The following is a 56,098-nucleotide window of genomic DNA, read 5'->3' on the forward strand; positions in this document are numbered from 1 at the left end:
ATGTGCAGCCGTCCGTCGCGCCAGTTCAAAAGCTGCAATTCGCGCAAACGGGCCAGCGTCTTGTTGGTATGCACCAGCGACAGCCCCAACGCATCGGCCAGATCCTGCTGGCGGAAGGGCAGCGGAACGGCGCCCTCCACCGCCAGACCCACGGCGGACAGCCGCTCATACATCCTGAGCAGCGCCCAGGCCACGCGCTGCGTGGCGTCGCGCTGGCCCAGTGATGCGATGGTTTCGCCCAGAAAATGTTCCTCGACCGCGGAAATCCAGGTCAGGTCATAGGCCCGGCCCGGCTGCGCGCGGAACATCTGCCACAGTTCGCCACGGTCAAAGACGCACAGCACCATATCCGACGACGCCTCGACGGAATGTTTCATCTCGCCCATCAAACCGGCCTGCAACCCCGCGAAATCGCCGGGAAAAAGAAAGTTGATCACCTGACGCCGGCCGTTTTCCAGTGTCTTGTAACGTATGCCCTGCCCGCGCAGCACGGTGTAAAGCTGCGGGCTGTTCGAACCCTCCATCAGAATGGTCGTGCCCCGGTCAACCGACAGTTCGCCCACCTTGAATTTCTGCATGAACACCACCTCCTCGGCGGTGAAGGGGGTAAAGATGGTGCGTTTCCGCAGCGGGCAGGCAGCGCAGGCTACTGGGCTCATGGGGGCCTCAAAATAAAAACGCGGGGTATGTCGCAGTTAAATGCGCGCGCTGCCGAAACGGTTCCATATGCCGGCTTACAGAAGGAGCATGCCATGGCGGCGAACGCGGCAGAACGGGCGGCTTATCTTATCGTCCTGAAGGAACAGCTGGTGGCACAGGATCTGGCCGAGGCGATTGCAGAACATGATCCGGACGCCAGGGTTATCCTGGCGCATGACACCGCCGAGGCGATGCGGCTGCTGGCTGGCCAGGGTCTGAAGCTGGTGCTGGCCTTTCTGGGCATGGCCCCGGCGGCACTGGCCAGCAGTGGCCTGGCCGACCCCGAGGCGCGCGTAGTGCTGATCGGCAACGAGGCCGAAGAAACCGGCGAAGGCCCGGGCTGGTGGGTGCTGGAACGGCCCTTCACCTCGGACTGCGTGCGCGACCTGCTGGAACGCGCCGGGCGGCTGTCCGGAACCGCGCCCGCCTGAGCGGCGTTGCATGTGCGATGGCCCGGGCGGCCGCAGCAACCGAAAGGACAGCATATGGCAGATGCAATGGATGTGGTGGCGAAAGCCGCAACGGTGAAAACCGGCGTGCGTGACGTGAAACCCGTGGCTAAGGGATTGGCCGAGATTCTGGCCGACACCTACCGGCTGATCTTCAAGACCCATGCCTATCACTGGAACGTCGAAGGGCCGATGTTCTTCTCGGTGCATAACCTGACCGAGATGCAGTATGAGGACATGTTCAAGGCTGCCGATGCGGTGGCCGAACGCATTCGCGCGCTGGGGCAACTGGCGCCCATGCGGATGGCCGACATCATGAAGGCATCCGTCATCGCCGACCTGCCTGACCAGCCCTCGGCGCAGATGATGGTGGAGGATCTGGCGAAGGATCACGAAAAGATCGCCACGCGGCTGCATGCCGTGGTGGAACTGGCCGAAGACCACAAGGATCCGGTGACGGCGGACCTTTTGACCGGGCGTTCGGCGTTTCACGAAAAGGCGGCCTGGATGCTGCGCGCCACGGCGAAGTGATCAGCGTGTGGCGGCCCCGGCACAACGCCGGGGCCGTGGCCGTGTCAGGCGTTCAGCGTTTCGGTCGAGGCAAAGAACATCGCCTGGCTGACGGCAGAACGCACCTGATCTTCGGCATAGGGTTTGGTGATCAGGAAGGCAGGTTCGGGCCGTGTGCCGGTCAGCAGGCGTTCGGGGAAGGCAGTGATGAAGATCACCGGCAGATCGGTGAAGTTCTTCAGGATGTCATTCACCGCGTCGATGCCCGACGAATTGTCGGCCAGCTGGATGTCGGCCAGGATCAGGTCGGGCCGTTCGCGCGCGGCCAGTGCCACGGCCTCGGTCCGGGTGCGGGCGATGCCGGTGACCTGATGGCCCATTTCGCGCAGGATGGCGGAAATATCCATGGCGATGATCGCCTCATCCTCGATGATCATCACCCGGCCCGCCACCGACTGCGCCATTTCGCGCTGTGCGATGGCCACCAGTTCGGCGGCCTCTTCGGCGTCGATCTGCATGATCGCGCCGATTTCCTCATGCCGGAAACCCTCGATGGCATGCAGCAGCAGCGCCTCGCGGGTGTTGGGCGTCAGTTCGGCCATATGTTCCTGCGCGCGGGCCGACAGGCGGGTGTCAGGCTCGCCCAAGGGCGCGCCGGCGCTGGCCCAGACAAGGTGGAACACGTGAAACAGCGCCACCTTGGGGCTTTCGGCCACGTCGAAAATGCTGGAATCCTCTAGAACCGCCTCCAGCGCGGCGGCGGCGAACCTGTCACCAGTTTCCTGACTGCCTGTCAGGGCGCGGGCATAGCGGCGCAAATACGGCAGATTTGACCCGATCAGGGTGGCCAGGTCGGGCGTGGTGTCGGACGGCATGAAAAACTTCCCCTGTGCGTGTTTTTTCGGGAACCAAACTCTTGGCATCGCGTTTGGTTCCACGGAAGATACTAAAATCGGAAAGCAGATGTTGGGACAGATGGCACAGGAACGCGACAAGGCAGGACTGCAGCAGCAGATCGACGAAAATCTGAAGCGGGTCTATGACGAGGCGCTGGAACAGCAGGTGCCGGACCGTTTCGCGCAGCTTCTGGCCCAGCTGCGGGAAAAGGACGCCAAGAAATGACCGCCGCAGCACCGCTGCCGGTGGCCACACGCGACCCGCGCGATGAACTGCCCGACCATCTGCCCGCCCTGCGCGCCTTTGCCATCAGTCTCACGCGCAACGTGGCCGCCGCCGATGATCTGGTGCAGGACACCATCGTGAAGGCCTGGACGAATTTCGACAAATTCCAGACCGGCACCAATCTGCGGGCCTGGCTGTTCACCATCCTGCGCAACACCTTTTATTCCGACAAGCGCAAGCACCGCCGCGAGGTGCCCGACCCCGAGGGGATCCATGCCGGGGCATTGTTCGTGAAGCCCGACCATGACGGGCGCATGGCCTTTGCCGAATTCAGCAAGGCATTCGACAAGCTGACCCCTGAACACCGTGAGGTGCTGATTCTGGTCGGCGCATCGGGTTTTTCCTATGAGGATGCGGCGGGCATGATGGGCGTGGCGGTCGGCACGGTGAAAAGCCGTGCAAACCGGGCACGGGCAAGGCTGGCCGAAATGCTGCATCTGGATCAGGGCGAGCAGATGTTTTCCGGCGTTGATGGCGCGATGCAGGCCGTCATGTCACGGTCGGGGACAACGGCAGCATGAGTTTTGCCGGCTGGTGGCGGCGCATGACCGACAGGATCGGTTTCCGGCTGGCGTTTCTGCTGGCCGTGGCGCTGTTGCCGCTGGGTGTGGTGTCGGTGGTGCAATCCGCCGCCGTTCTGGACGAGGCGCGCGCAAGGTCAGAGGCGGCGCTGACGGGCGAGACGATGCGCGCCGCCGAAACCGCCGTGCGCCCGATCCAGCGGGCACGCGGGGCGGCCATGTCGCTGGCCGCAGCGGTAGAGCCGCTGATTGGCGACGCCGCCGCCTGTTCCGCCGTGATGCGCCGCGTGGCCGACGCCAGCGAGATTTATTCGCTCGTCGGCTTCATTCCCCTCGACGGGCAGATGGTATGCTCTTCCGTGGGTGCGTTCGATTTCAGCAACAACGCAATGCTTGCTGGCATCATCGAAGCGGCAGAGCCGACAATCATCCTGAACCCCAGCGGCCCGGTGTCAAAGGTGGCGGTGGTGGGTGTTTTGCACCCTGTCTTTGCGGCAGACGGGCGGTTGTTGGGGCTGGTGTCCATCTCTCTGCCGCACAGCAGCCTTGTTGCACGCGATGCCGAGGAAACCGGCCCGACGCCACCGGTGCTGATGACTTTCGGGGCGGACGGTGCCGTTGTGACTTCCTCTGCCGGGCTGGAGGCGGTGGCGGGACTGCTGCCCGCCAACCGCTCGCTGAAGGCGCTGGCAGGCCCCGATGATCTGGCCTTCACCGCTCCGACGGTGGACGGGCCCGAGCGGGTGTTTTCCGTCGTGCCGATCCTAGCGGGCACAATCTATGCGCTGGGGTCGTGGCCCGCCGAAAGCAACGCCTGGCTGGTCGAGGCGGTGCCTGCGGCCATCCTGCCCGCGCTGATGTGGTTGGCCTGCCTGCTGGTGGCCTGGCTGGCGACCGAACGGTTGGTGACGCGGCATATCCGCGGGTTGCAGGCGGCGATCACCACCTTTGCCGGGGGCAACCGGATTGTCGGGCGGATCGAGATCGAAGGCGCGCCGCTGGAACTGCGCCAGCTTGCCGGGGCCTTCGACAAGATGACCGACACGATCCTGCACGACGAGGCCGAACTGGAGGACATGGTTCACCAGAAGGAAGTGCTGCTGCGCGAGGTGCATCACCGGGTCAAGAACAACCTGCAACTGATCGCCTCGATCATGAACATGCAGATGCGACAGGCACGCTCGCCCGAGGCGAAGGTGCTGATGAAGGGCTTGCAGGACCGGGTGATGAGCCTTGCCACCATCCACCGCGAACTTTACCAGACCTCGGGCCTGACCGACATCCGCGCGGATGAACTGCTGTCCGACATCGTGCGCCAGGTGGTCAAGATGGCAACCGGCCCGGGGCGGCAGTTTGCCGTGACCACCAGCATCGGCGATCTGCGCCTGACCCCCGATCAGGCGGTGCCGCTGTCGCTCTTGCTGACCGAGGCGCTGACCAATGCGATGAAATACGCAGGCAGCCCCGATGCGTCGCCCCCCCGGCTGGATGTGGCGCTTCACCGCGTGGGTGGCACCGGGGCGGTGCTGCAGGTGACGAACACCCTTGGCCCGAAACCCGTGGCCCAGGACGGGCTGGAGGTCAGCACCGGCCTGGGCGCGCAGTTGCTGATGGCCTTTGCCCAGCAGGTCGGTGGGCAGGTGGATACCGAAGAGGTCGGCAGCACCTATCATCTGCGGGTGACATTCGAGGTGCGCCCGCTGGTCGAAGCCGAGGCGCGCAACCGAGCCGAGCGCCCAGAGTGACGACGCACGGCCAGGTAGCACATTCGGCCCGCGCAGGGCGGAATGGCTGGTATGCGCCAAAACATTCGGAACCCTGCCGTTCCTGCCGCGTTGGCCGGTGGGGCAAGGGAAAAAGCAGATGACAAATACAGGCATGGCACAACGCCCGCGCACGCGGGTTCAGGTCTTGCTTACGGCGGCCGAGGCTTTTCCGGCGCTGGAGCGCGCCTTTCTTGAGGCAAGGACAGAGATTCGCGGAAGTTTCCGTATATTCGACCCCACGACCCGGCTGCGTTCGCCCGAGGCGCAGGCGGTGGGTGAAACCTGGTTTGACCTGATCCTTCACACGTTGCGGCGCGGGGTGGCGATCACGCTTGTGATCAGCGATTTCGACCCGATCGCACGTGCGACATTGCACCGTGGCACCTGGAAATCGGTGCGCATGCTGCGCGCGGCGGCAGAACTGGCAGGGCCGGAGGCGCGGCTGAGTGTGACGCCTGCCATGCATGCGGCGGAAACCGGTGTGTTGCCCCGGCTTTTGTTCTGGCCGCAGATCATGAAGAAACTGACCCGCAGCGCAGGCTGGCTGAACCGTCTGCCGCCTGTCGAACAAGAGGCGGCGCTGCGCGACATGCCGGGGCTGGCGGAACGGCTGTGGCGCGCGCCGAACGGGCGCTATCGCCCGCGTCTGGCGTATCTGCCGCGGCTGTTCCCCGCCACGCATCACCAGAAGCTGGCTGTGTTCGACCGCCGCAAGCTGTATATCGGCGGGCTGGATCTGGACGAGCGCCGCTATGACACGCCTGACCATGACCGCCCCGGCAAGGAAACCTGGCATGACGTGCAGCTGATGATGGAAGGCCCGGTGGTGGCCGAGGCGCAGGCGCATCTGGAAAGTTTTCTGGCCGTGGTCGAGGGCAAGCAGCCCCCCGGCCCGCAGCGCCGCCTGCTGCGCACCCTGTCGCGCCGCCGCCGGTTCGAGGCACCCTTCTTTGGCCCCGAGCCGGTGGTGCATGAAATTGCCACGGCGCATGCAGCACTGGCCCGGCGCACCGACCGGCTGATCTATATCGAGACGCAGTTTTTCCGTGACCGGCATCTGGCACATCTGCTGGCCGGTCTGGCGCGGGAAAAGCCGGAATTGCAGATGATCCTGATCCTGCCCGCCGCCCCCGAGGATGTGGCGTTCGAAGGGCGCGACGGCATGGATGCGCGCTATGGCGAATATCTTCAGGCGCGCGCGCTGCGCATCCTGCGCCGGGGTTTCGGGCCGCGCCTGTTCGTGGGCGGGGCCGCGCAACCGCGCGCGCAGCGCAAGACCGGCGGGCATGACCGCGACCGGCTGAACGGCGCCGCGATCATCTATGTGCATGCCAAGGTGTCGGTGTTTGACGAGGATGCGGCCATCGTGTCGTCAGCCAATCTGAACGGGCGCAGCCTGAAATGGGATACCGAAGCCGGGGTTTACCTGAACACCGCGCGCGAGGTGGCCGAACTGCGCCGCCGGGTCATGGCGCATTGGCTGCCCACAGATGCCGGACCTGCGTTTTTCGACCAGGCCACCGCCTTGCAGGCCTGGAGCCATCTTGCCTGGCAGAACGCATCCCTGCCGCCCGCCGAACGCCAGGGCTTCATCCTGCCTTATGACATGAAGGCTGCGGCGGCATTCGGGCGCGCGCTGCCCGGCGTGCCACCCGAAATGATGTAGCCGGTCAGGCGGGTTTTGCCGCGCGCACCGGGCTTGCCACGGTGTTCAGCTGAATCACCCACAACAGCAGCGGTATCGCCACGATGCCGCCGATCGGCCCCCACAGCCAGATGCCGAACACCAGCGCCAGAAACACCAGCAGCGGATTCACCTCGGTATGCCGACCCACCAGCGCCGGGGTCACGAACTGGCCCTCCATCGCGTTCAGCGTCACAAAGGCGGCGGCGGGCAGCAGCGAATAGCCGCCGTCAAAGGCCGCCACGCCCGCGAACACCAGCGCGACCGCCACCAGAGCCGGGCCCAGATACAGCACGAAATTCAACAGGCAGGCCACCAGTCCCCACAATGCGGCACCCGGCAAACCCAGCAACTGCAAAGCCACCGCCGTCATGATCCCCAGCCCGATGTTGATCACGGTGATCGTCAGGAAATAGCGCGATACAAGCCGTTCCGCATCGCGCAGCCTGCGCGCGGTCTGCGCGCGTTCGGTGGGTTCCGACAGGCGGCGGGCGGCCCAGTCGTAAATATCCTGCCGCGTCATCAGAAAGAAGAACAGCGCACCCGCAAAGATCAGTAGCTGCGCTGCGAACGCCGGGGCCAGCAGCAGCGCATCGGTGACGCTGGGCAGCGCCATGCCCGGTTCACCCTCGGCGGCCTGCGCCTGTGGCGCAAGCGCCTGGCTGACATCATCCTTGAGGTCGGAAAAGCCGGCCAGCATCTGCTGGAAAAACGCCAGCGTGTCTTGCATGTCAGACCAGATCTTTGGCGCCTCTTGCATCATACGGGCAATGATGGGCTGCAAGGCCGCCCCCAGAATTGCCAGCAAAAGCAATGTCAGAAACAGGCTGACCAGCGCACCCACGACCGGCGGCAGGCCCAGCCTCTCACCGAAATCCGACACGGGCGACAGAACCACCCCCGCCACAAGCGCCAGCGCCAGTGGCGCAAATACGCTTTCCACCGCGTTCAATGCCGTGAACAGCGCCACCACGCCGATCACGATCACAGCGAAATGCGCCAGGCGCTCGATCCGGTCCATGCAGTTGATATCCCCCGTTTGGCCATGAACGCGCCGCAGGTGATCGGGTTCCACATTATTTTGCAGCCATGCCCGGGGCGGCAAGGCCTTGCCGGTCTTGCCACCGCCATGCGCAAGAATCTGCCCGGCCCCGCCAGGCGCGCAGGCCCGCAGGAACCCGCCAGCAAGGGCCGCGTTTGCCTTGTGTCAACACCGACACTGCCAAAGGAGATTGCGATGAACTGGGACCAGATCGAAGGCAAATGGAAAGAGCTCAAAGGCAAGGCCATTGAAAAATGGGGCGACCTGACCGATGACGAGGTGGATCAGGTGGCCGGCCGCCGCGAGCAGATGGTGGGTCTGGTGCAGCAGAAATACGGCCGCACCAAAGAAGAGGCCGAACGCGAAGTCGAGGAGTGGCACCGCGGCCTCTGACCACGGTTTCAGCGGCCTGTGACCGCGCTTCAATCGTCGAAAAGGCCCGCGCCGTTGCGCGGGCCTTTTTCGTGGCCTGTGCAGGAAGGCCCTGCGCGCGCCAGCCCCTGCTTGCTCAATGCAGAACGGCGGCAGGGTTTCCCCTGCCGCCGTCCGGTCTCGTTCACACAGGATCAGGCCCGGGCACGCCGCCCGCGCGATGCCTTGCGGTCGCGCCAGCGCTGCTGCGCCTCTTCCAGGCTTTCGGGGAAATCATCATCCTCGACATCATCCAGATCGTCTTCGTCCAGATCCGCGTCATCCGCATCGGTGGCTGCCGAACGGCGGCTGAGCACAGCACCCAGCGCGGCACCCAGGGCAAGCGCCACGGCACCGGCCACCATCGGGTGATCTTCAACCATGCGCTTGGCCTCGCGGCCACCCCGGCCCAACGCCTCTTCGGCGCGCAGGCGGGCGGCGTAGGCCTCTTCCCGGGCGGCGATGATGCGGGAGCGGGCGGCGCTGGACAGATCATCAAGCCCGTGGGCAAAACGCTCGCGCAGATCCTCGGCCAGATCGGCCAGAACCGCCGCGCGTTCTCCCATGTAATCGCGGGCATCGGCGGCGCTGTCTGACAGGTCGTCGCGCAGGCCGTCATAGGTCTCGCGCGCTTCTTCTTCCAGCTTGCGCAGGCGGGCCGATGCGGCGCGGCGCAGCTTGTCTACCCCTTCAGACCAGCGGCCTTCGGCGACCAGTTCCGCCTCGTCCACCACGCGGGCAGCGCGGCGGCGGGTGCTGCGCACCTCTTCCACCAGATCTTCGGCATCGTCATCGGTCCGGCTGCCCCGACCCAGCACCAGCCAGGCAAGGCCGATACCCGCGACCGCCACGGCCAGCGGGTTGCGGCGCACGGCATTGGTCGCCACCTGCCGGTAGACATCGGCATTGGACCGCAGCAGGCCAAGCGCCTCGCGCGTCAACAGATCGACGGTGGAACGGCTGAGCAGGCTGTCAAAGGCCGAGGCCAGTTTTTCACGGTTGCGGTCAAGATCGTCCTCGATCGACCGGGTGCTACGCTTGCGGGTCATGCGAGATCATCTCCTTCAAAATTTGGGCATCGCGGCGCAACTGCGCCGCAGCACGGCTCGGAACCAGACGGGCAGGATTGAGCGCGGCCAGACCGCGCCAGAGCAAAAGCCCGGCCAGACAAATAGTTACCAGCCCCACCACCAGCGGGGCATAAAGCGGCGGCACACCGGCCACGATCACCGCCAGCACCGCCGCATCGGCCAGCAGGATCAGGCCCACCAGCAGCAGCAGCGTTGCGGCCACGATCAGCCCCGCACCGATCAGGGCGCCCCGCAGATTGGCCGCCAGCTCGGCGCGGGCCAGCGCCAGTTCATCCTGCACCAGTGCCGTGCCCAGACGCAGCACTTCGGCAAGGTCGGACGGCTGGCCCTGCGGGCGGTCGGTCATGCGCGCGGCGTCCGTCCGTTGCGGGGGGCGGCGGCGCGGCTGAGCAAGAGGCCCAGCACCACCGCGCCGGCCAGCACGACCACCGGATTGCGGCGGGCAAAGGCCTGTGCATCGTCGATCATCGCAGGCAGGCGCCCGCCGCGCAGACCATCGCTCAGTTCGCGGGCCTTGTCCGACAGGCCATGCGCCGCGCGGCGGGCATAACTGCCTGCATCGTCGGCCAGATCATCCAGGTCTTCGGCCAGTTCAGCACTGCGGTCGGCAGCGGCCTTGCGCGCCCGCGACAGGCCGCGCTGCGCGCTGGAGGCCACGCGTTCGGCGGTATCAAGCGCCTCATCTGCGGCATCATCCAACGCCTGACGGGCTTTGCCACGCGCGGCGGCGGTCTTGCGGGTGACGGTGTTCATCGGTTTGTTCATCGAAATGTCCCTTTCAACAGGAAGGCGGTTCAGATCCGGCGCGACACGGCGCGCGGGCCGAACAGCAGCCACAGAATGAAGCCCAGCACAGGCAGCAGGATGACCAGAAGCGACCACAGCACCTTGCGCCCGGTCGAGGCGGATGATCCGATGATCGACACCAGCGCCCACAGATCGAGGACAAGCACGATCATCCCGCCAAAGCCGCTGAGTTCGAACATCGACAGTTCCATCATCTGTTTGCCCTTCCGCGCAAGCGTGCCGGGAAGCTTGCCCGGCCGTCAGTCTTCGCCCCAGAAACGCGGCTGGCCGCACGCCGGTTCCCTGACGCGGCAAATTTCAGCCCCGGCGTGACAAAGGGGGCCAAGCGGGCCGGCCAGCCCCGGCGGGGGGGGAACAATTGGCAGCGGCGGAACGTTGCCCTGTTACAAATTGACAAAGACAGCAAAGGAGACTGGCATGCTGGGATGGTCCCTGACCTTTCTCGTCATCGCTCTGTTGGCAGCCAGCTTTGGCTTCGGGACCGTTGCCGGAACCTCGATGGCAATAGCGAAGATCATCTTCGTGGTGTTCCTCGCGTTGTTCCTGATCACCGTGATCGGGCGCAGCTTTCGCGACAGGCCCCCGTTCTGACACGCCGTTGTTGCCTTGGCAGCGTGATGGCCGCAGCAGCGCTGCGGCCTTTTTGTTGTCATGGCCCCGGGGCGTGTCGCCGCCGCCATCGCCCCTGTGCCGTGACCGGGACTTTGCCATGCAGAAAGGGCCCGCAGGTTGCGGGCCCTTTCGATTGTCAGGCCTGAGCCATTCAGCCTTCGTAGGTCGGCAGTTGTTCCAGCGCCTCCTGGGTCAGCGAGACATAGATCCGCAGTTCGTCACCCTCGGCAGCGCGCACCACCTGCATGTCCGGCAGGTTCAGCGCCACCGGTTTGGCACCGATGCCCAGAAAGCCGCCCACATCGACGATCGCGCTGGTCACCTGGCCATTCGCATCCAGCACCAGATCGGATACCGATCCGATCCATTCGTCATTGGCGTCATGCACCCGGGCACCCACCAGCGCCTCGGCGGTCATGTATTCCGGGCCAGCAGGCACGAAACCCTCGGGCAACGGCATGGTGGCTGCGCCATCGGTCGCCATCGTGTCGGCGGGGGCCATGCCATCGGCCGGCGCCATTTCTTCCGCAGGGGCCATTTCTTCCGCCGGTGCCATTTCCTCGGCCGGTGCCGTGTCGGTCATTGGCTCGTCGGTCATGGGTTCTGCCGGTGTGGCGGGCTGGGTCATCTCGGGCTCTGTCGCTGGCGGCGTGGGGGTGGTTTGCGCCAGGGCAGCCACCGAGGTGGCACCCACGATCATGGTGGAAAGCAAAAGCTGTTTCACGGGTATTCTCCTTGATATTTCAGCTTGATGCGTCGTTCTTCGCATGCCGGACAAACGCCCCGGCCCCCGCGCGGTTCCACCTTGGGTTGGATGACGGAGGGTCAATCGGCGGCAACCCGGCCCCTACCCAGCCACGCCGCCGGGTGCTAGCCTGCCCGCCAGAGCCACACACTTTCGTCAAAAGCCACCCGCAGCGTAACAATCCGCCCCGCCGAAACGTAAGGACTGCAAGTGACAGAACCGGAACAGGGAGCAGGCGTGCAGGGCGCAGGCCAAAGCACGGGAAACAGCAGCGGGCCACATGGCACCGAACAGCAATGGGCCACGTTGATGCGGGCGGCCAACCAGGGCGATGCCGTGGCCTATGCCGCATTGCTGCGGGCCCTGGCCCCCGTGCTGCGGAGCGTGATCCGGGCAAGGGGGGCCGATCTGGGGCCGGAAACCTGCGAGGACATCCTGCAGGATGTGCTGCTGGCCATCCATCTGAAGCGCCACACCTGGCGCGAGGATGAACCGCTGCGCCCCTGGCTGAATGCGCTGGCCCGCTACAAGGTGGTGGATGCCTTCCGCGCGCGGGGGCGGCGGATGACGATTCCGCTGGAGCAGTTCAACGATGTGCTGGTGGCGGAAGACGCCGTGGACCCGGCGCAGCGCCGCGACGTGCTGACGATGATCGCTGCATTGGATGCCCGGTCGGCCGACATCGTGCGCGCCATCGGGCTGGAGGGTGCCACGATCCGCGAAACCGGCACGCGGCTGGAGATGACCGAAGGGGCCGTGCGCGTGGCCCTGCACCGTGCGCTGAAACGGCTGGCCCGGTTGCGCGAAAGGATGATGGAATGACGACCGAAGCCCTGATTGCCACCCTTGCCGCAGATGCCCCCACGGGGCCGGGGCTGCGCCTGCGGCTATGGCGCTGGCTGCTGCCCGGCCTGCCTGTGGCGGGGCTGGCGATGATTGGCGCACTGGCCCTGTCGCTGGGCTTGCGCGACGGGCTGTGGGCGGTGCTGGCCTCGCCCGTGCTGGGCAAGGCGCTGCTGCCTCTGGCGATAGCGGCTGCGGCGCTGCTGGCCGCGCTGCGCCTGTCCCGCCCTCTGGCCCCCGCGCCGGGGTCGACATTGCCTGCCCTGCTGGCACTGCTGGTGGTGGCGCTGCTGGCGGTGACGCTGGCGCAGACACCGCCCTCCGGCTGGCTGGCGGCAGCCACCGGCCCCAGCATCCCTGTCTGTCTGTTGACCATACCGTTGCTGGCGCTGCTGCCCATGGCCGTTCTGCTGGCCGCGTTGCGGCAGGGTGCCAGTCTTGACCCCGCGCGCACGGGGCGCATGGCCGGGCTGGCGGCGGGCGGGCTGGCGGCGGCCGTCTATGCGCTGCACTGCCCCGAGGATAGTCCGTTGTTCTTTGTTATCTGGTATGGCCTTGGCGTGGTGATCGCGGGCGAGATCGGCCGCCGCGCCGGTGCCCGTGCGTTGCGCTGGTAACGTCTACAACCCCGCGCATTCTGCCGCCAGCCAGTCACGGAACGCCGCCAGGGGCGCGGGGTCTCCACGACCCTCGGGCCAGACCAGATGGTAGCTGCCGCCACCCGGCACCGCATCGCCGAAGGCCCGCACCAGGATGCCGTCAGCCAGCGCCGGACCGGCCAGAAAGGCGGGCAGCAGGGCTACGCCTATGCCGTGGATCGCCGCCTGCATCATCGTTGCGAACTGGTCAAAGACCATGCCGCGCGGGGCGCTGCCCGCTGCCCCGTGGTGGTCCAGCCAGACCTGCCAGGCCTGCGGCCGGGTTTCGAGTTGCAGCAACGGCAGGCCCGGCAGATCGCCCGCCCGCGCCACCGCATGCCGGGCCAGAAACTCCGGCGAGCATACGGCGATGACCCGTTCATGAAACAGCGTCAGATGTTCGGCACGGGGCCAGGTGGGGCCACCGAAATGGATCGCCGCATCAAAACCCTCGGCCTCGAAATCGAAAGGGCGCAGCCGGGTGGCCAGATTAATGGTGATACCGGGGTTCTGCTTCAGAAACCCGGGCAGGCGCGGGGCCAGCCAATGCGTGCCGAAAGTGGGCAGGATCGCCAGCGCCAGCGTGCCACCACCCGGGCTGGCGGTCAGGCGCAGCGTGGCGCGCCCGATGGCATCCAGCCCGCGGCGGATATCCTCGGCATAGGCCAGCGCGGCATCTGTCGGATGCAGCCGCTTGCGCTGGCGCAGAAACAGCGGCGTGCCAAGCTGCGCCTCCAGGCTTTGCACCAGGCGGCTGACGGTGCCTTGGGTCAGGTTCAGCTCGCGCGCGGCGGCGACGGTGCTGCCGGTGCGGATGACCGCCTCGAAGGCCTGCAACAGGCTCAGCGATGGCAGATAGCGGCGGGCAAAGGCCATATATGCGTTTCCTGCATGATCTGGTGCAAAAATAGGGTTATTCTGCCGCTGACGAAAGCGATATATGCAGCCATCGCCCGATGCGCGCCCGCAGAACCGAGGAAGCCATGAAAGACCAAGCCCTTTCGCCCAAAGACGCCCCCGACCTTGGCCGTTTCGACTGGACTGACCCGTTCCGGCTGGAAGATCAGCTGTCGGAAGAGGAACGCATGCTGCGCGACGGCGCGCGGGCCTATGCGCAGGAAAAGCTGCAACCCCGGGTGACGCAGGCCTACCGCGAGGAATCGACCGATCCCGGCATCTTTGCCGAAATGGGCAGCATGGGTCTTTTGGGCGTGACGGTGCCCGAGGCCTATGGCGGGCTGGGCGCATCCTACGTCGCTTACGGCCTGATCGCGCGTGAGGTGGAGCGGGTGGACAGCGGCTATCGTTCGATGATGTCGGTGCAATCCAGCCTGGTGATGTATCCGATCTATGCCTATGGGTCCGAAGCGCAGCGCCGCAAATACCTGCCGGGGCTGGCGGCGGGCACGCTGATCGGCTGTTTCGGCCTGACAGAGCCCGACGCGGGGTCCGACCCTGCGGGGATGAAGACAGTGGCCCGGAAAACCGCCGATGGCTATGTGCTGAACGGCGCAAAGATGTGGATATCCAATTCGCCCATCGCCGATGTCTTCGTGGTCTGGGCGAAATCCGAGGCGCATGGCGGCAAGATCCGCGGTTTCGTGCTGGAAAAGGGTATGGCGGGCCTGACGACGCCCAAGATCGCGGGCAAGCTGAGCCTGCGCGCCTCGATCACCGGCGAGATCGTGATGAGCGATGTGGCCGTGGGCGAGGATGCGCTGCTGCCGGGGGTGGAGGGGCTGAAAGGCCCGTTCGGCTGCCTGAACCGGGCGCGCTATGGCATTTCCTGGGGGGTGCTGGGGGCGGCCGAATTCTGCATGCAGGCCGCGCGCCAGTATGGCCTTGATCGCAAGCAGTTCGGCAAACCCCTGGCGCAGACCCAGCTATACCAGTTGAAACTGGCCAACATGATGACCGACATCAGCCTTGGCCTGCAAGCCAGCCTGCGGGTGGGCCGGTTGCTGGATGAGGCGAATGCCGCGCCTGAGATGATTTCCATCATCAAGCGCAACAACTGCGGCAAGGCGCTGGAGGCCGCGCGCCACGCCCGCGACATGCATGGCGGCAACGGCATTCAGGAGGATTACCAGATCATGCGCCACATGGTGAACCTGGAGACGGTGAACACCTATGAGGGCACGCATGATGTGCATGCGCTGATCCTGGGGCGTGCCATCACCGGGTTGCAGGCGTTTTTCTGACACAGAAACCCACTGGCTTTCATCTTGGCCGAAATATCCTCGCCGAAGGCCAGCGACGCCAGCCGGGGGTGCCGCCCTCGGGGGCATCGAGCCCCGCTCGGCCGGCATTGCCATGGAACAACCGGCAAAGCGGGCGCTGGTGGCCGCTGTGGAGGCCTCCGGCGGGGATACTTGACGACAGAAAATGCGGGGGGTGGCTGCCCGTGCCCCCCCTGACTGCTGCCCTTGGGAGGGTCGATGCCCCGTTCACTGATCGTTCATGAGAGTTTTCTTGCCCGGGTGGCTGCGCGTGACTTTCCTAGGGGTGCCGCGCCCGCGCCCGGGTTGAGCCCTGCCGAGGCGGTGGCGCTGCTTCGCGCGCAATGCCTGAGCCGCGCACTGGACCGGACCAGCCGGGCGATGCAGAAAGCAGGGCAAGGGTTTTACACCATCGGCTCGTCAGGGCATGAGGGGATGGCGGCGGTGGCGCATGCCTTGCGGCCCAGCGACATGGCGTTTCTGCACTACCGCGATGCGGCGTTCCAGATTGCACGGGCCGCGCAGGTGCCCGGGCAGTCGATTGCCTGGGATATGCTCTTGTCCTTTGCCGCGTCATCCGAAGACCCGATTTCGGGCGGGCGGCACAAGGTGCTGGGGTCACGCGCGCTGATGATCCCGCCGCAGACCTCGACCATCGCATCGCACCTGCCAAAGGCGGTGGGGGCGGCCTATTCCATCGGGCTGGCAAAGCGCCGCCCGCCGGAACATCGCGCCTTGCCCGAGGATGCGATCATCGCCTGTTCCTTTGGCGATGCCTCGGCCAACCATTCCACCGCGCAGGGGGCGTTCAACACCGCCGCATGGACGGCCTATCAATCCATCCCCCTGCCCCTGCTGTTCATCTGCGAGGACAATGGCATCGGCATCTCCACCAAGACGCCGAAGGGCTGGATTGCCGCCAGTTTCGCACAGCGCCCCGGGTTGCGGTATTTCAGCGCCGACGGGCTGGATCTTTATGCCGCATATGCCGTGGCCAAGGAGGCCGCCGACTGGGTGCGCCACCGCAGGAAGCCCGCCTTCCTGCATCTGCGCACCATCCGGCTTTACGGCCATGCCGGGGCCGACCTGCCCACCACCTATCTGCCGCGCGAGGAGGTGGAGGCCGAAGAGGCGCAAGACCCGCTGCTGCATTCGGTGCGCCTGCTGGATGCGGCGGGGGCACTGACCCCCGATGCGGCGCTGGCGATCTATACCGAAACGCTGGAGCGGGTGGAGCGGATCTCGGCCGAAGCTGTCACGCGGCCCCGCCTGCAAACAGCCAGGGATGTGATGGCGGCGATCATTCCGCCAAAGCGCCCCTGTGCGCCGACCAACGGCCCGACGCCCGAGGCGCGGGCCGACGTGTTCGGCAGCGACATGAAGCAGATGGACGACCCGCAGCCGATGAGCCGGATCATCAACTGGGCGATCACCGATCTGATGCTGGAGCATGGCGAGATTGTCATGATGGGCGAGGATGTGGGCCGCAAGGGTGGTGTCTATGGCGTGACGCAGAAGGTGCAGTCGCGGTTCGGGCCTGACCGGGTGATTGATACATTGCTGGACGAGCAGAGCATTCTGGGGCTGGCCATCGGCATGGCGCATAACGGATTCATTCCCATGCCCGAGATCCAGTTTCTGGCCTATCTGCACAATGCCGAGGACCAGTTGCGCGGCGAGGCGGCGACGCTGCCGTTTTTCTCGAACGGGCAGTTCTCGAACCCGATGGTGCTGCGGATTGCCGGGCTGGGCTATCAGAAGGGCTTTGGCGGGCATTTCCACAATGACAATTCGGTGGCGGTGCTGCGCGACATTCCGGGGGTGATCCTGGCCTGCCCGTCGACCGGGGCCGAGGCCGCGATGATGCTGCGCGAATGCGTGCGGCTGGCACGCGAGGAGCAGCGCGTGGTGGTGTTTCTGGAACCCATCGCGCTTTATCCGATGCGCGATCTGCTGGCGGAGAAGGATGGCGGCTGGATGACACGCTATCCGGCGCCCGACCGGCGGATCGGGTTGGGCGAGGTGGGCGTGCAAGGCGCGGGGCATGATCTGGCGATTGTCACCTATGGCAACGGGCATTACCTGTCGCGGCAGGCCGAGGGCGATCTGCGCGCGGCGGGGATCGACCTGCGCATCATCGACCTGCGGTGGCTGTCGCCCTTGCCCGAGGCGGCTATGCTGGCGGCGGTAGAGGGCTGTGCCGCGGTGCTGGTGGTGGATGAATGTCGCCGCTCTGGCGGGCCGGCCGAAGGCATCATGGCCTTGCTGCACGAGGCGGGGCACCGGGCGGTGCGCGTCACGTCAGAGGACAGTTTCATTGCCACCGGCCCGGCATATGCCGCCAGCATGCCCTCACGCGACAGCATCATCGCGGCGGCAAGGGCGCTGGTGCAGGCATGAGGCGTGCAGTGGTCATCTGCCCGGGGCGGGGCACCTATACGAAAACCGAACTGGGGTCATTGGCCCGGCTGCACCCCGACAAGGCCGCGCTGTTTGCGGGCTTTGACCGGCAGCGTGCGGCATTGGGGCAAGAGACTTTGGCGGCGCTGGACATGGCCGCCAGCTATTCCGTGGCGCGGCACACGCGCGGCGACAATGCCAGCGCGCTGATCTATGCGGCGACATTGGCGGATTTCCAAAGCCTGCGCGATGTGCAGGTTGTGGCCGTCACCGGCAATTCGATGGGCTGGTATTCGGCGCTGGCCTGTGGCGGGGCGCTGACGGCGGATGACGGGTTCCGGGTGGTCAACACCATGGGCACGCTGATGCAACAGGCGCTGATCGGCGGGCAGGTGGTGCAGCCGTTCATGGGCGATGACTGGGCCCCAACTGTGTCCCGCCGTGATGCGCTGCTGGCGCTGGTGGCTGACATCGGGAAAAGGCCCGGCCGGGTGCTGGGCCTGTCGATCAACCTGGGCGGCATGCTGGTGCTGGCGGGCAATGCCGAAGGGCTGGCGGATTTCGAGGCTGCCGTGCCACCCGAGGGCCGCTTTCCGATGCGGCTGGCCAACCATGCCGCGTTTCACACCGCGCTTCAGGCCCCGGTTGCGGAAAAGGGGCGCGCGGCCCTGCCGCCTGCCCTGTTCCGCCAGCCCGACCTGCCGCTGATCGACGGGCGTGGTGCGATCTGGTGGCCGCATGCCAGCGACACCCACGCGCTGAGGGATTACACCTTGGGCCATCAGGTGACGGAACCCTATGATTTCACCCGTGCCATCATCGTGGCCGCGCGCGATTTCGCGCCCGATCTGTTCATCGTCACCGGCCCCGGCACCACGCTGGGGGGCGCGGTGGCGCAATCCTTGATCCTGGGCCAATGGCGTGGGATGCAGGGCAAGGCCGATTTCCAGACCGTGCAGGCCGCGCAGCCGATCCTTGTCGCCATGGGGCGCGACGATCAGCGCGGGCTTGTGACCTGACACCTTGAAAGGACCAACATGACCGACCTGTTCGCAGCCCTTGACCTGACCGCACCCGAGATCACCGGCGGCACGCTGCCCGTGCGTTCGCCCATTGACGGCGCGGTGATTGCCCATGTGCATGAAACCCCGCTGGGTGACATGCCCGCCGTGATTGCCCGGTCGCAGGTTGCCTTCAGGGCGTGGCGCGAGGTGCCTGCCCCGCGCCGCGGCGAGCTGGTGCGCCTGCTGGGCGAGGAGCTGCGCAAGGCCAAGGCTGAACTGGGGGCGCTGGTCACGCTGGAGGCGGGCAAGATCACCTCGGAAGGCCTTGGCGAAGTGCAGGAGATGATCGACATCTGCGATTTCGCGGTGGGCCAGTCGCGGCAATTGTATGGCCTGACGATTGCATCCGAACGCCCCGGCCACCGGATGATGGAAAGCTGGCATCCGGTGGGGCCGGTGGCGGTGATCTCGGCCTTCAACTTTCCGGTGGCGGTCTGGTCGTGGAACGCGGCGCTGGCGCTGGTTTGCGGCGATCCGGTGATCTGGAAACCGTCCGAGAAAACGCCCCTGACGGCGATGGCCTCGATGAAGATCATGCAGCGCGCGCTGGCCCGGTTTGGCGATGCGCCCGAAGGGCTGGTGCAACTGGTGATCGGCGGTGCTGCGGTGGGTGATGCGCTGGTGACATCAAGGGATATTCCGGTGGTGTCGGCCACGGGATCGACCCGCATGGGGCGGATCGTGGGGCCGAAAGTGGCGGAACGTTTCGGGCGGTCGATCCTCGAACTGGGCGGCAACAACGCGATGATCGTGGCGCCTTCGGCCGATCTGGACATGGCGGTGCGGGCCATCGTGTTTTCTGCGGTGGGCACGGCGGGGCAACGCTGCACATCCTTGCGCCGGCTGATCGTGCATCATTCGATCCGGGCTGGGCTGGTGGAAAAGCTGGCCCGCGCCTATGCCAGCCTGCCCATCGGTGATCCGCGCGCGGTGGGCACGCTGGTGGGGCCGCTGTTGGACATGGCCGCTCGCGATGCGATGCTGGCGGCGCTGGATCAGGCGCACGCCGAGGGTGGAACGGTGCATGGCGGCGTGGCGGTGGATGCTGTGGCGGGCGGGGCCTATGTGACTCCGGCGATTGCCGACATGCCGGGGCAAACGGCGATCGTGTGCGAGGAAACCTTTGCGCCGATCCTGTATGTCATGGGCTATGACACGCTGGATCAGGCGATTGCGATGCAAAACGATGTGCCGCAGGGGCTGTCATCCTGCATCTTCACGCTGAACATGCGTGAGGCGGGGGCGTTTCTGAATGCCGCCGGGTCGGATTGCGGCATTGCCAATGTGAACATCGGGCCTTCGGGGGCCGAAATCGGTGGGGCTTTTGGCGGCGAAAAGGAAACCGGCGGCGGGCGCGAAAGCGGGTCGGATGCCTGGAAAGGCTATATGCGGCGGCAGACCAATACGGTGAACTATTCCGACGCGCTGCCGCTGGCGCAGGGGGTCAGGTTCGACTTCTGACGCAGGCTTGGGGTGGGGCCGCAGCATCGGCCCCACCCGCCACGCTCAGGCGGTTTCGCGCTGCCAGTCAAACACCAGTTCCTCGCGGAAGGCGAAGCGTTCCAGATGCGACTGGATCACGCCTTCCATGCGTTCCAGATCATCCGCCCCGGCCTCGACAGTGATGGTCAGCGTGGTGGCATCCGCCGTCATGCGGCATGTGCCGAAGGGAAAGCTGATGCTGCCCGCCTCGGGGGTGAAATCGACCGGAATCTTGTGGCCGAAATGCTTGCAAAGCTGTTGCAGATAGCTTTGCGCCTTGGGGGTTGCGATGTCGGTGCGCGACAGGGGCATGGGATACTCCGGCATTTGCGGGGGATGGCTGGCGGGTTGGCGCACTGGCTGGCAGCATCTTGCGGCTTTTGCCGCCGGGGTGCCAGAGCGAAAACGCGGGCGACGCCTTACAGCCGCGCCGCCCAGAGGCGGAAACGGCCCTGCCCCGTCACCTCGCGGATCAGCCCCAGCGCCACCAGCCGGTCAAGGTTGCGCTGAACGGCGGCGCGGGATGCGCCGGTTTCCGACTCGGCCAAGGGTGCCGACACCATCGGCCAGCGCGCCAGTGCCGCGATCAGCAGCGGCGGTGTGCGGCCTGAAAGGTCAGCCGTGGCCGAGGCTGCCCGCGCCTGCCAGTCATCCAACCGGTCCAGCAGCCGCAGGGCGGCGAAACAGGCCTGTTCCACCCCGCCATACCAGCGCGCCAGCCGCTCGGCAGGGGTTCCGCCGGGGCGCAGGGCGGCACTGCCGCCCGTTGCCAGCGGCAGAAAGGGCAGGCCACCCCGCCCGTCCGCCGCACCCAGCCGTGCCGCGATCACCGCCGCCTCGATCCGCGCGGCGGCCCCGGCATGGCCCGCCATCGCCCAGCCGTGAAACACCAGCGCCGCCGCACTGACCGGGTGCAGGCCTTCGGTCGCATCCGCCATATCCTGCCAGTCGCCCAGCCAGTCGGGCGCGGCCCCATCCTGCCGGCCCAGCCCGTCCTGCCTGGCCAGAAAGGCGGCAAGCCCAGCCTCGGGCCCCGGCCCGCCACCCAGACGGCGCAGCGCCCAGCCCGCGCGGGCCAGCGCCTGCGCATCATCCTGCACGCCGTCCAGCCGCAGCGCCACCCACAGCGCCAGCCTGTCAACCGTCACCCGGTCGCCCGACCACCAGCTGAACTCTGCCGCCTCCAGCAGGGCCAACCGGTCGCGCTGGCCCTGTGGGGCGCGGCGCAACCGTTCGTCCAGCGCGCCGAACCGCGCGGCGGTGCGGGCCAGACCGGCGGCCTGCGCAGCCTCGGCCGCGCGCCATTCCTGCGGGGCCAGCAGGGGCCTGCGATCGGCCACCGGCAGCGGCGGGGCCAAAGGGTCATCCTCGGGCGGGCCGGGCAGAAACCACAGATCGGCCTCGGCGGGGCCGTCATCATCGGGCGGAACAGAGACGGGATGGCGGGTCATCGCCAATCCCTAGCATATCGCGCGGATGATTTCACGGCACATCCGGGAAGGGTTTCAGCGGCATGTCATCGACCAAGGGCACGGTCTGACGCTCGATCATCCGGTGCACGCGCGGCTTTTCCGGGCCCATGTGCAGCGCCAGCAGACGCTCATGCACAACGGCATCCGCCTTTGTGCGCCGCAGGTTGTGGCGCACATATTCGGCCCAGGTGGCCACATGATAGCTTTCGGTCCAGAGGTCGGGCTGTTCCAGATCACGCAGCAGCACCCATTGCCCGGCCCCGTCGCGGATGCGGATGCGCCGCCGGTCGGCCATGGCGGCCAGAAAGGCCGGCACATTTTCCTGCGCCACCTGGTAATCCACCATCACCATGATCGGGCCTGACCGCGCCCGGATGTCCAGCCGCAGCGCAGGCTCGCTGAAGCGGTTCAGCGGGTCGAGGTTCAGAGCGCCAAATTCCGGCAGCGCCAGCCACAGCCCCGCCAGCGCACCAAGGCCCAGCGTGGCGGCGGCGATCATCAGCGCCACACCCGCCCCATGGGCATCCGCCACCTGCCCCCAGACCGCCGACCCCGCCGCCATGCCGCCAAAGGTGGCGGTCTGGTACAGCGCCAACGCCCGCCCCACCACCCAGCGCGGGGTGGAAAGCTGCACCGTCACGTTGAAAAGCGACAGCGACAGCACCCAGGCGGCCCCGGCGGGCAGCAGGCACAGCCCCGCCAGCCACAGGCTGTCGCTGAACGCCAGACACAGCGCCGCCAGCCCGAACACCAGGAAGGCGCTGCGCACGATATGCTCGTTGCTGAACCGCTCGCGCAGGCGGGCGTTCAGAAAGGCCCCGCCGATGGCCCCCAGCCCGAAACAGCCCAGCAAGATGCCATAGGCCTGCGCCCCGCCCCCCACCTGATCGCGCGCCACCAGCGGCAGCAGGGCCAGCACGCAGATGGCCGACACGCCGAACAGGAACCCCCGCAGCATCACGCGCAGCAGGTTGGGCGACATGGCGACATAGCGCAGACCGGCGGCGATGGCGCCGCCAAAGGCCTCGCGCGGCAATGTGCCGGGCATGTGCGGAGATTTCCAGCGGGCCAGCGCAACGATGAACGGCAGATAGCTGACCGCATTGATGGCAAAGGCCACAGCCGCCCCTCCCGCCGCGACAATGGCCCCACCTGCGGCGGGGCCCACGCTGCGCATCAGGTTGAAGCCCATCGAATTCAGCGCCACCGCCGCCGGCAGATCGGCCTTGGGCACCAGATCTCCCATCGAGGCCTGCCATGACGGGTTGTTCAGCGCGGTGCCCAGCCCGATCAGAAAGGTGAAGCCCAGCAAAAGCCAGGGCGTCAGCAGCCCCATCCAGGCACTGACGGCAAGCCCGATCGAGGCCAGCAGCATGAAGCCTTGCGCCAGCAACATGATGCGCCGCCGGTCGAAATTGTCGGCCAGCGCCCCGGCGGGCAGCGAGAACAGCATGATCGGCAATGTGGTTGACGCCTGCACCAGCGCGATCATCACGGGCGAGGTGGTCAGCGTGGTCATCATCCAGCCCGCGCCCACCGCCTGCACCAGACCGCCAAAGTTGGATACCAGCGTGGCCGACCACAGCCCCCGGAACCCCGGATGCCGGAACGGGGCCAAAGCAGATGCGCGCTGCGGCACGTCAGAGCCTTTCCGTGTTCATCCTTGCAGGGATAGGGGGGTGTGGGGCCAGTGGCAAGGCATCACGCGCCGGATCGGCGGGTTTCGGAACCGGGGCCTTTCGCCGGTCACGATGGGCCTTTTGCGGCAGTTTCACCGACGGCAGGGGCGATTCTGCACGCCAAGCGCGACCAAAGTAGGCCGTGGCCCCTGCGCTTGCCGCGCGGAAAGCAGTTCGTCAATCCGCCCCGCTGCCGCACACTGGCCCAAGGGAGACTGAGGGAGGACAGAATGCTGGATACCACGCCGACCGATCAGGTCACGGCGATCCTGAATGATTTCGGGGCCGCGCTGGAGGCGGGCGACATCGCCCGCGCGACCGCAATGTTTCAGGATGACTGCTATTGGCGCGACCTTGTGACATTCACCTGGAACATCGCCACGCTGGAAGGCCGCGATGCGATTGCCGCGATGCTGGCCGCGCAACTGGCCCAGACCGCACCCTCTGGCTGGCGCATCGCCGAGGGCGAAGTGGCCACCGAGGATGGCGGCGTGACAACGGCCTGGATCAGCTTCGAGACGGCGGTGGCGCGTGGCCATGGGCTGATCCGGCTGAAAAACGGGCTGATCTGGACGCTGCTGACCACGATGGTCGAGCTGAAGGGCCACGAGGAACCGCTGGGCTTTGCCCGCCCGCTGGGGGCCAAACATGGCGCAGGCAAGCACCGCCCAAGCTGGAAAGAGGAACGCGAGGCCGAGGCGCGCGATCTGGGCTATGCGACGCAGCCCTATGTGGTGATCATCGGCGGCGGGCAGGGCGGCATTGCGCTGGGGGCGCGCCTGCGGCAGTTGAACGTGCCCACCATCATTCTGGAAAAGAACGACCGCCCCGGTGACAGCTGGCGCAACCGCTACAAATCGCTCTGCCTGCATGATCCGGTCTGGTATGACCATCTGCCCTACCTGCCCTTCCCGCCGAACTGGCCGGTCTTTGCGCCCAAGGACAAGATCGGCGACTGGCTGGAAATGTATACCAAGATCATGGAGCTGAACTACTGGACGCGGACCACCTGCAAACAGGCGTCCTTTGACGAGGCGACGGACGAATGGACGGTGGTGGTGGACCGCGACGGGCAAGAGGTGGTGCTGCGGCCAAAGCAGCTTGTGCTGGCCACCGGCATGTCGGCCAAGGCGAACCTGCCGAATTATCCGGGGATGGACCGTTTCAGGGGCGACCAGCATCATTCCAGCAAACACCCCGGCCCCGACGCCTACAGGGGCAAGCGCGCGGTGGTGATCGGGTCGAACAACTCGGCCCATGACATCTGCGCGGCACTGTGGGAAAACGATGTGGATGTGACGATGGTGCAGCGGTCCACCACCCATATCGTGCGGTCCGACAGCCTGATGGAGATCGGTCTGGGCGGGCTTTATTCCGAACAGGCGGTGCGCGGCGGCATGACCACCGACAAGGCCGACCTGATCTTTGCCAGCCTGCCCTACCGCATCTTGCATGAGTTCCAGATACCGCTTTATGACCAGATGCGCGAAAGGGACGCCGATTTCTACGCCGGGCTGGAAAAGGCCGGGTTCCGGCTGGACTGGGGCGATGACGGATCGGGCCTGTTCATGAAATACCTGCGGCGCGGGTCGGGTTATTACATTGACGTGGGGGCCAGCCAGCTGATCATCGACGGCAAGATCAAGCTGGCGCATGGGCAGGTGAAGGAGATCACCGAAACCGGTGTGCTGCTGGAGGATGGCACCGAACTGCCCGCCGATGTGATCGTCTATGCCACCGGATACGGTTCAATGAACGGCTGGGCGGCGGATCTGATCGGGCAGGATGTGGCCGACAAGGTGGGCAAATGCTGGGGGCTTGGGTCAGCCACCACCAAAGACCCCGGGCCCTGGGTGGGCGAGCAGCGCAACATGTGGAAGCCCACGAAACAGCCGGCGCTGTGGTTTCACGGCGGCAACCTGCACCAGTCGCGGCATTATTCGCAATTCCTGTCGCTGCAACTGAAGGCGCGGATGGAGGGGATTGCCACCCCGGTTTACGGCATGCCCGAAACCTATCATCTGGGCTGAGGGCTGGCGGGTGTGGGGTCAGGCCCCCACCCTGCCCCGCCATTCCGCGGCATAGGCCTGCATGGCGGGCCTGTGCTGCGGATCGGCCACAGGGTCAACTTTGACAGGCCGGGCCGGCGGGCCGAACAGCAGCGCGGCACCGATGCTGGTGCCGGTCTGCGACCCCGCGCGCTGCACCGCCCGCCCGGTGGCCACCGCCAGCATGGCGCAATAGAGCTCGTTCTGGGCAAAGGGGCCTTCGACGATCACCGGCCCGTCCGCCCCGGTGATCGCCAGACATTCCGCCGTCATCAGCGCCAGATAGAACGCCAGCGCCGCCATCCGCGCGCCGCCTTGGGGTTCGGGCTGGGTCCATTCTGCCTGCCGCCCGGGGAATGGCCCGCTGGAAGGCTCCACCGTCGGGAACAGCATGATGCGGTCGCGCAGCACCTGCGCCATGTCGCCTGGGGTGGCGGCTGGGCTTTCACCGTGGCGGATCACCTCATACTCCCGCCCGCCCATGAAACGGGCCGAACGCACGGGCGCGCCAAAGGCATCGACATTGATCAGCGTATCGCGTGCGGCATCCATTGGCGGCGCGCTGCCGCCCACCGCCATCGTGACCACCCATGTGCCTGTGGACACCACGGCAAAGGGCGCGGCCCGGGCCAGCAGATGCGGCAGCAGCGATGCGTTGGAATCGTGGATGCCACAGGCAACGGGGGTGCCGGGCACAAGCCCGGTTGCGGCGGCAATCGCAGGCAGTATCGGGCCAAGGATGTCGGATGGTTTGCGCGGCGCGGCGATCTTTCCCGCCAGCCCAAGGCGCCCGACGAGGCTGGAAAGCGCACCCTGCGCCGGGTTCCAAAGGTCGGTATGGCAGCCCAGTGAACACAAATCGGTCGCAGTCACCCCGGTCAGCCGGTGGCCCCAGTATTGCGGCCATGTCACCAGTTGCGCCGTGCGCGCCAGCAGCCCCGGGTCACGCGCGAACTGCCAGTGCAGTTGCGCGCCAAGATTGAGCCCCAGTGCCAGCCGCGGTGATCCGGTTTCGGCAAAATCCGGGCGCAGCGCGGTATAGGCCGCGGCTGTGGCATGCGGCCCGTCATGCTCATAATCCAGCACCGGCGCAGCAAGGGTGCCATCCGCCGCCAAGAGCGCCGCACAGGCGCCGTGCGTGGTAATGGAAATCGCGTCTATGCCGTGGCGTGCGTGGAAATCCCGCAGCCCCGCCAACACGAAATTCCAATGCCCCTCGGTGTCGAAACGCGGATAGGGCGGGCCGGGCCGCACGCGGTTGGGCTGCGTGACCACGTCAATCTCGGTCAGCGTGTCACGGTTTACCAGCGCCAGCTTGGCGTTGGTCTTGCCGATGTCGATGACCGCCACATGCCGCGTCATGGCATGTGGAACAGCGGCACCAGCGGCGTGGCCACGGGCTCATTGTCGGGCTGGGTCGCCATGATGTCGGCCATATGCGCCCACCAGCGCTGCATCACCGGATGCGCGGGCAGCGCCGCCATGCCGTGATCCGCCGGGCGGGACAGGATTCCGAACAGCGTGTTCGTCGCGGGGTCCAGATGGATGGTGTAATCGCTGATACCTGCGTCGCGCAGCAGCGCCACCAGTTCCGGCCAGATCGCATCGTGGCGGCGGCGGTATTCGTCCGCCATCCCCGGCAGAAGGTGCATCTTGAAGGCGTAACGTTCCGTCATGCTCTGCGCCTCCGCATCGCCCAGAGGCGCGGCAGGGCGATGACCCCGATCAGCAACAGACCGATGAAGATCGACATCACGATACCCGGCACGTTCAGCAGGCCAAGGCCGAACGTCACCAGCCCCATGACGAAGGCCGCGATCACCACGCCGGGAATCGTGCCCGAGCCGCCCAGGATGTTCACACCACCCAGCACCACCATCGTCACCACCTCCAATTCATAACCCGTAGCAATGGAAGGCCGGGTGGAGCCCAGTCGTGAGGTCAGGCACACCGCCGCCACACCCGCCATCAGCCCGGTCAGCAGGAACAGGATGAACTTCACCCGCGCCACATTGACGCCGGAAAACTGCGCCGCGACCGGGTTGTTGCCGATCACATAGACCTGCCGGCCAAAACTGGTGCGGTGCAAGAGCACGCCGAAAGCCACGGCGAGGGCGGCAAAGACCACCAGCTCCACCGTGATCACCCACACCACATAACCCTGCCCGAACCACGCAAAATCAGCAGGATAGCCGGTGAAAGCCTGATCGCCCAGAATGATATAGCTGATGCCGCGAAACAGGCTCATCGTGCCGATGGTCACGACGATGGAGGGCAGGCCAAGCCGCGCCACAATCGTGCCGTTGAACGCGCCGCAGGCCAGCCCGGTGCCAAGCCCCACCAGCACCAGAACCGGCGTGCCGAACCCCATGGTCATCGCCACCCCCATCATGGTCGAGGCCAGCGCGATGATGGCCGCAACCGACAGGTCAATCTCGCCCGCGATGATCAGCATCGCCATGGCAAAGGCGATCATCGCCTTTTCGGTAAAGTTGAAGGTTGCGTCAGACAGGTTCCACGCGTTCAGGAAATAGGGCGAGGCCAGCGCATTGGCGATGAATATCGCCACCGCCACGATCAGCAGCAGGCTTTCCCAGCTTTTCAGGGCTTTCGCAAACGGGCTGACCAGACGGTCGGGGATCACGCGGTAAGAGGGGGTCATGCGGCCTCCTTCAGGATGATGCGGCCGGGGGCCCGGCCCTGGCGCGCGTTGAAGGCCACGGCGATGATGATGGCGGCCCCCGATATGGCCAGTTGCCAGAAGGGCGATATGCCCACCACCGGCAGCGCGTTCTTCATGATGCCCAGAAACAACGCGCCCAGAACCGCACCGCCGACCGACCCCATACCCCCGGCGATGGATACCCCGCCGATCACGCAGGCCGCCACCACGTCCAGCTCAAAACCCCCCGCGATGTCGACATAGGCCACCGCATAGCGTGCCACCCACAGATAGCCCGTCAGCCCCGCCATGGCCCCAGCAATCACAAAGGCCGCAAACTGCGTGCGCCCCACGTTGATGCCGGTATAGACGGCGGCATGCGGGTTGCCCCCCACGGCAAAGAAGCTGCGGCCAAGGGCGGTGCGCCCCACCAGCACGGCAAAGCCCAGCGTGATGGCAATGGCGATCCAGCTCATCATCGGCAGGCCAAGGAAAGCGATGCGCGGCAGGGCCTTGAACCCGTCGCTCATCTGATGCGCGTTGATCCATTTGCCATCGGAGATCAGGAATATGATGCCCCGGTAGATGGTCATGGTGCCCAAGGTGACCACGATGGGCGGAATATCCAGCTTCCACACCAAAAGGCCGTTCACCGCGCCCATTGCTGCGCCCAGCATCACCACGCCGCAAAGGATCAGCGCCAAGGGCACGCCCATGCCGTTCAGCATCGCGGCCACCATGCCGGTCAGCGCCAGATTGGCGGCCACCGACAGGTCAATGCAGCGGGTCAGGATCACGATCATCTGCGCCAATGCGAGAATGATCAGCGGGGCCGTGTCATTGAATACCGACGCCAGATTGGCCGGTGTGACAAACCCCGGAAAGCGAAAGGCGATCAGCACCAGCAGCAGGGCGATTACGCCCGCCAGCAACGCCTCACGCGAGGCGAACAGGCGAGTCATGCGGCCACCCCGGCGGGGATGCCTGCGGCGGCGCGCACCAGAGCCTCGGGTGTCATCGCGTCGCCGGTCAGCTCGGCCACCATCCGCCCTTCGCGCATCACGATCACCCGGTCAGACATGCCCAGCACCTCGGGGATCTCGGATGATACCATGATCACCGCCAGCCCCTGCCCCGCCAGTTCCGCCATGAATTCATGCACCGCCGCCTTTGACCCGATGTCGATGCCCTTGGTCGGTTCGTCCAGAATGATGACGCGCGGTTTGGTGGACAGCCATTTGGCGATCACCACCTTTTGCTGGTTGCCACCCGATAGCAGGCCCACATCCTGATCAAGGCTGGCCGCCCGCAGATCCAGCCGCTGCGTGTATTCCCGCGCCAAGGCAAACTCCTCGGCCAACCGCAGGAAACCGTTGCGCGAGGTGCGGCCCAGCGACGGCAGCGTGACGTTCTGGAAAATCGGCAGGCCCTTTACCGCACCTTGCCGCCCGCGATCCTCGGGCACATAGACGATGCCGTGCTGCACCGCCTCGGTGGTGGAGCGGATGACCACCACCTTGTCATCAATCCGGCAGGCTCCCTTGGACGGCTTGGTAATGCCGAACAGCGCCTGCATGAATTCCGAACGGCCGGCCCCGATCAGGCCATAAAAGCCCAGAATTTCCCCCTGCCGCAGGGAGAAGTTGATGTCGGCAAATTCGGTCGGGTGGCTATAGCCCGCGACGGTCAGCAGCACCGGGCCAAGCTGGGGCGCACGTTTGGGGAATATCTGATCGACCGACCGGCCCACCATCATCTGCACCAGCGCGCCCTCGGTCACATCGGCGATGCGCCCGGCCCCGATGAACTGGCCGTCGCGGAACACGGTGTAGCGGTCGGCGATGCGGAAGATCTCGTCAAACTTGTGGCTGATGAACAGAATCGCCTTGCCTTCGGCCTTCAGCCGCTCGACCAGTTCATAAAGCTCGTGGATTTCCTTGTGGCTGAGCGCTGCCGTGGGTTCATCCATGATGACAACCTGCGCGTCGATCGACAGCGCGCGGGCGATGGCGACCAGATGCTTGCTGGCGATGCCCAGATCGCGCAGGCGGGTCGCGGGATCAAGATCGGCCCCGATGCGCGCCAGCAGGCTGCGCGCCTGCCGCAGCATTTCCGCCCGGTCGATCAGGCCGAAACGGCCGCGCGGCGCATGGCCGATAAAGATGTTCTCGGCCACAGACAGATCGTCGAACAGCACGGTTTCCTGATGGATCGCTGTAACGCCCGCCTTTGCCGCCGCCTGTGCCGTGGGAAAATGCGTGCCGACGCCCGCGATCTCGATCACCCCGGCATCGGGCTGGTAAATGCCGGTCAGGATTTTCACGATGGTGGATTTGCCTGCGCCATTCTCGCCGATCAGCGCCGTCACCTGCCCCGGGTAAAGCTCCAGCGCCACATCGGACAACGCGCGCACACCGGGAAATGATTTGGAAATGCCTGACAGCCGCAGCACGGGGTCAGGATGCGCGGAAGGCTCCGCGCCAGTGGCGTGCGGTTGCATGGCAGATCCGGGTGTCAGGGGGTGGGTTGGCCCGGCGCGCGAACGCCGGGCCTGCATCAGATTGCGGAAGGATCAGAAGATCGAGGCGAATTCATCGACGTTGCTGGCGTCATACACGAACGGGTCGGCCATGGCGCCTTCCAGATTGTCATCCAGCGTCACATCGCCCATGCGGCCCATGGCGATGGTGCCGCCCGCCTCGGCTGTCGCGCCGTTCGACAGGTTGTAGGCGATGGTCGCCGCAGCATAGCCCAGATCAATCGGATTCCAGATGGCAAAGGATTTCGACGCGCCTGATTTCACATGCCCCGCCATTTCCGACGGCAGGCCAAGCCCGGTGACGTTGATCTGCCCGGCCTTGCCCGCATCGGTCACGGCCTGCGCCGCCGCCACGATACCCACCGAAGTCGGCGCGATGATGGCTTTCAGGTTCGGGTAGGTCTGCATCAGGCCCTGCGCCTCGCGGTAGGATTTGTCGGCCAGGTCGTCGCCATACACGGTGCCCACCACGGTGATGCCGGGATAGTTGCCCATCACCTTGTTCATCTCGGCGATCCAGGTGTTCTGGTTGGTCGAGGTCGAGGTGGCCGACAGCACAGCCACTTCGCCGCCTTCGGGCAGGTTGTCCGCCGCCAGCTTGATGATCATGTTGCCGATCAGCGGGCTGGATGACGGGTTCAGGTGCATCTGGCGGCCGTCCTTGGCCACGCCGGAATCCCAGGAAATCACCGTGATCCCGCGATCCATCGCCTTTTTCAGCGCCGGGGCCACGGCATCGGGATCATTCGCCGAAATCGCAATCGCATCAACGCCCTGCGCGATCAGGGCGTTGATCACCTCGATCTGGCCTTCGGCGGTGGTGTCGGTCGGGCCGGTGTAGATGATCTCCACATCGCCCAGTTCCTTGGCGGCTTCTTCGGCGCCTTTGGCGGCGGCCTCGAAAAAGCCGATGCCCAAAGCCTTCACCACCAAGGCGATGCGTTTGGTTTCGGCCTGCGCCGCACCTGCCAGCAGAACCGAGGCGAGTGCCGCCGTTGTCAGTGCTTTCCTAAGAATGCTCATGTTTTCCTCCCATTGAGCGTTTATCCGCGCCGCTTATCCCTGCTGCGCGGTCTCTTTCCGTTCCGTTCCCACTTGCGCCACGATCAGTTGCACACCCGCGGCATCCAGCATCTGCGCCTCGCGGTCGGTGATCCCCTCATCCGTGATGACCGTGTGGATGCGCGACAAAGCGCACAGGATCAGGCTGGACCGCTGGCGGAATTTGGAGGCGTCCACCAGCACCACCAGCTCATCCGCCTGCCCGATCAGTTTCTGTTCGGCCTGGATCAGCAGCGGGTCAGCCTCCATCAGCCCCAGTGCCCCCAGACCCTGTGCGCCCATGAACATGCGGCGGGCATAGAAATTGCGCGTCACGTCATTGTCGAAGGGCGACAGGATGATGTTCTGCTCGCGGTAGATCGCGCCACCCGACAGCAGGATGGTGTTCTTGGAATGCTTCAGCAGATGTTCGGCGATGGGAAAGCTGTTGGTGAACACCTGCATCCGGCGGGCCGACAGCGGATGCACCATCTGGAATGTTGTCGTGCCACCGTTGATGATGATCGGGTCGCCATCGGCGCACAGATCAACCGCCGCCCGGGCAATCGCCCGTTTCTGCGCGATATTGATGCCCTCGTTCACGCTGAACGGCCGCCCCGCCAGCCCGACAAACTGCGGCGGCGTGATGGACTCCGCCCCGCCCCGCACCCGGCGCAGGCGCTTTTGCACATGCAGGGTGGCGATATCGCGGCGGATCGTCGCCTCGGACGCGCCGGTCAGCGACACAAGGTCAACCACCGTTGCCACGGGGCGCTCCTGCACGGCGGAAAGGATGATGCGGTGGCGTTCGGTTTCGTGCATGGCGTCCCCCTCTGCACCGGAAGCTGCCAAGCAATTCAATCACTGTCAATCATTTTCAATCACATCATGGCTTTTGCAGGTGCAGCATGATTGATTATGATCGTTTATGATTGACATTCTGCCGCAGGCTGGCACATTTGGCCGCAATGAAGGTGCGGCGCGCGTCTGCACCAAGGGAGGCATCATGAACCAGAACACCGCCGCGTCCCGGCTTGCAAACCTTTGGGATGACGCGAAAGCCACCGCGATGTCAGAGCCGGAAAAGCTGCTGTACCGGTCCAACCTTCTGGGGTCCGACAAGCGAATCACCAACTATGGCGGCGGGAACACTTCGGCCAAGGTGATGCAGGCCGATCCGCTGACCGGGGCCGAGGTGCAGGTTCTGTGGGTCAAGGGATCGGGCGGCGATGTGGGGTCCATCAGGATGGACGGTTTCGCCACGCTGTATATGGACAAGCTGCACGCCCTGCGCGGCATCTATCGCGGGCTGGCCCATGAGGATGAAATGGTTGGCCTTTTGCCGCATTGCACCTTCAACCTGAACGCCCGTGCCGCGTCGATTGATACCCCGCTGCACGCCTATGTGCCGCAAAAACATGTCGATCACATGCACCCCGATGCAATCATCGCCATCGCGGCATCGGTCAATTCGCGCGAGCTGACGGCTCAGGTTTTCGGAGATGAGATCGGTTGGCTGCCGTGGAAAAAGCCGGGGTTTGAGCTGGGCCTGTGGCTGTCGCAGTTCTGCGCTGAAAACCCTTCGGCCAAGGGCGTTGTGCTGGAAAGTCACGGCCTGTTCACCTGGGATGACGACGCCAAGACCTGCTACCAGACCACCCTGCGCATCATCAACCGCGCGATTGCATGGTTCGAGGGCGAGACGGCAGGCAAACCCGCCTTCGGTGGTCCGCGCCATGCCAGCCTTGCCCCCGAAGCCCGCCGCGCCGTGGCGGCCCGGCTTATGCCCGCGATCCGCGGCATGATTTCCGGCGCGCAGCACATGGTCGGCCATTTCGACGATTCCGTCCCGGTGCTGGAATTCGTGAATGCCGCGGGGATGGAGCCTTTGGCCGCCCTTGGCACCTCTTGCCCCGACCATTTCCTGCGCACGAAAATCCGCCCGCTGGTCGTGGCCTTCGACCCCGCAAGCGCGGATGTGGATGCAACCCTTGCCGCGCTTTCCGCCCAAATCGCCGATTACCGCGCCGATTACGCCGCCTACTACGATCGCTGCAAACACCCCGACAGCCCGCCCCTGCGCGACCCCAACGCCGTGGTCTATCTGATCCCCGGCGTGGGCATGATAACCTTTGCCAAGGACAAGGCCACCGCCCGCATTTCCGGCGAGTTCTACACCAACGCGATAAACGTGATGCGCGGGGCATCCACCGTATCCACCTATCAGGGCCTGCCAGAGCAGGAGGCTTTCGACATCGAATACTGGCTGCTGGAAGAGGCAAAGCTGGCCCGCATGCCCAAACCCAAAAGCCTGGCCGGGCGCATCGCCTTTGTCACCGGCGGCGCGGGTGGCATCGGGTCGGCCACGGCGGAACGTTACCTGCGCGAAGGCGCCTGCGTGATGCTGGCCGATATTGACGAGCCGGCGCTGGCCCGCACCGCCGATAACCTCGGCGCGCGCCATGGCCGCGACCTGATCCGCACCATGCGGATGGATGTGACGGATGAGGCCGCCGTGATCGCCGCCTATGCCCAGACGGCGGTGGAGTTCGGCGGGGTGGATATTCTGGTGTCAAACGCCGGTATCGCATCCTCGGCCCCCATCGAGGATACCTCGCTGGCATTGTGGAACCGCAACATGGATATCCTGTCCACCGGCTATTTCCTTGTCAGCCGCGAGGCGTTCAGGCTGATGAAGGCGCAGGGCATCGGCGGGGCGGTGGTCTTTGTCGCGTCAAAGAACGGCCTCGCCGCCAGCCCCAACGCAGCCGCCTATTGCACGGCCAAGGCCGCCGAAATTCACCTCGCCCGCTGTCTGGCGCTGGAAGGTGCGCCGGATGGCATCCGGGTGAATGTGGTCAACCCCGATGCCGTGCTGCGCGGATCGAAAATCTGGTCGGGTGACTGGCTGAACGAACGCGCCGCCGCCTATGGCAAGGACACGGCCGATCTGGAGGAGCATTACCGCCAACGGTCGCTGCTGAAACGGTCCGTCCTGCCCGAGGATATTGCCGAAGCCGCCTATTTCCTCGCCTCCGATCTTTCCGCGAAATCGACGGGCAACATCCTGAATGTCGATGCGGGCAATGTCCAAGCGTTCACGAGGTAAGCCATGATCGACAACGCACTGATCGAGGCGGAAAATACCGCCGCCCTGCCCGCCCTGCGCGCCGATTATGACAGCCTCGGCGAACGCCTTGACCGCCGTGGGATCGACATCGCCGCCATCAAGGCGCAGGTCGCAGCCTTCGGTGTCGCCGTTCCCAGCTGGGGCGTCGGCACCGGCGGCACGCGGTTTGCCCGCTTTCCCGGCACGGGCGAGCCGCGCCACATCTTTGACAAGCTTGACGATTGCGGCGTGATCCAGCAACTGACCCGCGCCACCCCCACCGTGTCGCTGCATATCCCGTGGGACAAGGCCGCCCCCGCCGACCTGCTGGGCAAGGCGGGCGATCTGGGCCTGCGGTTTGACGCGATGAATTCCAACACGTTTCAGGATCAGCCGGGGCAGGCGCACAGCTATAAATTCGGCTCGCTGTCGCATACCGATGCGGCCACGCGGCAGCAGGCGGTGGAACACAACCTTGAATGCATCGCCATCGGCGAGGCGCTGGGGTCAAAGGCGCTGACGATCTGGATCGGCGACGGGTCCAACTTCCCCGGCCAGACGCATTTCACCCGCCAGCTTGACCGCTACCTTGATGCCGTGAAACAGGTCTACGCGGGCCTGCCCGCCGACTGGCGGCTGTTCACCGAACACAAGATGTATGAGCCCGCCTTCTATTCCACCGTGGTGCAGGATTGGGGCAGCAACTATCTGATCGCGCAGGAACTGGGGCCGCAGGCCCTGTGTCTGGTGGACCTTGGCCACCACGCGCCGAATGTGAACATCGAGATGATCGTGGCCCGCCTGATCCGTTTCGGCAAGCTGGGTGGCTTCCACTTCAACGATTCGAAATACGGCGATGACGATCTGGATACCGGCAGCATCGACCCCTACCGGCTGTTTCTGGTGTTCAACGAACTGGTCGATGCCGAAGGCACGCCGGGCTTTACCCCTGCCCATATGCTCGACCAGTCGCACAACGTGACCGATCCCATCGAATCGCTGATGGTCTCGGCGATGGAGGTGCAGCGCGCCTATGCCAATGCCCTGCTGGTGGACCGTGCCACCCTGTCAGCGGCACAGGATGCCAACGATGCCCTGAGCGCCACCACCACGCTGAAAACCGCCTTCCGCACCGATGTGGAGCCGATCCTCGCCATGGCGCGGATCGAGGGCGGGGGTGCCGCCGATCCCGTCGCCACATACCGCCGCTCCGGCTACCGCGCGCGGGTGGCGGGCATCCGCCCTGCGGTAAGCGGTGCGGGCGGGGGGATCGTGTAGCGCCGCTCTTTCTTCATTCTCTGTCTGAAAATATCCCACGGGGGTGATGAGCGATCAGAAACCCTCCGGCGGAGGGTTTCCGCGAAGAACGCCCGGCCCGTGGCCGGGCCGGACAGGGGGGTGTGAAACCCCCGCCTCCGCCATGAAACACAATTACCGCCCCTGCGGCACACCCGGCAAGACGCACAGCATCTCATACAGCAGGTTCGCCCCGATCAGCGCGGTATTGCCCGAGGGGTCATAGGGGGGCGACACCTCCACCAGATCGCCGCCGACGATGTTCAGCCCGGCGCACCCGCGCAGCAGTTCCAGCGCCTGCCAGATGGTCAGGCCTCCCGGCTCTACCGTGCCGGTGCCGGGGGCAAAGGCTGGATCAAGGCTGTCGATGTCATAGGAGATATAGACCGGGGCATCGCCGATCTTTTCCCTGATCCCGGCGATCAGCGGTTTCAGCGTCATGTGCCAGCAATCCTCGGCCTGCACCACCGTCCAGCCGTGCTGCCGGCCCCAGTCGAAATCATCGGGGCTGTAACCCGTGCCGCGCAGCCCGATCTGGAACACCTTGTCGTTGATCAGGCAGTCATCCTCCCACGCGCGGCGGAAGGGGCAGCCATGCGCCACCTTTTCGCCGAACATCGTGTCGTTGATGTCGGCATGCGCGTCGATGTGGATCAGCGCGACCGGGCCATGTTTCGCCCTGATCGCCCGCAGGATCGGCCATGTCAGTGTATGGTCGCCGCCCATGGTCAGCGGTATGGCGCCGTGGGCCAGCACCCCGGCGTAAAATGCGGTGATGATGTCCACCGACTTTTTCAGGTCAAACGTGTTGATCGGCACATCGCCGATGTCGGCCACCTGCAAATGTTCAAAGGGTGCCGCCCCCGTCGCCATGTTGTAGGGCCGCAGCATGCGCGATTCGTCGCGGATCTGGCGTGGCCCAAGCCGCGTGCCGGGGCGGTTCGAGGTGCCGATGTCCATCGGAATGCCGATGAAGGCCACGTCCAGCCCCTCGGCGGTGGGTTGCGACGGAAGGCGCATCATCGTGGCGGGGCCGCCAAAGCGCGGCATGTCATTGCCGCCAAGCGGCTGGTTGAAACGGGTCATGGGGGGCCTTTCTCAGCCGTGTTTCACCATGACATGCCGCACAAAGGTGTAATCCTCCAGCGCATAGGATGACATGTCCTTGCCATAGCCCGATTGCTTGATGCCGCCATGGGGCATTTCGTTCACCAGCATGAAATGCGTGTTGATCCAGGTGCAGCCATAGCGCAGACGCGCCGCCGTGGCCATCGCCCGGCCCACGTCGCGCGTCCAGACCGACGACGCCAGCCCATAGTCGCTGTCATTCGCCCAGTCCACCGCCTGATCCAGATCGCTGAATGGCGTGATCGACACCACGGGGCCGAACACCTCGCGCCGCACGATCTCATCCTCCTGCCGGGCACCGGCCACCACTGTGGGGCGGTAGTAGAACCCCGCATCCATCGCCGCACCGCCGATCGTGATCTCGATATGCGGCACTTCGCGGGCGCGGTTGACGAAGCTGGCCACCCTGTCGCGCTGGCGCAGGCTGATAAGCGGGCCGATTTCGTTGCTGGCGTCATCCTCGGCCCCCAGCGTGATGCCAGCGACAGCCGATGACAGATCGGCCACCAGCCGGTCATAGATCTTTGCCCCCGCATAGATGCGGCAGGCTGCCGTGCAATCCTGCCCCGCGTTGTAGAAACCGAAGGCGCGCAACCCATCCACCACTTCGGCCACATCGGCATCGTCGCAGACAATTACCGGGGCCTTGCCGCCCAGTTCCAGATGCGTGCGCTTCACCGATTTCGCGGCGGCATCCAGCATCTTTTTCCCGGTCGCCACGTCGCCGGTCAGGCTGATCATATCCACCCCCGGATGGTTGATCAGGTAATTGCCCACCGTGTGCCCGCGCCCGCTGATCACCGACACCACGCCTTCGGGCAGTTCCTCGGCCAGTATCCGCGCCATTTTCAGCGCGGTCAGCGGTGTTTGTTCCGACGGCTTGAACACCACAGTATTGCCGCCGCCAATCGCCGGGGCCAGTTTCCACGCCATCATCATCAGCGGGTAGTTCCACGGCGCGATGGATGCCACCACCCCGATCGGGTCGCGCCGGATCATGGATGTATGCCCCGCCAGATATTCGCCCGCCACGGCACCTGTCTGGCAGCGCACGGCACCGGCGAAGAACCGGTAGCAATCGACAATCGCCGGAATCTCGTCGTTCCGCGCTGCGTTGATCGGCTTGCCGCAGTTCAGCGCCTCCAGTGCGGCAAAGGCATCCGCCTCGGCCTCCACCCGGTCGGCGATGCGCAGCAGGGCGGCGGAACGCTCGACCGGGGTGGTGCGCGACCAGCCGGCAAAGGCCTTGCGCGCCGCAGCCACCGCCCGGTCGATCTGGGCATGTGACGCTTCGGCCACGTCAAGGATCAGCGCGCCGGTGCGCGGGTTCAGGATCGGCTCGCGCGCGTCCTGCCCGGATTCGAAATCAGCCCCGATCAGCAGCGCGGTGGAGATGGTGGTGTGCAAGGTGTCCATGTGACCCTCCCTTGGTCATTTTCCGGCGCCGGCGGTGTCAGACCCGCCGCGCGTCAGGTAATAGGCGATGAGAATGGGGATGAAGGTGGTCACAAAGACCACGATGGCGACCACATTGGTCACAGGGCGCTGCCGGGGCCGCACCAGCTCGTTCAGCATCCAGATCGGCAGGGTGGATTGCTGGCCTGCGGTGAATGTGGTCACGATCACCTCGTCGAACGACAGGGCAAAGGCCAGCATCCCCCCCGCCAGCAGCGCCGAGCCGAGGTTGGGCAGGATGACATGGCGGAAGGTCTGGAAGCCGTTCGCGCCAAGATCTGCCGACGCCTCGAGTATCCCGCCCGACAGGCGGCGAAACCGCGCGACGGCGTTGTTGAACACGATCACGATGCAGAAGGTGGCATGGCCAAGGATGATGGTGAAGGTGGAAAACGGGATGTCCATGACCGAGAAGGCCGACCGCAGCGACATGCCGGTGATGATGCCCGGCAGGGCAATCGGCAGGATGATCAGCAGCGACAGCTGATCGCGGCCAAAGAACCTTGCCCGCGCCATGGCGGCGGCGCAAAGTGTGCCGAGGATCAGGGCAAGTGCGGTAGAGACCGCGGCGACCTTCAGCGACAGATACAGCGGCGGCCAGATGTCGGGCCGGTTCCACGCCACCTCGAACCACTTCAGCGTCAGCCCGGGGGGCGGAAACTGATAGGTGCGTTCCTCGGTGGTGAAGGCGTAAAGGAAGATCAAGAGGATCGGCAGGTGCAGGAACAGCAATCCGGCAATGGCGGCCAGTGTCAGGCCAATGGGGGCACGGTCAGAGCGCATCGAACGCCCCCGCCCGTTTGGCCAGCGTCAGATACACCAGCATGATGACGATGGGGACCACGGCAAAAGCGGCTGCCAGCGGCAGGTTTCCGGCGGTGCCCTGCAACTGATAGACGGCCTGCCCCACGAACCGGGCCGAAGTGCCAATGATTTGCGGGATGATGTAATCGCCCATGGTCAGCGAGAAGGTAAAGATCGACCCCGCGATCACGCCCGGCATCGCCAGTGGCAGGATCACGCTGCGAAACGTCTGCGCGGGGGTGGCGCCAAGGTCGGCCGAGGCCTCCAGCATCGACAAAGGCACACGCTCCAGTGACGCCTGCATAGGAAGGATCATGTAGGGCAGCCAGACATAAAGGAACACAAGCCACGTGCCGATGAAACTGGTGGACAGCGAATTGCCCCCGATGCCGGGCAGCGAAAGCACGGCATCCAGCACGAAGCCCGCGCCAATGCCTTCGGCGGCCCAGGTCAGGATGCCCTCTTTGGCCAAGATCAGCTTCCACGCATAGACCTTCACCAGATAGGACGACCACAGCGGCAGCAGGATGCCCAGATAGAACACCGCCTTCCACCGCCCCCGCGCGTAGCGGGCGGCGAAATAGGCAATGGGAAAGGCGATGATGGCCGCGCCAAGGGTGACGGCGGCAGACATCAACAGGGTGCGGATGATGATGTCGAAATTCGACGGGCGCAGCAGTTCGGCATAGGTCTTGGTGGTAAATTCCTCGACCACCACACCGGAAAACTCGTCGATGGAATAAAAGCTCTGCATCAGCAGGGCGGCCAGCGACCCCAGATAGACCACCCCCAGCCACAGCAGCGGCGGGGCGATCAGCAGGGCCAGCAACACACCGGGCCTGCGCCAGAACAGCCCGCTCAGCCGGTCCCCTGCCCCGCGTATGGGAAGCGTCGCGGTCATGCTTCGTCCATCACATGCAGGGCGCCCGGGGCAAAGCCGATGCCGGTGTAATCGCCGGTCGCGGGCACGGGATGGCCTGCGGGCAGGAACACGCCGATGTCGGCCCCCTTGGCCGCCACGGTCACGCGGGTGCCCGAGCCAAGATAGCGCAGCGATGTCACCGGGCCTGCAAGCGGGGCCTCCTGCGGCGCTGTCAGCCGCAACGCCTCGGGGCGCAAGGATGACCAGCGGGCGGGGCCGCCAAGGGTTTGCGTCAGCGCAGGCGGCAGCACATTGGATGATCCGACAAAATCGGCCACAAAGCGCGTGCGCGGCTGGCCATAGATTTCCGCGGGCGTGCCTATCTGGGCGATCCTGCCGTTGTTGAACACGGCCAGACTGTCGGCCATGCTCAGCGCCTCGCCCTGATCATGGGTGACGAAAACGAAAGTGATGCCAAGCCGCTGTTGCAGGGCCTTCAACTCGTCCTGCATCGCCTCGCGCAGCTTCAGGTCCAGCGCGCCAAGCGGTTCATCCAGCAGCAGCACTTTCGGCTCATTCACCAGGGCGCGCGCCAGTGCCACCCGCTGCCGCTGCCCGCCGGAAAGCTGGCCCGGTTTGCGGTCGCCGTAAGCGTCAAGCTTCACCAGCGCCAGCATTTCCTCGGCCTTGGCGTAACGGGCGCTGCGGCCCACACCCTTGACCATCAGCCCGTAAGCCACGTTGTCGCGCACGTTCATATGCGGGAACAGCGCGTAATCCTGAAACACCGTGTTCACATTGCGCCGGTTCGGCGGGGTGCGGCTCACATCCTCACCAAAAATGCGGATCGACCCTGCGTTCGGCTGCTCGAACCCCGAGATCAGGCGCAGGCAGGTGGTCTTGCCCGACCCGGACGGCCCGAGCATGGCAAAGAACGACCCCTCGGCAATGGTCAGGTCAACGGCATCGACGGCCCTTACCGTGCCGAAGTGGCGGGTGACATTGGTGAAGGTGACGGCAGGGGTCATGGATGCGGCCAATCGTAGGGTGCGTGTTCAGACGCACCGACATAGCATGTGTCGGGGGATGTATTGCATGGGCCGGGGCGGGCGGGCGTGAACCTGCACCCTGCGGGCACCCCTCCCCCCTGTGGGGGGAGGGACGTCGAAAACGCTTACCGCCCGCCGATCACGCCGATGTAGTCCGACACCCAGCGGTAATACGGCACGCATTCGCCCTGCGGGCATTTGGAAACCGGAGTGGTCCAGAATTTGATCTTTTCGAAATCATCCAGCCCGTTCTTGGTGCAGCCTTCGGCCGTCTGCATGCCACGCCCGTCGGTGCAGGCCGCAGGAACCGCCGGGTTCGCGCCGAACCACACCGACAGGTCGGCCTGAAGATTGGATGCGAGGCTGTGTTCCATCCACATGTAGGAACAGTTCGGGTTCGCGGCATCCACCGCCATCATGGTGGTATCGGCCCAGCCTGTCGCGCCTTCAGCGGGGATGGTGGAGGCGACGGGGAAACCCTCGCCCTGCAACAGGTTCACCTGGAACGGCCAGGTGCCGGAGGCCACAACGCCCTCGTTCTTGAAATCATCCATCTGGATGAAGGCATCATGCCAGTAACGGCTGACCAGCGTGCGCTGCACGCGCAGCAAATCCAGCGCGGCCTTGTATTGATCCTCGTTCAGCTCATAGGGCGAGGTGATGCCAAGCTCGGGCTTGTGGGTCATCAGGTATTGCGCGGCATCGGCGACATGGATCGGGCCGTCATAGGCCTGCACCCGGCCCGTGTTCGATTTGCCATCCGGCAGGGTCATTTCCTCGAACACCACATTCCACGAGGTCGGCGGTTCGGGGAAAACCTCGGTGTTATACATCAGCACGTTCGGCCCCCACATATAGGGGGTGCCGTAATGCACACCGTCCACGGTGTGCCAGGGCGCATCCTTCAGCCGCTCGTCCACGGTTGACCAGGACGGAATCAGATCAATATTGATCGGCTGCACCCGCTTGCCCGCGATCAGGCGAAGACTGGCATCGCCCGAGGCGGTGACAAGATCGAAACCGCCTTCGTTCATCAGGGCCACCATCTCGTCCGAGGTGCCGGCGGTCTTGACGTTGACCTTGCAGCCCGAGGCCTCTTCGAACTTCGTGACCCAGTCGAATTCCTTCACCGTTTCGCCACGCTCGATGTAACCGGCCCAGGCGACGATGTTCACCTGCCCCTCGCCCGCGCCGATGGCGGTGACTTGCGCCAGTGCGGGGCTGAGGCCGGTGAGGATGGCAAGGGCGGATGTGCCCAGCAGTCTGATGGTTTTCATATGCAGTCTCCCTGTGAGTTTCCCGCGCATGGGCGGGCCGGTTTTCCGGGCTTGGCATCAGCGTAAGGCAGGGCAGGCGTTTCGCAATATCAAAACGCAGAAGGATGGTATCTGTTTTTCCGATAGCTGGGCGTTTGCGTGGATGGCTGATGCCAGAGGCCTGCGGCACGGATGTTTTTGCCAGGATGAACGCCGCAGGTTAGCGCGAGGGGATGGCGCTTTGGGCAGAGCGGATGAAATTCAGGGCAGGCGGCGAAAGCGGGGCACCCTTGCGCCAGGCCAGGCCCACCTGCACGGTGGGCAGGTCGCCCGACACGTCGCGGATCTCGATCCGGTCGCCCTCCAGCGACCAGGGGCGGTAGACCAGGCTTGGCAGGATGGCCAAGCCCGCGCCGGTGGCGACAAGGCTGCGCACCGCCTCGACCGACCGGGTGCGAAACGCGATCTGCGGTTTCACGGCAAGGGCGGCCATCAGGCGATGGGTGCTTTCCTCGATCTCGTCCACCATCAGTTGGATCAGCGGCTCGCCCGCCAACTCGTCCAGCGCGATGGCGGCGCTTTGGCCAAGCCGGTGGCCAAGCGGCAGCCACAGCCGGTAGGGCGACACCAGCAGCGTTTCTACATGCAGCGCCATGCGGTCGCGGACGGACGAGGTCAGCAGCACGGCCACATCCAGCTCGCCCCCGATCAGCAGGTGTTGCAGGTAATCGCCATTGTCCTCGATCACGTTCAGTTCCACCTGCGGAAAGGCCCGGCGGAAACGCGACAGGATGTCGGACAGCACATAGCCTGCCACCAGCGAGGTCACGCCCAGCGACAAGCGGCCCGTTGCCTGTTCGGCATCGTCGCGGAATGACTGCCGCGCTGTGGCCACATCAGCCAGAATTTGCCGGGCATGGCGCAGGAACGCCGACCCTTTCTGCGTGATCTCCAGCCCCCGCGCCTGCCGGTCGAACAGGGTGACACCCAGATCATCCTCCAGCGCGCGAATCGCCTCTGTCACCGAGGATTGCGAGATCGACAGCATGCGCCCCGCGCCCGAGACTGACCCCTGTTCTGCCGCCGCCACGAAAAACTGCAACTGGCGGAGGGTGAAGGCCATCTGTATCCCGCTTTGGCGGCAGCGTCGGCTGTGGGTGCGGTGCTGTCAATGGGTGGCCGAAACATCCGGGCTCGCCGAACGTTGGAACATGGTGTAAACGGAACTGTCTAAGATGGTTCCGGATAACAACATGCTGCGTTCTGGCGATCTCGCGTTTCGCTTTACATCGAATCGACTCTGCCTCGATCTGCTGGCGACCATGGGCGAGGCCGGGCACCGCAACATCGAGCGTATTGCGACACCAATCGATTTTGCCCGCTGGATCAAGGCGGCTCGGCTGGCCGATGCGGAATTGCTGGTCTCGCCTGACGATGTTGCGTCGGCACATCAGGTCAGAGCGGCCCTCCGGTCGCTGCTCACCGACGTTCTTGCAGGAAACGAGCCTGAGGGAGATGCAATTTCCTTGCTGAATGCCACGGCGAGAAAGCCGCTGCCACGACCGGAACTGATGTCCGACGGCCGAACGGTTCGACTTCGGGCGGATGCGCCGGGGCAGGCGGCGCTCTCGGCAGTAGCGCGCGATGCATTGACGTTGCTCGGCGGTGAAGACCTTGCGCGCGTGAAACAGTGCAGCGATCCGACCTGCAACATGTTCTTTTTCGATGAAAGCCGCGGAAACAACCGCATCTGGTGTGCAACTGTGGGGCGTGGATGCGGCAACAAGGCGAAGAAACGCGCCTTCAGAAGGCGGAAGGCAGAACAGGCTTAGGCGGTTCCTCGCTCTTGCTGGTCGGGCAGTGCCGCCTGGCCAACCACCTGGGCTGTGCGTGTCAAGTGTTCCTGCATCAATATACTGGCCTTGTCGGTATCACGTAGCAAGGCGGCGTCCGCCAAAGCCCTATGCTCGGCGTCCACGTCGCGCAGTTTCCGATCTACCGGGACGGACAGGCGGCGATAGCGTTCTGCCCGGTCAAACAGAGATTGGCGGATCGCCAGCAGTGTCTTGTTGCGGCAGCCAGCGACGAGAGCCGCATGGAACCGGGCATGCGCCTCGCTCCAGTCCTGCGACAACTCATCGGCAAAGCCACCGCTCCTGCGCGGAGTTGCTTCGAGTTTGTATCTTGCTGCAACCAAAAGGCTTTCCCACTCAACGTCACCCTCTGCAATCGACAGGCGCAGACACGCGCTTTCAACCTCGATCCGCGCACGAGTCAGGTCATAGAGTTCGTTGACCGAGACGCCAAGAACCTGAAAGCCACGCTTGGCCAACGCCAGAACGAGCCCTTCACCCTCTAGCCCCGATAGCGCCTCCCGCACGGCGCCGAGGCTCACACCGAATTCCGAAGACACATCTGCGATGACGATGCGCTCGCCGGGTCGCATGTCGCACCTCAGAATACGGTCACGCAGGGCGCTGCGGACAAGGGCGCTGTTGTTCTGCTTCTGCTCGCTCATTCTGCAAACATATCCCGAACCGTCCCATAAAGCATCTTTCGGCTAATAATATATTCCTGTTGACTCGATTTTCCTGCGAGTGCTAGCTTTGAGGCACTAACGGGAGGACAGAATGAGATTCTTGAGCTATCGGCGGGCTGGAATTCCCGGAACGGCAGCGCTTTTCGACGGCATATGGCGTGGTCGCGAGGCTGATGGAACTGGTTATGCAGGTTCCATCGCCCAGCTTCTTGCGGTTGGCCCGCCTGCCCTGAAGCGTGCACATGAGATGCTGGCCGATGCGCCCATACTGGATCTGGACGCGATCGAGGTGCTGCCCCCCCTGACTGCTCCCGCCAAGATCATCTGCGTCGGGCTAAACTATGCCGATCACACAGCTGAAAGTGGCTATGCACAACCCAGCTATCCCACCCTGTTTCCACGCTTTGCCTCAAGCCTTGTGGCGCATGGCGAAGCGATAGTCAGGCCGGTCGCGTCCGATAGCCTGGATTTCGAAGGTGAGCTGGTGGCGGTCATCGGGAAGTCCGGTCGCCACATTGCCAAGGCGGATGCCTTGGCGCATGTCGCCGGCTACTCGATTTTTAACGATGGATCGGTTCGCGAGTTTCAGCACAAGACACCGCAGTGGACCGTGGGCAAGAACTTTGATGGAACCGGTGCCTTCGGGCCCTGGTTCGTGACATCCGACGAGCTTCCGTCCGGCGCCGCGGGACTGAAGATCGAGACGCGCCTGAACGGGCAGATCGTTCAGGCGTCCAACACCGATCACCTGATCTTTGACGTGGCCACGCTGGTTTCCACGGTCTCTGAAGCGATCACTCTCGAGCCCGGCGATATCCTTGTGACCGGCACGCCGTCCGGGATTGGACATGCTCGCACGCCAAAACTCTACATGAAACCGGGCGATGTCGTTGAGGTAGAGATCGAGGGCATCGGAACGCTGCGCAACCCGATCGCGCAGGAAGTCATCGAACAACGCAGCGCAATCGCTTGAAGGAGAGGAGACGATGACAGCAAATCGAGGTCATGTGACCGCCTCTCAGATCAACGGCCCAGGGGTCCATTCCCTGGACAGCTTCAGCTTTCATGTGCCCGATATCGCGCAGGCAGAAGCGTTTCATCGTGCCTTCGGTCTGGTAACCCGGGAACGCGGGAACGCGCTCGAGCTCTTGACCGACGGGGCGCCGCATGTCTGGTGCCGCGTGACGGAATGGTCGCGCAAGTCGTTGTCTTACCTCAGTTTTGGTATCTTCGAGGAAGACCTTGACCGATTCAAGCGGCACCTTTCGGAATGTCACATCGCGCTGGTCGATGCTCCACCGGGCCTGGAAACGAATGGGCTTTGGTTCCGCGACTTCGAAGGGACGCTTGTCGAACTCAAGGTTGCGGGCAAGAGCTCACCGGACCAGAAGTCGCATGGCATGCTTATCTCGTCGGACCCCGGCGTTGCCGGATCGCCCAAGCGCAGCCAGGCGGGTCTGGTACGGCCTGCCCGGATGTCCCACATCTTGCTTTTCACGTCAGACGTCGACCGCGCGGTAGCATTTTACACTCGCGTTCTGGGCCTGGGCCTGTCGGACCGGGCTGGATCGAACATCGCATTCCTGCATGGGCGGCACGGTAGCGACCATCACATGGTGGCCTTCGTGCGCTCCACGGCACCGGGTATCCATCACACCAGCTGGGATGTGCCCTCAATCCACGAGGTTGGGTTGGGCGCGATGGTAATGGCGGATCGCGGGTTCACCGACGGATGGGGGGTCGGCAGGCATGTGCTTGGATCCAACTACTTTCACTATGTTCGCGACCCTTGGGGCAGCTACGCCGAATACTCCTGCGACATGGACTACATCCCCAAAGATGCGGGCTGGACTGCGGAAGACCACGATGACGATGACGCCTTCTATGTCTGGGGGCCAAAGCCGCCGGCGGACTTCGGCGTAAACCACGAAGCCTGACACCTCCTTCAAGACAGGGTCCAAAAACTTGAAAACCGCATCTGATGGTGCCGCGCTTGCGGTGCCCCAACCTCTTGCTGGCAAAGTGGCCGTCGTCACCGGTGCGACGGGCGGCCTCGGTCGGAGCATTGCCAAGGCCTTTGCCGATGCAGGTGCCAATGTGGTGCTTGTTGCGCGGGACGCAGCCGCGCTTGGCGTTCTGGCAGATGAGATCGGGCCGACAAGTAGCACCATGCCCGTCGATCTGGGGAATTTGTCCACCCTCTCAGAACTGCTTGGATCGCTCCGTCGCGTCGACATTCTGGTCAACAATGCCGGGACCAATCGGCCGATGCCATTCGAGCAGGTGACGTCCGAAGACTTCGATCACCTGATGAACCTCAATCTGAGAGGGGCATTCTTTGCTGCGCAGGCGGTTCTGGATTCGATGCCCAGGGGCGGAGTTATCCTGAACATAGGTTCGCAGATGGGTCATGTCGGTGCAAAAAATCGCACCGTCTATTGTGCGACCAAACATGGACTCGAGGGCCTGACGAAGGCGCTGGCTGTGGAGCTTGCCCCGCGGGGCATCCGGGTTGTCAGCCTAGCCCCGACCTTCGTCGAAACACCCATGACACGACCAATGTTCGCGGACGCCACTTTCCGCGACGAAGTGTTGTCGCGCATCCCGATGGGTCAGTTGGGCCAGCCGGAAGACATCGCAGCGGCGGCGGTTTTCCTCGCTTCTGACGCTGCGCGGATGGTGACCGGAACAAGCCTTCTTATCGACGGCGGCTGGACCGCCCAATGAAACTCGTCTCCGGGAGGGGCAACATGATAATCGCCAACCCAGATCAGAACCCGGCCTTTGCCACGCTGATGCGGTTCTATGCGGCCGAGACGGTCTATTTGGCACCCGGTGGCGGAGACTTCTCGGTCATCGCCGAAACTCTTGATGCTGACTGTGTCCTGCACCAGCCGGCGTCATTGCCCTACGGTGGCGAATGGCGGGGGCCGGAAGGATTTCGTGCGTGGATGGAGGCCTTTGGCCGCGTGTGGTCGCACCTTGAGGTGCGCGATCCGCAGTTCTTTCCCTCCGGTCCGGACGTCATCCTCAGCCGGTCGCATGTCTTTGCCACCGCGCGCGCGACCGGGAAGCTGATCGACTGGCCGCTTCTGCAGTTCTTTCGCATCCGCAATGACCGAATTGCCGAGTTGCGGCCCTTTCACTGGGACACAGCCACCATGCTGCCCGCCATAGGAGATGCAAAATGAGTCGCGAAGCAGTGATTGTTACCGGGGCAAGCTCCGGCATCGGACGTGCGACGGCCGTCCATCTGGCGCAGGCCGGTTACGACGTCGGGCTGACGTTCGGCAGCAATGCCGACGGTGGCGCCGAGACGGCACGGCGCGTCCGTGCGCTCGGCGCGCGTGCCGAAGTCGCACAGATGGCGCTTGACGACCCGGCCAGCATCGAGGTCGCACTGGGCGGGCTGTTTGACGCTTTCGGCGGCGTCCCGGCGTTCGTTAACAACGCGGGCGTGCTTTCTCTGGCAGCATTCACCGAGGTCACGCTCGCCGACTGGCGCCACATCATCGACTGCAACCTTACCGGGTCGTTCCTTGCGGGGCAGATCGTGGCGCGCCACATGATCGACCGGGGGCTTGAAGGCCGGATCGTCAACGTCTCGTCGGTTCATGAGGCGGTGCCGCTTATGATGGGCGCCGCCTACTGCACCTCCAAAGCCGGGGTTGGCATGCTGACCAAGTGCATGGCGCTCGACCTCGCAGAGCATGGCATCCGGGTGAATGCCATCGGCCCGGGCGAAACCGCAACACCGATGAGCGGCGCGACCGAGGGCGAAGACATTCTTGCCCGCCACCGCCCGGAAACACCAGTCGGCCGCCCCGGCGCGCCGGAGGAGATGGCAGAGGCCATCGCCTATCTGCTGTCGCCGCAGGCACGCTTTACCACGGGCACGACGTTGTTCGTTGACGGTGGTCTGATGCTGATGTCCGCCATCGGCAACCAGCGCACGATCATGGCGTCGTTGACCGGACAGGGGGGCTGAATATGGGAATTCTCGATGGAAAAGTGGCTATCGTCACAGGTGGGGCTGGGGGTGTTGGCTCGGCGGTGACCACCCTCTTCGTGGAAGAGGGCGCTCGGGTTGCTGTCTTCGATGTCAAGGATGAAGGCCCTGCTGACGCCGCCCTCTACGTAAGAGTGGACATCGCTGATGAAAAGGCGGTCGCAAGGGCTGTGGCTCAGGTGACCATGGCACTCGACCTTCCGGACGTGCTCGTCAACGCCGCCGCGATCGCTGGCACGGGCGCACCGACACACGAAGCCACGGCCGATGATTTTGACCATGTCTTCGCGATCAACGTCAAGGGCACCTTCCTGTGCACGAAATACGTGATCGCGGGCCTTTTGAACGCAGGGCGACCTGGTAGCATCGTCAATGTCTCCTCGACCTATGGCGTTGTCGGCAACGCAGATATCCCGCTTTATCACGGCTCGAAAGCTGCGGTCAGGCTTCTGTCGAAATGCGACGCGGTGACCTATGCGGATCGCGGGATCAGATCGAACGCGATCATCCTCGGGTCCACCCGAACAGACATGACCGTCGCTGCAATGCAGGCGAGTCCTGAGGGTGCAGCCTATGTCCAGAACCTGATCAACGCGCATCCAATAAAGCGACAGGCCGAGCCTGTGGAGATCGCCCGCGTGATCGCATTCCTCGCGTCGGACCAGGCTTCCTTCGTTACGGGCGCCGATATCGCGGTCGACGGTGGCTATACGGCACAATGAACCAGAAAAAAGAAACCAAAGGGAGGAAACTATGAAGAAAATAAGCACGTTACGCGCGTTGTTGCTCTCGGCAGCTTTGGTTGGTCCCGGCTTGGCATCCGCACAAGATGTCCAAGTGGACGTTGGAGGCGGGATGACCGTCGCTGTTCCGGCGACAGGGCCGCTGAAGATCGCCTTCTTTTCGGAGGGCACAAATAATTCAGCGATGCAGGCCAGCATCGACGGTGCAACACAGGCGGCGAAGGAGCTTGGTTGGGAAATCGAGGTGTTTGACGGAAAGTTCGATCCCGTAACGCAGGCCAATCAGCTTGAAAACGCGCTGACGCGGGACTACGACGCCTGGGTTCTCAAGGCAGTTGAAGGCAACATCATGTGCGACATCGCGACCAGGGACGCGCCTGAAAAGGGCGTGCTGGTCGTGACGGCCGTCCTGTCGATTTGCGGGCGTGGTGCCAACGAAGGCGATGAGCTCTGGTCGCCGGGAACGCTCGCCTATATCGGTGGCGCCGAGACGCCGATGGCGTTCTTCCAGGTGCTTGACCGCATGGGGGCTGAAAACCCCGGGCCGCAGAAACTGGGTGTGATCACTGGCCCCGAACTGAACCCGATCACCAAGAACCACGAAGCGGCCTTGGAGATGTTCAAGGCGAAGTATACTGAAATCGAGATCATTGCTGTCGCAAGGACCGATTACTCGACGCCGTCGGCGCTGGAAGAGGCGGGGCCGATGGTTCAGGCAAACCCCGACATGACTTTGGCCTATACGGCCTTCTCGAATCTGGCGATGGGTCTCGTGCCGGTTCTTGAGCAGGCTGGTCGACTAGGTTCCGTCAAGATCTATGACAACGGAGCAACAGCGCGGGCGATTGACGCAATCAAGGACGGCACCATCGAGGTGTCCAGTGCCAATCGACTGAAATCAAACGCCTACAACGCTGTCATGGCAATCGACCGCGCGCGTCGCGGTGAAGCCGTTCCGCGTGCCATCGGGGACCTTGGCGCGCCGCTTGTCCCGGGTACACCTCCGACCGAACCCTATCTGATCGATACGGCCAATGTCGCAGGTTTCACACCTGAAATCGAGTAAGGCAAAGGATGTGACTGCCCAGCAGGAGTTTCCGCCCTTCAAGCACTGACCGGGCATGGCGGGGACGGGCGAATATTCCCTGCTGTCACTCTCCGGCAAGACGGCTTTGGCAACACGATCGTGCATCACGACATCGACCACCCTGACCGGCTGGTTCACTACGAGATCCGGTCAGGCGCGCGTGACCGCTGGATGCGGGAGGAACCGCAGAAAGCACATCGGAAAACCTATGCGGCGGGCCTGCCCAACCCTCTTGCCGACCGGACCGTCCAGTGGATGGTGCCTTCGGCCGAGTGGGGCAGCAACCTGACCTATCATCATCTGGGAGGATGAGATGAAACTGAGCCTGATCGGACTGTCGCTCTTGCTGGCCACAACTAGCATCGCACGCGCGGAAGACATTGCGGTTGATGTGGGGCTTGATGCCCCGGTCATCGTAAACACCGAAGAACCGCTCAAACTCGCGCTCTTCATCGAGATCGGCACCAATAGCGCCGTGCAATCGACGATCAAAGGCGTCGAAGCGATGGCGGCAAAGCATGGCTTCAGTTTCGACGTGTTCGACGCCCGATTTGACGTGGCGCGACAAGTCAACCAGATGGAGTCGGCCCTGCTTAACAGCTACAATGCCTGGATAGTCGTGCCCGTCGAGGGCAGCCAGGTCTGCGATATGGTGGCAGAGCGGGCCCCGGCGGCGAACGTACTGGTGGCCCATGCGACGGGGACAGCCTGCGGCCGGTCCAGCATGGAAGGCGATGATCTGTGGTCGCCGGGGACGCTGGTCTACGTAGGCGGCAACGAGACGCCTAGCGCCTTCCGCGCCGTGATGGAAAAGGCGGTCGCCGACAATCCCGGACCGCAGAAAGTCGGGATCCTGACCGGACCGAACCTGCATCCGATCACGGTTTCATTCGACAAGGCTCTGGCAGAGGTCACGGCGGCGCACCCCGAATTCGAAGTTGTGGCCGTACATCGCACAGACTATTCGCCGCCCGACAACCAGGTCAAGACGCAGACCTTGCTGCAGGCGAACCCCGACCTCAGCATCATCATCGGTGCCTACACGAACATGTCCAAGGGCGCTATCCCGGCGATGGAGGCCGCGGGGAAACTGGGAGTTGTGAAGGTATACGAGGCGGGTGGAACCGAGTGGTCGGTCGAGGCCCTGAAGGCGGGCTGGATTGAAGCGACAACGGGTTTCTACCGGCAGACCGCCGCAGAAGCGGCCGTACAGGCCATACTCGACGCGCGCGATGGAAGAGCGGTACCACGGGTCATCCTGAATGACGGTCACCCGCTCATCCCCGGCCAAGTCGAAGGTTCTGTCGGGCTCGTCACGGCCGAGAATGTGGAAGCCTACGTTCCGCAGTCCCCGTGACGCACCGGCGCGGAAAAGGGCGTGGCACAGCAAAACCGCTTTTGGCCACGCCTGCCAACCAAGATGACATCAGGGTGAGCGATTTGTCAGCGACCATTTCTCCCGCAGTGCGTCTAAAGGGCGTGTCCAAGACCTTCGGACCGATTCAGGCGCTGAAGCCGGTCAACCTCGACATCGCGGCGGGGACCATACATGCGCTGGTCGGGCAGAACGGCGCAGGCAAGTCGACCACGCTGGGCATCTTGGCCGGTCGCATCAGCGCCACCACCGGTGACGTGGAGATAGGCGGGGCACGCGTTGACCTTGGCGACCCGCGTCGGGCGCGCGCTGCAGGCGTTGTCGCGATCTATCAGGAACTGACCATCGTTCCAGCGCTCTCCGCTGTCGCAAATGTCTTTTTGGGTCAGCCGCTGTCCCGAGGATATCTTCTATCCGAAGGTGCCATGCAAAGTCGGTTTGCCGAATTGGCGGGTCGCCTGGGCGTCAGCATTCCGACCGATGCGGAAGCGAGGTCGCTATCCGTGGCGGATCAACAAACGCTGGAGATCCTCCGTGCCATTCAGGCGAATGCGCGCATCATCCTGTTCGACGAGCCGACAACCGCCCTTGCGCAGCCTGAGCGCGAGGCGCTGTTCAAGGTCATGCGCGACCTGAGGGCGGAAGGTCATACGCTGATCTATGTGTCGCACAATCTCGATGAAGTTCTGGGCATTTCCGATGCCATTACCGTGTTCCGAAACGGCAGTTTGATCGAGACGCGGCCGACCCAGGCTTGGACAAAGGCGCAGCTTGTGACTGCCATGCTGGGTGAGGAGATGGGCGACATCTATCACCGTCGCCCGGCCTCCCGCCTGCGTGATGGCGAGCCCGCGATTTCCGTCCGCGATATTGCTTTGCCGGGCGCCATAGGCGAGATCGGCTTTTCAGTCCGCGCGGGCGAAATTCTGGGGGTGGGTGGGCTGGTCGGCTCTGGTCGAAGCAGCCTCTTGCGCGCGCTAGCGGGCTTGGAGCACCGGTCATCGGGACAGATCGAGATTGCCGGCCGCGAAGTTGCATGGCCACGCACTCCCCGCGCTGCCCGGGCACTTGGCATCGCGTTGGTTCCCGAGGACCGCAAGCACCAAGGCCTCGTGCTTGGGATGACTGCTGCTGACAATGTCACCTTGCCGAAACTTCGAGCAATTGCTCGATCCGGCTTGATCGACAACCAATTGGCGGCAGAAGTCGCCGCAGATGCGACGCGAGCGTTCGGCTTTGATCCCAAGCGGCTTTTCGCACCGGTGGGGACGCTGTCCGGGGGCAACCAGCAAAAGGTCCTTCTGGCCCGCTGGGCCTTCGACCGGCCCAAAGTTCTGCTCGTGGACGAGCCGACGCGCGGGATCGACGTCGGCGCCAAGGCCGAGATTCTCGACGCGCTTCGGGCCTTTGCCGAAGAGGGTCTGGCGGTGATCATGGTCTCCTCCGAACTCGAGGAAATCTGCGCCCTGGCCGACCGCGTCATCGTCATGTCTGAGGGCCGACAGGTCGATCACATCGACGCCAGTCGCGCCGAGCTTTCTGTGCACAGAATCTTGAATAGCGCCTTTGGCGTAGAAAGGCATCACCATGTCTGAAGTATCGTCCTCCCGCACCTCGGCCACGGCCCCTGTCCGGCGCAGACCGACGAGTGACATTGCCCTGCGCTATGGCCTGATTGCGGTCCTGATCGTTCTGATCGCCGTAAGTCAACTGCTTTACCCGAGGTTTCTCGACCCGCAGAACATAAAGAACATCCTCAGCCAGAACGCGCCTCTGGGGATCATCGCAGTCGGCATGACGCTTGTCATGATCACGCGAGGGTTCGACCTGTCGGTTGGTGCGGTCTACGCGTCCGGTGCCACGGTCTTTGCCAGCCTTGCCGTCGCGGGCTGGCCCCTGTGGGCGGCAGGCGCGGTCACCATGATGATTGGGGTTTTCGCGGGTCTGATCAACGGGACAATCGTCACGCGGCTGAACGTGAACCCTTTCGTCGCGACGCTTGGGACCACCTCAGTCTTCAGTGGCCTTGCCCTACTCTATTCCAACTCGTCGCCTTTCGTTGTCTCGGAAAAGGCCTTTACCCTGCTGGGACGCGGGTCGTTTCTTGAAATTCCGATCAGCATCTGGGTGCTGCTTATGGTGTTCGTCATCGGCGAATTCGTCCTGTCGCGCACGGTCTATGGCCGATCTCTTTACGCCATTGGCGGCAATGACGAGGCCTCTCGTCTTGCCGGTCTGCCGACTGCGATGCTCCGGACGACGACCTACGTCATCTGCGGGGCCTGTGCGGCTCTGGCTGGAATGATCATCGCGTCGCGGCTTTCCATCGGTCAGGCTGACATTGGCGCGTCGATGGCACTCGATTCGATCGCAGTCGTCGTCATCGGCGGGACCTCGTTGATGGGGGGCGAGGGGGCTGTCTGGCGCAGCGCCATTGGGCTTTTGATCGTAGCGGTGCTGACCAACCTGCTCGACAGCCTCGCCGTGGATTCGAACTACCAGCTCGTGATCAAGGGCACGATCGTGGTGGCCGCAGTTGCACTTGACGCCTATGCAAGGCTGCGCCGGTGATCACTGCGACCCACCATACGGCCATTTCGGTGGTCGATCTGGCGGCAGCAAAGCGCTTCTACGCGCTTTTGGGACTAAGCGAGAGCGCCCGTGCCGAACTCTCTGACGGCACGACCCTTGTTTTGCTCCACGGGTCGGGCGGCATGGTCGAGCTGATCTGGCCGCAGACGACACGGAAGACGGCTCCCGTGCCGCTTGAGCGCGATCTGGAGACGACAGGCACGAAACACATCGCGTTTCAGTCCGATGATCTTGACGCCGAGTTCGCGCTGCTTGGCGCCGATGGCTTTCCGGTTGCTGTGGGCCCCTCACCTTCACCCTACGGCTTGCGCTTTGCCTTCGTCACCGACCCGAGCGGCAACTGGATCGAGCTTCTGGGCTACTGAGCCGCATCGAGAGAAACCGCCCCATGCGTGGGCAGAAAGAAAGAGGAATACCATGATAAGGCAACTCAAGACTGGCAAGGCAGAGGCCGCTCGCGCTGACGATGACGCGAAAGTGCGCGCTACTGTCGAAGGCATTCTCGCCGACATTCTTGCACGCGGCGATGCGGCAGTGCGTGATTATTCCGGGAAGTTCGACCGGTGGTCGCCGCAGAGCTTTCGTTTGTCCGAAGCTGACATTGAGCACCTTGTCGCGAAGGTCCCCAATCAGGACCTGAAGGACATCCGTTTTGCGCAAGACCAGGTCCGACGTTTTGCGGAACACCAGAAAGCCGCCTTGCGCGAAATCGAGGTTGAAACACTGCCCGGTGTCATTCTTGGCCACCGCAATATTCCGGTAAATTCAGTCGGCTGCTATGTGCCCGGCGGCAAGTATCCGATGGTCGCCTCAGCACATATGAGCGTGCTGACGGCCAAAGTCGCAGGCGTGAAGCGGATCGTTGCGACCGCTCCGCCCGCCGGCGGAGAGCCGCATCCCGCGATCGTCGCTGCCATGCATCTGGGCGGTGCCGATGAGATTTACGTCATGGGAGGCGTGCAGGCTGTTGGTGCCATGGCCCTTGGAACGCAAACGCTGAAGCCCGTCGACATGATCGTTGGCCCCGGCAACGCCTTTGTTGCCGAAGCCAAACGTCAGCTGTTCGGACGGGTCGGGATCGACCTCTTTGCCGGCCCGACCGAAACCATGGTGATCGCAGACGAAACGGTCGATGCTGAAATCTGTGCGACGGATCTGCTCGGTCAAGCCGAGCATGGCTACAACTCG

General features: G+C 64.4%; 58 protein-coding genes (2 of these 58 cut by a window edge). 31 read left to right on the forward strand and 27 right to left on the reverse strand.

Annotated elements, in window-relative coordinates; all coding sequences use genetic code 11:
- Positions 1–659, reverse strand: the 5' portion of a protein-coding gene (locus tag GEU84_RS15375) for a Crp/Fnr family transcriptional regulator (RefSeq protein ID WP_152827543.1). 73 nt of this gene lie to the left of the window's left edge; 659 of the gene's 732 nt are visible here — the first part of the coding sequence; the start codon lies at positions 657–659; its stop codon lies off the left edge, out of view.
- A gap of 93 nt (positions 660–752) precedes the next feature.
- Here GEU84_RS15375 and GEU84_RS15380 point away from each other — a divergent pair, with 93 nt between their 5' ends.
- On the forward strand, positions 753–1,130 hold the full coding sequence (locus tag GEU84_RS15380) for a hypothetical protein (protein ID WP_152827541.1): 378 nt from the start codon (positions 753–755) through the stop codon (positions 1,128–1,130).
- Between the two features lie 54 nt (positions 1,131–1,184).
- Positions 1,185–1,679 carry a Dps family protein gene (locus GEU84_RS15385; protein ID WP_152827539.1) on the forward strand — a complete coding sequence of 165 codons (495 nt, stop codon included), beginning with the start codon at positions 1,185–1,187 and terminating at the stop codon, positions 1,677–1,679.
- 44 nt (positions 1,680–1,723) lie between these two features.
- On the opposite strand, the gene GEU84_RS15390 is transcribed toward GEU84_RS15385, so the two are convergent.
- Positions 1,724–2,533 carry a response regulator gene (locus GEU84_RS15390; protein ID WP_152827537.1) on the reverse strand — a complete coding sequence of 270 codons (810 nt, stop codon included), beginning with the start codon at positions 2,531–2,533 and terminating at the stop codon, positions 1,724–1,726.
- Here GEU84_RS15390 and GEU84_RS21155 point away from each other — a divergent pair.
- The 4 genes from GEU84_RS21155 to GEU84_RS15410 all read left to right on the forward strand — a co-directional run bounded on the left by GEU84_RS21155 (position 2,520) and on the right by GEU84_RS15410 (position 6,793).
- Positions 2,520–2,780, forward strand: a complete 261-nt coding sequence (locus GEU84_RS21155) for a NepR family anti-sigma factor (RefSeq protein WP_338144815.1) — start codon at positions 2,520–2,522, stop codon at positions 2,778–2,780. The genes GEU84_RS15390 and GEU84_RS21155 overlap by 14 nt on opposite strands.
- Entirely contained in the window at positions 2,777–3,361 is a 585-nt protein-coding gene (locus tag GEU84_RS15400) for an RNA polymerase sigma factor (protein WP_152827534.1), read from the forward strand. The genes GEU84_RS21155 and GEU84_RS15400 overlap by 4 nt, the downstream gene beginning before the upstream one ends.
- A 23-nt stretch (positions 3,362–3,384) precedes the next feature.
- Positions 3,385–5,106 carry a sensor histidine kinase gene (locus GEU84_RS15405; protein WP_241427720.1) on the forward strand — a complete coding sequence of 574 codons (1,722 nt, stop codon included), beginning with the start codon at positions 3,385–3,387 and terminating at the stop codon, positions 5,104–5,106.
- A 133-nt stretch (positions 5,107–5,239) separates the two neighbouring features.
- Entirely contained in the window at positions 5,240–6,793 is a 1,554-nt protein-coding gene (locus tag GEU84_RS15410; protein ID WP_241427721.1) for a phospholipase D family protein, read from the forward strand.
- Between the two features lie 4 nt (positions 6,794–6,797).
- On the opposite strand, the gene GEU84_RS15415 is transcribed toward GEU84_RS15410, so the two are convergent.
- Complete coding sequence (locus tag GEU84_RS15415; protein WP_152827529.1) at positions 6,798–7,832, reverse strand: AI-2E family transporter; 1,035 nt, start codon at positions 7,830–7,832, stop codon at positions 6,798–6,800.
- 216 nt (positions 7,833–8,048) lie between these two features.
- Here GEU84_RS15415 and GEU84_RS15420 point away from each other — a divergent pair, with 216 nt between their 5' ends.
- Positions 8,049–8,246 (forward strand): CsbD family protein, encoded by a 198-nt coding sequence (locus GEU84_RS15420; RefSeq protein ID WP_152827788.1) that lies wholly within the window; start codon positions 8,049–8,051, stop codon positions 8,244–8,246.
- A 173-nt stretch (positions 8,247–8,419) separates the two neighbouring features.
- Here the strand turns inward: GEU84_RS15420 and GEU84_RS15425 are convergent, their stop codons facing one another.
- Genes GEU84_RS15425 through GEU84_RS15440 form a run of 4 tightly spaced genes read right to left on the reverse strand, consistent with a single transcriptional unit; the run spans position 8,420 to position 10,353 of the window.
- Positions 8,420–9,313, reverse strand: a complete 894-nt coding sequence (locus GEU84_RS15425) for a hypothetical protein (protein WP_152827527.1) — start codon at positions 9,311–9,313, stop codon at positions 8,420–8,422.
- A complete protein-coding gene (locus GEU84_RS15430; RefSeq protein WP_152827525.1) occupies positions 9,297–9,701 on the reverse strand; it encodes a phage holin family protein in 405 nt (134 codons plus the stop codon). The genes GEU84_RS15425 and GEU84_RS15430 overlap by 17 nt, the downstream gene beginning before the upstream one ends.
- A complete protein-coding gene (locus GEU84_RS15435; RefSeq protein WP_152827523.1) occupies positions 9,698–10,120 on the reverse strand; it encodes a hypothetical protein in 423 nt (140 codons plus the stop codon). Before GEU84_RS15435 ends, GEU84_RS15430 begins: the two co-directional genes overlap by 4 nt.
- Before the next feature lie 29 nt (positions 10,121–10,149).
- Positions 10,150–10,353 carry a PLD nuclease N-terminal domain-containing protein gene (locus tag GEU84_RS15440; RefSeq protein ID WP_152827786.1) on the reverse strand — a complete coding sequence of 68 codons (204 nt, stop codon included), beginning with the start codon at positions 10,351–10,353 and terminating at the stop codon, positions 10,150–10,152.
- A 226-nt stretch (positions 10,354–10,579) separates the two neighbouring features.
- Between GEU84_RS15440 and GEU84_RS15445 the strand changes: the two genes are divergently transcribed.
- Positions 10,580–10,753 (forward strand): DUF1328 domain-containing protein, encoded by a 174-nt coding sequence (locus tag GEU84_RS15445; protein ID WP_152827521.1) that lies wholly within the window; start codon positions 10,580–10,582, stop codon positions 10,751–10,753.
- 172 nt (positions 10,754–10,925) lie between these two features.
- On the opposite strand, the gene GEU84_RS21475 is transcribed toward GEU84_RS15445, so the two are convergent.
- Positions 10,926–11,498, reverse strand: coding sequence for a PRC-barrel domain-containing protein (locus GEU84_RS21475; protein WP_174539913.1), 573 nt, complete (start codon positions 11,496–11,498; stop codon positions 10,926–10,928).
- 231 nt (positions 11,499–11,729) lie between these two features.
- On the opposite strand from GEU84_RS21475, the gene GEU84_RS15455 reads away from it, so the two are divergent.
- Positions 11,730–12,341 carry a sigma-70 family RNA polymerase sigma factor gene (locus tag GEU84_RS15455; RefSeq protein WP_338144816.1) on the forward strand — a complete coding sequence of 204 codons (612 nt, stop codon included), beginning with the start codon at positions 11,730–11,732 and terminating at the stop codon, positions 12,339–12,341.
- A complete protein-coding gene (locus tag GEU84_RS15460; protein ID WP_152827515.1) occupies positions 12,338–12,979 on the forward strand; it encodes an NrsF family protein in 642 nt (213 codons plus the stop codon). Before GEU84_RS15455 ends, GEU84_RS15460 begins: the two co-directional genes overlap by 4 nt.
- Positions 12,980–12,982: 3 nt before the next feature.
- On the opposite strand, the gene GEU84_RS15465 is transcribed toward GEU84_RS15460, so the two are convergent.
- Entirely contained in the window at positions 12,983–13,876 is an 894-nt protein-coding gene (locus GEU84_RS15465) for a LysR family transcriptional regulator (protein WP_152827512.1), read from the reverse strand.
- 107 nt (positions 13,877–13,983) lie between these two features.
- Between GEU84_RS15465 and GEU84_RS15470 the strand changes: the two genes are divergently transcribed.
- The 4 genes from GEU84_RS15470 to amaB all read left to right on the forward strand — a co-directional run bounded on the left by GEU84_RS15470 (position 13,984) and on the right by amaB (position 20,144).
- Positions 13,984–15,201, forward strand: a complete 1,218-nt coding sequence (locus tag GEU84_RS15470) for an acyl-CoA dehydrogenase (RefSeq protein WP_152827510.1) — start codon at positions 13,984–13,986, stop codon at positions 15,199–15,201.
- Between the two features lie 237 nt (positions 15,202–15,438).
- Positions 15,439–17,619, forward strand: coding sequence for a thiamine pyrophosphate-dependent enzyme (locus GEU84_RS15475; RefSeq protein ID WP_152827508.1), 2,181 nt, complete (start codon positions 15,439–15,441; stop codon positions 17,617–17,619).
- Positions 17,616–18,638, forward strand: a complete 1,023-nt coding sequence (locus GEU84_RS15480) for an ACP S-malonyltransferase (RefSeq protein WP_152827506.1) — start codon at positions 17,616–17,618, stop codon at positions 18,636–18,638. Before GEU84_RS15475 ends, GEU84_RS15480 begins: the two co-directional genes overlap by 4 nt.
- A gap of 18 nt (positions 18,639–18,656) precedes the next feature.
- Positions 18,657–20,144: an L-piperidine-6-carboxylate dehydrogenase gene (gene amaB / locus GEU84_RS15485; RefSeq protein ID WP_152827504.1), complete on the forward strand. Its 1,488-nt coding sequence runs from the start codon at positions 18,657–18,659 to the stop codon at positions 20,142–20,144.
- 45 nt (positions 20,145–20,189) lie between these two features.
- Here the strand turns inward: amaB and GEU84_RS15490 are convergent, their stop codons facing one another.
- The 3 genes from GEU84_RS15490 to GEU84_RS15500 all read right to left on the reverse strand — a co-directional run bounded on the left by GEU84_RS15490 (position 20,190) and on the right by GEU84_RS15500 (position 23,276).
- Complete coding sequence (locus tag GEU84_RS15490; protein WP_152827502.1) at positions 20,190–20,477, reverse strand: DUF2218 domain-containing protein; 288 nt, start codon at positions 20,475–20,477, stop codon at positions 20,190–20,192.
- Between the two features lie 107 nt (positions 20,478–20,584).
- Positions 20,585–21,616, reverse strand: coding sequence for a helix-turn-helix domain-containing protein (locus GEU84_RS15495; protein WP_152827500.1), 1,032 nt, complete (start codon positions 21,614–21,616; stop codon positions 20,585–20,587).
- Positions 21,617–21,647: 31 nt separating this feature from the next.
- Positions 21,648–23,276 carry an MFS transporter gene (locus tag GEU84_RS15500; RefSeq protein WP_174539914.1) on the reverse strand — a complete coding sequence of 543 codons (1,629 nt, stop codon included), beginning with the start codon at positions 23,274–23,276 and terminating at the stop codon, positions 21,648–21,650.
- 270 nt (positions 23,277–23,546) lie between these two features.
- Here GEU84_RS15500 and GEU84_RS15505 point away from each other — a divergent pair, with 270 nt between their 5' ends.
- On the forward strand, positions 23,547–25,346 hold the full coding sequence (locus GEU84_RS15505; protein WP_152827498.1) for a flavin-containing monooxygenase: 1,800 nt from the start codon (positions 23,547–23,549) through the stop codon (positions 25,344–25,346).
- An 18-nt stretch (positions 25,347–25,364) separates the two neighbouring features.
- Here GEU84_RS15505 and GEU84_RS15510 read toward each other — a convergent pair whose 3' ends face one another.
- From GEU84_RS15510 to GEU84_RS15540, 7 genes are all read right to left on the reverse strand, one after another.
- Positions 25,365–26,726 carry an FGGY-family carbohydrate kinase gene (locus GEU84_RS15510; RefSeq protein ID WP_152827496.1) on the reverse strand — a complete coding sequence of 454 codons (1,362 nt, stop codon included), beginning with the start codon at positions 26,724–26,726 and terminating at the stop codon, positions 25,365–25,367.
- A complete protein-coding gene (locus GEU84_RS15515; RefSeq protein WP_152827494.1) occupies positions 26,723–27,040 on the reverse strand; it encodes an L-rhamnose mutarotase in 318 nt (105 codons plus the stop codon). The genes GEU84_RS15510 and GEU84_RS15515 overlap by 4 nt, the downstream gene beginning before the upstream one ends.
- Positions 27,037–28,026: an ABC transporter permease gene (locus tag GEU84_RS15520; protein WP_152827492.1), complete on the reverse strand. Its 990-nt coding sequence runs from the start codon at positions 28,024–28,026 to the stop codon at positions 27,037–27,039. The genes GEU84_RS15515 and GEU84_RS15520 overlap by 4 nt, the downstream gene beginning before the upstream one ends.
- Positions 28,023–28,988: an ABC transporter permease gene (locus GEU84_RS15525; protein ID WP_152827490.1), complete on the reverse strand. Its 966-nt coding sequence runs from the start codon at positions 28,986–28,988 to the stop codon at positions 28,023–28,025. The genes GEU84_RS15520 and GEU84_RS15525 overlap by 4 nt, the downstream gene beginning before the upstream one ends.
- Positions 28,985–30,526: a sugar ABC transporter ATP-binding protein gene (locus tag GEU84_RS15530; RefSeq protein ID WP_152827488.1), complete on the reverse strand. Its 1,542-nt coding sequence runs from the start codon at positions 30,524–30,526 to the stop codon at positions 28,985–28,987. Before GEU84_RS15530 ends, GEU84_RS15525 begins: the two co-directional genes overlap by 4 nt.
- A gap of 72 nt (positions 30,527–30,598) precedes the next feature.
- Complete coding sequence (rhaS, locus tag GEU84_RS15535) at positions 30,599–31,588, reverse strand: rhamnose ABC transporter substrate-binding protein (RefSeq protein ID WP_152827486.1); 990 nt, start codon at positions 31,586–31,588, stop codon at positions 30,599–30,601.
- A gap of 33 nt (positions 31,589–31,621) precedes the next feature.
- Positions 31,622–32,428 (reverse strand): DeoR/GlpR family DNA-binding transcription regulator, encoded by an 807-nt coding sequence (locus GEU84_RS15540; RefSeq protein WP_152827484.1) that lies wholly within the window; start codon positions 32,426–32,428, stop codon positions 31,622–31,624.
- A gap of 184 nt (positions 32,429–32,612) precedes the next feature.
- On the opposite strand from GEU84_RS15540, the gene GEU84_RS15545 reads away from it, so the two are divergent.
- Positions 32,613–34,715 carry a bifunctional rhamnulose-1-phosphate aldolase/short-chain dehydrogenase gene (locus GEU84_RS15545; protein ID WP_217438584.1) on the forward strand — a complete coding sequence of 701 codons (2,103 nt, stop codon included), beginning with the start codon at positions 32,613–32,615 and terminating at the stop codon, positions 34,713–34,715.
- A gap of 3 nt (positions 34,716–34,718) precedes the next feature.
- On the forward strand, positions 34,719–35,993 hold the full coding sequence (gene rhaI, locus GEU84_RS15550; protein WP_152827480.1) for an L-rhamnose catabolism isomerase: 1,275 nt from the start codon (positions 34,719–34,721) through the stop codon (positions 35,991–35,993).
- Positions 35,994–36,146: 153 nt separating this feature from the next.
- Here the strand turns inward: rhaI and speB are convergent, their stop codons facing one another.
- The 7 genes from speB to GEU84_RS15585 form a co-directional block, all read right to left on the reverse strand.
- On the reverse strand, positions 36,147–37,097 hold the full coding sequence (speB, locus tag GEU84_RS15555) for an agmatinase (protein ID WP_152827780.1): 951 nt from the start codon (positions 37,095–37,097) through the stop codon (positions 36,147–36,149).
- Positions 37,098–37,109: 12 nt separating this feature from the next.
- Positions 37,110–38,534, reverse strand: a complete 1,425-nt coding sequence (locus GEU84_RS15560) for an aminobutyraldehyde dehydrogenase (RefSeq protein WP_174539918.1) — start codon at positions 38,532–38,534, stop codon at positions 37,110–37,112.
- Positions 38,535–38,570: 36 nt separating this feature from the next.
- A complete protein-coding gene (locus GEU84_RS15565; protein ID WP_152827776.1) occupies positions 38,571–39,377 on the reverse strand; it encodes an ABC transporter permease in 807 nt (268 codons plus the stop codon).
- Positions 39,367–40,299, reverse strand: a complete 933-nt coding sequence (locus tag GEU84_RS15570; RefSeq protein ID WP_152827774.1) for an ABC transporter permease — start codon at positions 40,297–40,299, stop codon at positions 39,367–39,369. Before GEU84_RS15570 ends, GEU84_RS15565 begins: the two co-directional genes overlap by 11 nt.
- Positions 40,296–41,288, reverse strand: a complete 993-nt coding sequence (locus GEU84_RS15575) for an ABC transporter ATP-binding protein (RefSeq protein WP_152827772.1) — start codon at positions 41,286–41,288, stop codon at positions 40,296–40,298. Before GEU84_RS15575 ends, GEU84_RS15570 begins: the two co-directional genes overlap by 4 nt.
- A gap of 146 nt (positions 41,289–41,434) precedes the next feature.
- Positions 41,435–42,586 carry an ABC transporter substrate-binding protein gene (locus GEU84_RS15580; protein WP_152827770.1) on the reverse strand — a complete coding sequence of 384 codons (1,152 nt, stop codon included), beginning with the start codon at positions 42,584–42,586 and terminating at the stop codon, positions 41,435–41,437.
- Between the two features lie 199 nt (positions 42,587–42,785).
- Complete coding sequence (locus GEU84_RS15585; protein ID WP_152827768.1) at positions 42,786–43,688, reverse strand: LysR substrate-binding domain-containing protein; 903 nt, start codon at positions 43,686–43,688, stop codon at positions 42,786–42,788.
- 130 nt (positions 43,689–43,818) lie between these two features.
- Here GEU84_RS15585 and GEU84_RS15590 point away from each other — a divergent pair, with 130 nt between their 5' ends.
- Positions 43,819–44,397 carry a CGNR zinc finger domain-containing protein gene (locus tag GEU84_RS15590; protein ID WP_152827766.1) on the forward strand — a complete coding sequence of 193 codons (579 nt, stop codon included), beginning with the start codon at positions 43,819–43,821 and terminating at the stop codon, positions 44,395–44,397.
- Here the strand turns inward: GEU84_RS15590 and GEU84_RS15595 are convergent.
- Positions 44,394–45,083 (reverse strand): GntR family transcriptional regulator, encoded by a 690-nt coding sequence (locus GEU84_RS15595; protein ID WP_152827764.1) that lies wholly within the window; start codon positions 45,081–45,083, stop codon positions 44,394–44,396. The two genes, GEU84_RS15590 and GEU84_RS15595, sit on opposite strands and share 4 nt — an antisense overlap.
- A 112-nt stretch (positions 45,084–45,195) precedes the next feature.
- Between GEU84_RS15595 and GEU84_RS15600 the strand changes: the two genes are divergently transcribed.
- The 13 genes from GEU84_RS15600 to hisD form a co-directional block, all read left to right on the forward strand.
- Positions 45,196–46,077 (forward strand): fumarylacetoacetate hydrolase family protein, encoded by an 882-nt coding sequence (locus GEU84_RS15600; RefSeq protein WP_152827762.1) that lies wholly within the window; start codon positions 45,196–45,198, stop codon positions 46,075–46,077.
- Positions 46,078–46,090: 13 nt separating this feature from the next.
- On the forward strand, positions 46,091–47,041 hold the full coding sequence (locus GEU84_RS15605) for a VOC family protein (RefSeq protein ID WP_152827760.1): 951 nt from the start codon (positions 46,091–46,093) through the stop codon (positions 47,039–47,041).
- 28 nt (positions 47,042–47,069) lie between these two features.
- Positions 47,070–47,831, forward strand: coding sequence for an SDR family NAD(P)-dependent oxidoreductase (locus tag GEU84_RS15610; RefSeq protein WP_152827758.1), 762 nt, complete (start codon positions 47,070–47,072; stop codon positions 47,829–47,831).
- Complete coding sequence (locus GEU84_RS15615; RefSeq protein ID WP_152827756.1) at positions 47,828–48,295, forward strand: nuclear transport factor 2 family protein; 468 nt, start codon at positions 47,828–47,830, stop codon at positions 48,293–48,295. The genes GEU84_RS15610 and GEU84_RS15615 overlap by 4 nt, the downstream gene beginning before the upstream one ends.
- The gene (locus GEU84_RS15620) at positions 48,292–49,092 is read left to right on the forward strand and encodes an SDR family oxidoreductase (protein ID WP_152827753.1); all 801 of its coding nucleotides are present in this window, start codon (positions 48,292–48,294) and stop codon (positions 49,090–49,092) included. Before GEU84_RS15615 ends, GEU84_RS15620 begins: the two co-directional genes overlap by 4 nt.
- A 2-nt stretch (positions 49,093–49,094) precedes the next feature.
- Positions 49,095–49,835, forward strand: coding sequence for an SDR family NAD(P)-dependent oxidoreductase (locus tag GEU84_RS15625; protein WP_152827751.1), 741 nt, complete (start codon positions 49,095–49,097; stop codon positions 49,833–49,835).
- 31 nt (positions 49,836–49,866) lie between these two features.
- Entirely contained in the window at positions 49,867–50,922 is a 1,056-nt protein-coding gene (locus GEU84_RS15630) for a sugar ABC transporter substrate-binding protein (RefSeq protein ID WP_152827749.1), read from the forward strand.
- A 120-nt stretch (positions 50,923–51,042) separates the two neighbouring features.
- Complete coding sequence (locus GEU84_RS15635) at positions 51,043–51,255, forward strand: hypothetical protein (protein ID WP_152827747.1); 213 nt, start codon at positions 51,043–51,045, stop codon at positions 51,253–51,255.
- Between the two features lies 1 nt (position 51,256).
- Positions 51,257–52,300 carry a sugar ABC transporter substrate-binding protein gene (locus tag GEU84_RS15640; RefSeq protein WP_152827745.1) on the forward strand — a complete coding sequence of 348 codons (1,044 nt, stop codon included), beginning with the start codon at positions 51,257–51,259 and terminating at the stop codon, positions 52,298–52,300.
- Positions 52,301–52,374: 74 nt separating this feature from the next.
- The gene (locus GEU84_RS15645; protein WP_174539915.1) at positions 52,375–53,913 is read left to right on the forward strand and encodes an ATP-binding cassette domain-containing protein; all 1,539 of its coding nucleotides are present in this window, start codon (positions 52,375–52,377) and stop codon (positions 53,911–53,913) included.
- The gene (locus GEU84_RS15650) at positions 53,906–54,889 is read left to right on the forward strand and encodes an ABC transporter permease (protein WP_152827741.1); all 984 of its coding nucleotides are present in this window, start codon (positions 53,906–53,908) and stop codon (positions 54,887–54,889) included. The genes GEU84_RS15645 and GEU84_RS15650 overlap by 8 nt, the downstream gene beginning before the upstream one ends.
- Positions 54,886–55,275 (forward strand): VOC family protein, encoded by a 390-nt coding sequence (locus GEU84_RS15655; protein ID WP_152827740.1) that lies wholly within the window; start codon positions 54,886–54,888, stop codon positions 55,273–55,275. The genes GEU84_RS15650 and GEU84_RS15655 overlap by 4 nt, the downstream gene beginning before the upstream one ends.
- Positions 55,276–55,327: 52 nt before the next feature.
- On the forward strand, positions 55,328–56,098 hold the 5' portion of the coding sequence (gene hisD / locus GEU84_RS15660; protein ID WP_152827738.1) for a histidinol dehydrogenase. It continues 561 nt past the right edge of the window; the window shows 771 of its 1,332 coding nt (coding positions 1–771); it begins with the start codon at positions 55,328–55,330; the stop codon falls past the right edge of the window.

Source organism: Fertoeibacter niger, from assembly GCF_009380135.2.
Classification (GTDB): Bacteria; Pseudomonadota; Alphaproteobacteria; order Rhodobacterales; family Rhodobacteraceae; genus Fertoeibacter; species Fertoeibacter niger.

Coding starts and splice junctions, on each gene's coding strand:
- GEU84_RS15410 (WP_241427721.1), top strand. CDS start 5,240: ATGGCACAACGCCCGCGCACGCGGGTTCAGGTCTTGCTTACGGCGGCC.
- GEU84_RS15590 (WP_152827766.1), top strand. CDS start 43,819: ATGCTGCGTTCTGGCGATCTCGCGTTTCGCTTTACATCGAATCGACTC.
- GEU84_RS15470 (WP_152827510.1), top strand. CDS start 13,984: ATGAAAGACCAAGCCCTTTCGCCCAAAGACGCCCCCGACCTTGGCCGT.
- GEU84_RS15600 (WP_152827762.1), top strand. CDS start 45,196: ATGAGATTCTTGAGCTATCGGCGGGCTGGAATTCCCGGAACGGCAGCG.
- GEU84_RS15540 (WP_152827484.1), bottom strand. CDS start 32,428: ATGCACGAAACCGAACGCCACCGCATCATCCTTTCCGCCGTGCAGGAG.
- rhaI (WP_152827480.1), top strand. CDS start 34,719: ATGATCGACAACGCACTGATCGAGGCGGAAAATACCGCCGCCCTGCCC.
- GEU84_RS15405 (WP_241427720.1), top strand. CDS start 3,385: ATGACCGACAGGATCGGTTTCCGGCTGGCGTTTCTGCTGGCCGTGGCG.
- GEU84_RS15445 (WP_152827521.1), top strand. CDS start 10,580: ATGCTGGGATGGTCCCTGACCTTTCTCGTCATCGCTCTGTTGGCAGCC.
- GEU84_RS15520 (WP_152827492.1), bottom strand. CDS start 28,026: ATGACCCCCTCTTACCGCGTGATCCCCGACCGTCTGGTCAGCCCGTTT.
- GEU84_RS15425 (WP_152827527.1), bottom strand. CDS start 9,313: ATGACCCGCAAGCGTAGCACCCGGTCGATCGAGGACGATCTTGACCGC.
- GEU84_RS15650 (WP_152827741.1), top strand. CDS start 53,906: ATGTCTGAAGTATCGTCCTCCCGCACCTCGGCCACGGCCCCTGTCCGG.
- GEU84_RS15575 (WP_152827772.1), bottom strand. CDS start 41,288: ATGACCCCTGCCGTCACCTTCACCAATGTCACCCGCCACTTCGGCACG.
- GEU84_RS15435 (WP_152827523.1), bottom strand. CDS start 10,120: ATGAACAAACCGATGAACACCGTCACCCGCAAGACCGCCGCCGCGCGT.
- GEU84_RS15605 (WP_152827760.1), top strand. CDS start 46,091: ATGACAGCAAATCGAGGTCATGTGACCGCCTCTCAGATCAACGGCCCA.
- GEU84_RS15595 (WP_152827764.1), bottom strand. CDS start 45,083: ATGAGCGAGCAGAAGCAGAACAACAGCGCCCTTGTCCGCAGCGCCCTG.
- GEU84_RS15570 (WP_152827774.1), bottom strand. CDS start 40,299: ATGACCGCGACGCTTCCCATACGCGGGGCAGGGGACCGGCTGAGCGGG.
- GEU84_RS15565 (WP_152827776.1), bottom strand. CDS start 39,377: ATGCGCTCTGACCGTGCCCCCATTGGCCTGACACTGGCCGCCATTGCC.
- GEU84_RS15430 (WP_152827525.1), bottom strand. CDS start 9,701: ATGACCGACCGCCCGCAGGGCCAGCCGTCCGACCTTGCCGAAGTGCTG.
- GEU84_RS15585 (WP_152827768.1), bottom strand. CDS start 43,688: ATGGCCTTCACCCTCCGCCAGTTGCAGTTTTTCGTGGCGGCGGCAGAA.
- GEU84_RS15390 (WP_152827537.1), bottom strand. CDS start 2,533: ATGCCGTCCGACACCACGCCCGACCTGGCCACCCTGATCGGGTCAAAT.
- GEU84_RS15525 (WP_152827490.1), bottom strand. CDS start 28,988: ATGACTCGCCTGTTCGCCTCGCGTGAGGCGTTGCTGGCGGGCGTAATC.
- GEU84_RS15510 (WP_152827496.1), bottom strand. CDS start 26,726: ATGACGCGGCATGTGGCGGTCATCGACATCGGCAAGACCAACGCCAAG.
- GEU84_RS15385 (WP_152827539.1), top strand. CDS start 1,185: ATGGCAGATGCAATGGATGTGGTGGCGAAAGCCGCAACGGTGAAAACC.
- rhaS (WP_152827486.1), bottom strand. CDS start 31,588: ATGAGCATTCTTAGGAAAGCACTGACAACGGCGGCACTCGCCTCGGTT.
- GEU84_RS15380 (WP_152827541.1), top strand. CDS start 753: ATGGCGGCGAACGCGGCAGAACGGGCGGCTTATCTTATCGTCCTGAAG.
- GEU84_RS15415 (WP_152827529.1), bottom strand. CDS start 7,832: ATGGACCGGATCGAGCGCCTGGCGCATTTCGCTGTGATCGTGATCGGC.
- GEU84_RS15465 (WP_152827512.1), bottom strand. CDS start 13,876: ATGGCCTTTGCCCGCCGCTATCTGCCATCGCTGAGCCTGTTGCAGGCC.
- GEU84_RS15495 (WP_152827500.1), bottom strand. CDS start 21,616: ATGACCCGCCATCCCGTCTCTGTTCCGCCCGATGATGACGGCCCCGCC.
- GEU84_RS15460 (WP_152827515.1), top strand. CDS start 12,338: ATGACGACCGAAGCCCTGATTGCCACCCTTGCCGCAGATGCCCCCACG.
- GEU84_RS15625 (WP_152827751.1), top strand. CDS start 49,095: ATGGGAATTCTCGATGGAAAAGTGGCTATCGTCACAGGTGGGGCTGGG.
- GEU84_RS15505 (WP_152827498.1), top strand. CDS start 23,547: ATGCTGGATACCACGCCGACCGATCAGGTCACGGCGATCCTGAATGAT.
- GEU84_RS15475 (WP_152827508.1), top strand. CDS start 15,439: ATGCCCCGTTCACTGATCGTTCATGAGAGTTTTCTTGCCCGGGTGGCT.
- GEU84_RS15490 (WP_152827502.1), bottom strand. CDS start 20,477: ATGCCCCTGTCGCGCACCGACATCGCAACCCCCAAGGCGCAAAGCTAT.
- amaB (WP_152827504.1), top strand. CDS start 18,657: ATGACCGACCTGTTCGCAGCCCTTGACCTGACCGCACCCGAGATCACC.
- GEU84_RS15615 (WP_152827756.1), top strand. CDS start 47,828: ATGAAACTCGTCTCCGGGAGGGGCAACATGATAATCGCCAACCCAGAT.
- GEU84_RS15515 (WP_152827494.1), bottom strand. CDS start 27,040: ATGACGGAACGTTACGCCTTCAAGATGCACCTTCTGCCGGGGATGGCG.
- GEU84_RS15640 (WP_152827745.1), top strand. CDS start 51,257: ATGAAACTGAGCCTGATCGGACTGTCGCTCTTGCTGGCCACAACTAGC.
- GEU84_RS15530 (WP_152827488.1), bottom strand. CDS start 30,526: ATGCAACCGCACGCCACTGGCGCGGAGCCTTCCGCGCATCCTGACCCC.
- GEU84_RS15620 (WP_152827753.1), top strand. CDS start 48,292: ATGAGTCGCGAAGCAGTGATTGTTACCGGGGCAAGCTCCGGCATCGGA.
- GEU84_RS15400 (WP_152827534.1), top strand. CDS start 2,777: ATGACCGCCGCAGCACCGCTGCCGGTGGCCACACGCGACCCGCGCGAT.
- GEU84_RS15580 (WP_152827770.1), bottom strand. CDS start 42,586: ATGAAAACCATCAGACTGCTGGGCACATCCGCCCTTGCCATCCTCACC.
- GEU84_RS15630 (WP_152827749.1), top strand. CDS start 49,867: ATGAAGAAAATAAGCACGTTACGCGCGTTGTTGCTCTCGGCAGCTTTG.
- GEU84_RS15545 (WP_217438584.1), top strand. CDS start 32,613: ATGAACCAGAACACCGCCGCGTCCCGGCTTGCAAACCTTTGGGATGAC.
- GEU84_RS15440 (WP_152827786.1), bottom strand. CDS start 10,353: ATGGAACTGTCGATGTTCGAACTCAGCGGCTTTGGCGGGATGATCGTG.
- speB (WP_152827780.1), bottom strand. CDS start 37,097: ATGACCCGTTTCAACCAGCCGCTTGGCGGCAATGACATGCCGCGCTTT.
- GEU84_RS15420 (WP_152827788.1), top strand. CDS start 8,049: ATGAACTGGGACCAGATCGAAGGCAAATGGAAAGAGCTCAAAGGCAAG.
- GEU84_RS15480 (WP_152827506.1), top strand. CDS start 17,616: ATGAGGCGTGCAGTGGTCATCTGCCCGGGGCGGGGCACCTATACGAAA.